This window comes from Cellulosimicrobium funkei (assembly GCF_900155925.1).
GTDB classification, from domain to species: Bacteria; Actinomycetota; Actinomycetes; order Actinomycetales; family Cellulomonadaceae; genus Cellulosimicrobium; species Cellulosimicrobium funkei.
In genome coordinates this window covers 171402-227158 of sequence record NZ_FTMI01000005.1, presented here as the reverse complement: position 1 = coordinate 227158, position 55757 = coordinate 171402, and the positions used below count along the sequence as shown (strand labels likewise).

Here is a 55757-nt window from a genome sequence, read left to right as displayed (position 1 = left end):
TGAACGCGCGTCCCTCGGAGCCCTTGCGGTTCGCGAGGAGCGTCGTCGCGAGCCCGGCCGCGGCGAGCACGACGGCGGCCCACGTCCAGGGCACCGAGTACGCGACCTGGGCCCAGACGGCCCAGCCGCCGGCGAGCACGAGCGCGGCCACGCCGAAGACCGAGGCGTGCTGACGGGCGCGGGCGCGGATCTCGCCGTCGGTCTTGAGCGCGACGAAGACCGAGCCGTGCAGCAGGAACAGGCTCAGCGTGACGAGACCGCCGAGGAGCGCGAACGGCGACAGGAGCGAGAAGAAGCCGCCGACGAACTGGTGGTCGGCGTCGAGCTGCACGCCGCGCACGAGGTTGGCGAACGCGACGCCCCACAGCACGGCGGGGACCCACGACCCGACCTGGATCGCGACGTCGCAGCGGCGCGCCCAGCCCTCGTCGCGGATCTTGCCGCGGTACTCGAACGCGACGCCGCGCACGATGAGCGCGACGAGGATGAGCAGGAGCGGCAGGTAGAAGCCGGAGAAGAGCGTCGCGTACCACTCGGGGAAGGCGGCGAACGTCGCGCCGCCCGCGGTGAGCAGCCACACCTCGTTCCCGTCCCAGACGGGGCCGATGGTGTTGATGAGGACGCGGCGCTCCTTCTCGCGGTGCTCCTTGTCACCGCGCGGGAGGATCGACAGCAGCATGCCGACCCCGAAGTCGAAGCCCTCGAGCACGAGGTAGCCGGTCCACAGGACCGCGATGAGCACGAACCAGACGACGGCGAGATCCACGGTGTCTCCTGAGTTTTCTGGGCGGGTTCAGGCGCGTCGTGTCAGTACGCGAAGGACAGCGGACGGTCGGCGGACTCGGAGTCCTCGTCCGGCGGCTCCTGGGCCTCCGGGGACTCGTCGCGGACCGTGAGCGGGACGCCCTCGATCGCGTAGCGCCGCATGAGCGTGAACCAGACCGCGGCCAGCGCCCCGTAGACGAGCGTGAAGACGATCATCGAGGTCAGCACCACGCCGGGGCTCACCACGGTGGACACGCCGCGCTCGGTGAGCAGGCGGATCTGGTCGATGCCCGTCGGGTTCGGCGCGACGACCCAGGGCTGGCGGCCCATCTCGGTGAAGATCCAGCCGAACGAGTTCGCGAGGAACGGCATGGGGATGGCGATGAGGCCGACGCGCGCGAACCACTTGTTGTCCGTGACCCGGCCCTTGCGGGTGAGCCACAGCGCCATGAGCGCGAGGAGCACGGAGCCGGCGGCCATGCCGATCATGAGCCGGAAGGACCAGTAGGTCATCGCGAGGTTCGGCGTGTACGTGACGGGGTCGCCGGAGGCGGTGACGTCGCCGTAGCGCTCGGTCATCTGCTCCTGGACGTCCTCGACGCCGGGCAGGTAGCTCTCCGGCCCGGAGAAGTGGCCCGTGCCGAGGTAGGACGCGAGCCCGGGGATCTCGATGAGGTGCCGGACGTTCTCGCACGAGTTCGACAGGTCGCCGATCGTGAGGATGGAGAACGCGGCGCCCTCCGAGCCCTGGCAGAGCGCCTCGGCCGACGACATCTTGCCGGGCTGCTGCTCGTACATGATCTTGCCCTGGATGTCGCCGGAGACCGCGACCCCGAGACCGCCGACGAGCATGGCGATGACGCCGAGCGTGACGGCCGGGCGGTAGACGTCGCGCGCGAGCTCGACGTTCTCCGCCTTGCGGGTGCGCACGAGGCGGACCATCCACCAAGCGGCGATGCCCGTGACGAACGTGCCCGCGGTGAGGAAGGTCGCCGTGATCTGGTGCGGGAACGCGGCCCAGAGGGTGTTGTTCGTGAGGACGGCGCCGATGTCGTTCATCTCGGCGCGCCCGGTCTCGGGGTTGAAGATCGCGCCGACGGGGTGCTGCATCCACGAGTTCGCGGCGAGGATGAAGAACGCGGAGAGGTTGGTCGCGATCGCAACCGCCCAGATGCACGCGAGGTGCACCTTCTTGTTGAGGCGGTCCCACCCGAAGATCCACAGGCCGAGGAACGTCGACTCGATGAAGAACGCGGCGAGCGCCTCCATGGCGAGCGGCGCACCGAACACGTCGCCGACGAAGCGCGAGTACTCGCTCCAGTTCATGCCGAACTGGAACTCCTGCACGATGCCGGTCACGACGCCGAGCGCGAAGTTGATGAGCAGCAGCTTGCCGAAGAACTTCGTCAGGCGCAGCCAGCGCTCGTTGCCGGTGCGGACCCACGCCGTCTGCATGATCGCGACGAGGGGCGACAGGCCGATCGTCAGCGGGACGAAGATGAAGTGGTAGACGGTCGTGATGGCGAACTGCCACCGCGCCAGGGCTAGGGCATCCACGTGCGCTCCTCGGGGGGCCCGACCGGGTCGGGGAAGGGACAACGGCGTAGGGGAGTGTTGCCGGAGCAGACGGCCGGGCGACCGGTCGCCTCCTCCGACGGTAGTTCCAATCTGCCGCATCGGCAGGGCCGGAAATGACGAGGAGTACTGAAAACACGCCGCTTGTGACTATGTTCACAAGGTCCCGGGACGTTGGTCCCGCTCGGGCGGGACGGGCGGCCCGGGGCGCGGCGCGTGTCGCCCGGGTTCGTCCGCACCCCTGTGCGATACTGGGCGGAGCCGGGCGGGCTCCGCATCGCTCACCCGGCGAGCACGAGATCGCGGCACCAGCGGACCGCGGCAGTCGGCGCGCCGACCGGGGCGAAGGGCCCGGTGGCAGGCGCCCGCGCCGCGCACGCGGACCGCGGCCGTGACCGACGACTTCCGTCGCCGGACGACGCGCTCCGGTGCGCTCGTCCCGAGCGACGACCGACCGCCCGACGGGCCGCACGGTGCGGGGCGGTCCCTGTGGCAGCAGGAGCACGACGCGTGACGCTCGACAGCACCTCCGACAGCACCCCCTCAGAGTCGACGGCGGACGCCGCCGCGGACCGGGCCGAGAGCCCGACGACCCCGGCGCGCAAGCCCGCCCGCCGCCGCGCGACGCGCAGCGCGGCACCGCCGCAGACTCCCCCCGCGGTGACGGCTGCTTCCGACGTCGCCGCGCCCGCGGCCACCGCGGACGCGACCCCGGCGCCCGAGGCGCCCGCGACCGCACCCGAGGCCACGACCCCGCCCGCGCGCCGCTCGCGTCGCGCGACCCGCACCACGCCGTCCGTCGCCGCTCCGGCGGCCGACGCGGCTCCCGCTGCGTCCGCCCCGGCCGACGTCCCGGCAGACGCGAGCCCCGCGGCCGCCGACGCCGCGGCGGAGCCGCCGGCGGCAGAGCCCGCCCCGCGCGCCCGCGCGCCGCGCCGCGCCCAGGGCGGCGGCAAGAAGGCGAAGGCCCCGGCAGGCGACGCGCCGCTCGACGTCCTCTCCGAGTTCGGCCTCAGCGCACCGCCCGCCGCCGAGCAGGCCCCCGCCCCCGCCGCGGCGGTGGCGCCCGACGCCGACGCCCTGCTGGGAGCCGCCGACGCCCCGCGTCGCGCGAAGCGCACCCGGGCGACGCGTACGACCGCGCAGGCTCCGGCCGTCGAGGCCGCGCCGGTCGCCGAGCCGGACGCCCCGTCCGCTGACACCGCGCCGTCCGGCGCGCCGACGACGGCCGAGCCCGTCGAGACGCCCGCCGCGAAGAAGCCCGCGCGCCGCTCGCGCCGCGCGACCTCCGCGGCAGCGGCCCCGGCCGCCGAGACCGCGGCCCCGACCGCCGAGACCGCGGCCCCGGCCGCCGAGGCTGCTGCCCCGGCGGTGGCCGACGCGCCGTCCGCCGCCGAGCCGACGCCCGCCGAGTCGGAGGCGCCGGCGTCCGCGGAGCCCGCGAAGAAGCCGGCGCGCCGTTCGCGCCGCGCCACCTCGAAGCCCGCCGCCGAGGCGGCACCGGAGGCGACCGCCGCGGCCGAGAGCCCGGCCGCGCCCGAGGCCCCGGCCGCTCCCGCGGCGTCGGCCCCGGCCGGCGGCCCGGCGTCGCCCGCCGCGACGGGAGCGGGGACCAGCACCCCGCGCCTCGCGACGACCGCCCTGCTGTTCCAGGCGCCCGACCCCGCCGCCGCGCCGCGCCGTCCGCGTCGCGCGCAGAGCCCGGCCGGGCCGCCGCGCCACGTCGAGCCCGCCGCCCCGGCACCCGCGGCGACGGAGCCGGTCGCCACGACGGAGCCGGTCGCCACGACGGAGCCGACGGCGACGCCCGAGCCCACCACCGGGACCCGCGGCCGTCGCGGCCGGAGGGCGTCGGGGCCCGCGTCCCGCACGGCCGAGCCGCGCACGGCCGAGTCGCGCACGTCCGAGTCGCAGACGGCTGAGCCGTCGACCCCCGTCGAGGAGCCCGCCGCCGCCGAGCTCGTCCTCACGGGCGAGGACGCGGCCGCGGTCGAGGAGATCGAGGCCATCGAGTCCGAGCTCGTCGCCGAGGGCGTCGAGGTGCCCGAGGACGCGTTCGGGCCGGAGGACTTCGTCGAGCTCGACGAGGCGGAGGAGCCCGACGAGCAGCCTGCGGCCGACGACGCCGACTCCGACTCCGACGCCGGCCCGCGCCGCCGCCGCCGTCGTGGTGGCCGCGGGCGTCGTGGTCGCCCGGACGGGGGACGTGACCAGGACCGCGAGCAGGACCGCGACGAGGACGAGGACGACGCCACGCCGTCGGCGCAGGACGACGAGCCGGCCGACGCGGCCGCGCCGGCCGACGCCGAGCAGACCGACCACGAGGCCGGGGACGAGCAGGGCGAGGACGAGGCGGGCGGCAGCCGCCGCCGTCGTCGCCGCCGCCGCGGGAGCCGGGGCGAGGGCGAGACGACCACGACGCGCTCCCGCCCGCGCGAGCGCAGCCTGGCCGACGAGGTCACCGCGCTCAAGGGCTCCACGCGGCTCGAGGCGAAGCGCCAGCGCCGCCGCGAGGGCCGCGACGCGGGTCGTCGTCGCCAGATCATCACCGAGGCGGAGTTCCTCGCGCGCCGCGAGTCGGTCGAGCGGTCGATGGTCGTGCGCGAGCGCGGCGGCCGCACGCAGATCGCCGTGCTCGAGGACGGCGTGCTCGTCGAGCACTACGTCTCGCAGCAGTCGCAGGCGTCGATGGCGGGCAACGTGTACCTGGGCCGTGTCCAGAACGTGCTGCCCAGCATGGAGGCCGCGTTCATCGACGTCGGCAAGGGCCGCAACGCCGTCCTGTACGCGGGCGAGGTGAACTGGGACGCGGCCGGGCTCGAGGGCCAGCCGCGCCGCATCGAGCAGGCGCTCAAGTCGGGCGACTCCGTGCTCGTGCAGGTCACCAAGGACCCGATCGGGCACAAGGGCGCACGCCTCACGTCGCAGATCACGCTCGCGGGCCGCTACCTCGTGTTCGTCCCCGGCGGTGGCATGACCGGCATCAGCCGCAAGCTCCCCGACACCGAGCGCAACCGCCTGAAGAAGATCCTCAAGGAGGTCGTGCCCGACGGCGCGGGCGTCATCGTGCGCACCGCAGCCGAGGGCGCGAGCGAGGAGGAGCTGCGCGCCGACGTCGAGCGCCTGCGCGGCCAGTGGGAGGCCATCGAGAAGAAGTCGAAGAGCGCGTCGGCACCCGCCCTGCTCCAGGGCGAGCCGGACCTCGCGATCCGCGTCGTCCGCGACATCTTCAACGACGACTTCAGCTCGCTCGTCGTCGAGGGCGACGGGGCGTGGTCGGAGATCTCGACGTACGTCGAGGAGCTCGCGCCCGACCTGCGCGAGCGCGTCTCGAAGTGGACGGGCACGCAGGACGTCTTCACGGTGCACCGCGTCGACGAGCAGCTCGCCAAGGGCATGGACCGCAAGGTCTGGCTGCCCTCGGGCGGGTCGCTCGTCATCGACCGCACCGAGGCGATGACCGTCGTCGACGTCAACACCGGCAAGTTCACCGGCTCGGGCGGCACGCTCGAGGAGACGGTGACGCGCAACAACCTCGAGGCGGCCGAGGAGATCGTCCGCCAGCTCCGGCTGCGCGACATCGGCGGCATCATCGTCATCGACTTCATCGACATGGTGCTCGAGTCGAACCGCGACCTCGTGCTGCGCCGCCTCGTCGAGTGCCTGGGCCGGGACCGGACCAAGCACCAGGTCGCGGAGGTCACGTCGCTGGGCCTCGTCCAGATGACGCGCAAGCGCGTGGGCCAGGGCCTCGTCGAGGCGTTCAGCGAGACGTGCGAGCACTGCCACGGGCGCGGGTTCATCGTGCACACCGACCCGATCGAGAAGTCGGGCGGCAACCGCGGCGGCCACGACCACGGCAACCACGGCAACGGCAACGGGAACGCCGGGGGCAACGGGGGCGGCGCCGCCGCCGACGAGCCCGCCGAGGGCGGCCGCTCGCGGTCGCGCCGCAAGCGCGGTTCCGGCTCGGGCGCCTCGGCGCCGAAGGACACCGGGATCACCCTCCCGCAGCCCGCCGTCCCGGTCCTGCCGGAGGTCACGTCGGAGGCGCGGGCCGCGGTCAAGGCCACGCTCGCGACGATCGCGGCCGCCGCGGCGCACGCCCACGAGCACGACGGCGCGGACGACGCGCCGGCTGCCGACGACACGTCTGCGGAGCCGGGCACGGAGTGATCGATCGCGCACCCGGCGGCGTGCCCCTGTACGCCGCCGGGTCGCGCGCCCGTCTGCGCGGGTGGCGCGCGGACGACCTCGCGGCGTACCGCGAGTGGCTGCGTCCGGAGCACGAGTGGCACCGCTGGGACGGCCCGTACTACCCCGTGCCCGACGACGCCGCGTCCGACGCGGCGGTCGCACGCCTCGCGCTCGCGGCGGCCGCGCAGGCCGCCCGCCCCGACGGTCTCGACGACGACGGCCTCCCGCCGCGCCGCGTCGTGGTCGCCGACGAGGAGGACCGGCTGGTCGGGACGTGCTCCTGGTACTGGGAGTCGGCCGAGACGCAGTGGGCGCGGGTCGGGATCGGCCTCTACGACCCCGAGGTGCGCGGGCGGGGCCTGGGCCGCGACGCGCTCGGAGCCTGGATCGGCTACCTGTTCTCCGTGACCGGGTGGGTCCGTCTGGACCTCGCGACGTGGTCCGGGAACGACGCGATGCTCCGCGCCGGCCGGGCGCTCGGCCTCGTGGAGGAGGCGCGGTTCCGCGACGCCCGCGCCGTCGACGGCGTGCGGTACGACGCCGTCGTCCTCGGCGTGCTGCGCCGGGAGTGGCTCGCCCGGTCCTGAGCCGTTCGCGGGCGTCTTCGTGCACGTCACCCGTACCTGGCATCATGCGCGCATGGGTTACGACCTCTCGGGCCGCCTCGTCGTCGGCGTCGCCTCGTCCGCACTGTTCGACCTCACCGAGTCCGACCGCGTGTTCCGCACGCAGGGGGAGGCCGCGTACCGCGACTTCCAGGAGCGCCACCGCGACGACGCGCTGGCCCCCGGCGTCGCCTTCGGGTTCGTGCGCCGCCTGCTCGCGCTCAACGACCTCGCGCCCTCCGCCGACGACCCGCTCGTCGAGGTCATCGTCATGTCCCGCAACTCCCCGGAGACCGGCCTGCGCGTCATGCGCTCGGTGCGGCACCACGACCTCGACATCACGCGCGCCGTCTTCCGCCAGGGGCGCAGCCCGCACGAGTTCATCCGTCCCCTGCACGTGGACCTCTTCCTCTCGGCCGACGAGCGCTCGGTGCGCGACGCCGTCGACCTGGGCCTGCCTGCGGGGTACGTGCTCGACCCGACGTTCGCCGACGAGGAGGGCGACGAGCTGCGCATCGCGTTCGACTTCGACGGCGTCCTCGCCGACGACTCCTCGGAGCGCCGCTACCAGGACGGTGGGCTCGCGTCGTTCCGCGAGCACGAGGTGCTCAACGCCGACGTGCCGCTCGGCCGGGGGCCGCTGCGCGAGCTCCTCGTCGGTATCCACCGCGTGCAGGTGGTCGAGCGTGAGCGGCACGCGACGGACCCGTCCTACCGGCCGCGCGTGCACGTCTCGCTCGTCACGGCCCGCTCGGCCCCGGCGCACGAGCGCGCGGTCGCGACGCTCTCCTCGTGGGGCGTGACGGTCGACGACGCGTTCTTCCTCGGGGGCGTGGACAAGGGCGGCGTGCTCGAGGTGCTGCGGCCGCACATCTTCTTCGACGACCAGCGCGCCGTGGTCGAGGCGGCGCGCCGGGTCGCGCCGTCGGTCCACGTTCCGTACGGCGAGCTGAACCGCGGCGTCCTGCCGGCCGACCCGGCCCTCGACGCACGGTCGACGCGCGCGGCCGACGTCGCGGCGCCCGCGCCCGGTCGCCGCGAGGCGGCCACCCCGCCCGCGCCCGGTGCGTCGGCGGAGCGCGACGCGGACGACGAGCGGCCGGCCCACGATCCGGCGGGGGAGCGGCCGACGCCCGACCCGGCGGGCGAGCGCACCGCGGAGGGCGGCCGTGCGTCGGGCACCGGGACGCGCGAGCTCCCGCTCGTCCGGTCCGTCCCGGGGATCGGCGGGCCCGGGCTCGCCGGGATCGCGGCGGGGGTGCCGGCCGAGCCGACCCCCGCGCCCGAGAGGGAACACGCAGCGTCCGTACCGGACGCCGCCGACGCCTCCCCGGCGGCGTCCGGCGACGAGCAGGCCGACGCACCGACCGGCACGGCGAGCCCTACCTCGTCCGGCACGACGCTCCTCAGCCGCCGGGACGCCCGGCCCGGCGCCCCGGACCGCGTCTCCGTCCTCGGCCCCGCCGGCGAGCCGAAGCCGCTGCCCGTCCGGCCGTCGTCGAACGGCGGCGCGCGCCACCACTGAGCCGGTGGTTCACTGCTCGCATGAGCGACGCGGCACGCCCGGGCGCCCCCGGGACCGTTCCCGGGGCCGGTGACGCAGGGCTCCCGACGCCCCGACCCGGCGGACGCGTCGAAGTCGTGTGCGGCCCGATGTTCGCCGGCAAGACGGAGGAGCTCCTGCGCCGGGTCCGGCGCGCGGAGGTCGCGGGGCGCCGCGTCGAGGTGGTCGGGCACGTCCTCGACACCCGGCGCGGCACCGGCACGGTGAGCTCGCACTCGGGTCTCGCGATCCCCTCGCGCACCGCCCGCGACGCGCACGACCTCGAGCGGATCGTCCGCGGCCCCGGGCCGCTCGACCTCGTCGCCGTCGACGAGGCGCACTTCTTCGGGCCGGAGCTCGTCGACGTCGTCCAGCGGCTCGCCGACGACGGGCTCGTCGTGGTCGTCGCCGGGCTCGACGTCACGTTCGACGCGCGGCCCTTCGAGCCTCTGCCCACGCTCGCGGCGCTCGCCGAGCGCGTCGACAAGCTCACGGCGGTGTGCGCGGTGTGCGGCGAGGACGCCGCGTTCCACGTGCGCGCCGTCCGGGAGCCGGAGCCCGACGGTCGCGGGGCGGGCGACCCGCTCGCGCCGGTCGCCGCGCACGTGGGCGGCGCCGAGAGCTACGAGGCGCGCTGCCGGGTGCACCTGCCAGGAGCCCCGTGGCGCCGTCAGGACGGCGGCGCGGCCGGTCCCGCCGGGTCCTCGACGAGCGGGACGAACGAGTAGGACCCGTGCTCGCTCACCCGCACCCCGTCCGGGGCGTCGGGGTCGCGCACGACGACGAGCATCGTGTGCCGCACGGGGACGACCAGGCGCCCGCCGGGCACGAGCTGGTCGACGAGGGCGCGGGGGAGGGTCTCGGCGGCGGCGGAGACGAGCACCCGGTCGTACTGCTCGCCCGGCGTGCCGAGGACGCCGGGCGTCGCGAGGACGAGGCGCGCCCACGGCACGCGCACCGCGGCGAGGTTCTCCGCGCCCCACGTGGCGAGGTCGGCGTGGCGCTCGACGCCCAGCACGTGCCCGGTCGGCCCGACGAGCCGTGCGAGCAGCGCCGTCGTCCAGCCCGACCCGGCGCCGACGTCGAGCACCCGGGCGCCCGGGGCGACGTCGAGCAGGCGCAGCATCGCCGCGACCGTCGACGGCTGCGAGCTGGTCTGGCCGTGGCCGATGGCGAGCGGCCGGTCCTGCGCGGCCCAGCGCCGCTGCGCGCGGGGGAGGAAACCGCGCCGGTCGACCGTGCGCATCGCCGCGGCGACGGCGTCGTCCTGGCGCGCGTGGTCGGGCGGGTCCGCGGGACGCATGCGACCACCTCCACGGCCAGCGTAGGCACGGTGGTTGGCCCGCGCGCCCGGGTTGGCCGGGGACCCCGAGCGGGAGGCGCCCTGGTGGCGCGGCCACGGGGACGGCGGGATGCTCGACGGGTGCGCGGGCGCATCGGGGCGCCCGCCCTGGACCGGGGAGCCGGCATGAGCGGAACGGTGGCACGGATCACGCACATCAGCGCGCGGTCGGACACGAGCTTCGAGGACGCCGTGCGGATCGGCGTCGAGCGCGCCGCGAGCACGCTGCGCAACGTCTCGGGCGCGTGGGTCAAGGAGCAGAAGGTCGACGTGGCCGACGGCCGCATCACGGCCTGGCAGGTCGTGCTGGAGGTCACGTTCGTCCTCGAGTAGGGTCGGCCGACGATCTCGTCGCGCGGAGGCGCCGCCGTCCGCGCTCCTCGGCGCGAGGCCTGGTCCGCGCACCGGAGCGGTCGCCCGCGCCGGGGTCCGCGCGCGCCATTTGACCAGGACGCCCTGCGGTCCGTAATCTTGGACGTCGGCGCGCCCAGGCGCGCCGGTCCCGTGTGCCCACGGACGACTCGCACTCGCACGCCGCGGCGTGGTCGGAGTCTCCAAGACGAACTCGCCGTGACGAGCACGCCAAGACTAGGAGAGATGAGCAGCAACGTGGTGTACGCGATCGTCAAGGCCGGTGGCCGTCAGGAGAAGGTTTCCGTCGGCGACATCCTCGTGGTGGACCGGGTGTCCGCCAAGGCCGGTGAGTCCCTCGAGCTGCCCGCTCTCCTGCTGGTGGACGGGGAGAAGGTGACCACCGACGCGGCGAAGCTCGCGAAGGTCAAGGTCACCGCCGAGGTCGTGCGGGACGAGAAGGGTCCGAAGATCACGATCCTGCGGTACAAGAACAAGACCGGTTACCGCCGTCGCCAGGGTCACCGTCAGCAGCTGACCCGCCTCAAGGTCACCGGCATCAAGTGATCTCGCCCGGCGCGAGCTAGCGGCCCCGCGCCGCGCCGCGCCGCCGGCACCCTCCCTCAGCAGACCAGCACGAAAGCAGGTTCGTCATGGCACACAAGAAGGGCGCGAGCTCCTCGCGCAACGGTCGCGACTCCAACGCCCAGCGCCTCGGCGTGAAGCGCTTCGGCGGGCAGGTCGTCAAGTCGGGCGAGATCATCGTCCGCCAGCGCGGCACCCACTTCCACCCCGGTGAGAACGTCGGCCGCGGCAAGGACGACACGCTGTTCGCCCTGGCCGCCGGCGCGGTCCAGTTCGGCACCCGTCGCGGCCGCAAGGTCGTCGACATCGTCTCCGCCGAGGGCTGAGCGACAGCCACAGAGGCTTCGAGCAGGAGGGGCGCACCGACGCGGTGCGCCCCTCCTGCCGTTTCCGGCGCCCGTCCCCACGGGCCGCACCACCCGCCGCGACCGCGGCACCGCACGACCCACCTCTGAGAGGATCCCTCCATGGCCAGCTTCGTCGACCGTGTCGTCCTGCACGTCTCCGGCGGCGACGGGGGGAACGGGTGCGCCTCGGTCCGGCGCGAGAAGTTCAAGCCGCTCGCCGGCCCCGACGGCGGCAACGGCGGTGACGGCGGCACCGTCCGCCTCGTCGTCGACTCCCAGACCACGACGCTCCTCGAGTACCACCACTCGCCGCACCGCCACGCGACGTCGGGCACCCAGGGCATGGGCGACGACCGCGACGGCGCCAACGGCGAGGACCTCGTCCTGCGCGTCCCGGACGGCACGGTCGTCAAGTCGCCCGACGGCACGGTGCTCGCCGACCTCGTCGGCGAGGGCGCCGAGTACGTCGTGGCCGAGGGCGGCCGGGGCGGTCTCGGCAACGCGGCGCTCTCGTCCCCGCGCCGCAAGGCGCCGGGCTTCGCCCTGCTCGGCGAGCCGGGCGAGGAGCGGGACGTCGTCCTCGAGCTGAAGACCATCGCGGACGTCGCGCTCGTCGGGTACCCGAGCGCGGGCAAGTCGTCGCTCGTCGCCGCCATCTCCGCGGCGCGGCCCAAGATCGCCGACTACCCGTTCACGACGCTCGTGCCCAACCTGGGCGTCGTGCAGGCCGGGTCGGCGCGCTTCACCGTCGCGGACGTCCCTGGCCTCATCCCGGGCGCGAGCGAGGGCAAGGGCCTCGGCCTGGAGTTCCTGCGCCACATCGAGCGCACCGCGGTGATCGTGCACGTGCTCGACTGCGCGACGCTCGAGCCCGGCCGGGACCCGATCAGCGACCTCGCCGTCATCGAGGCCGAGCTCGCGGCCTACGCGCAGGACCTCGAGATCGAGGGCGGGCGGGTGCCGCTCACCGAGCGTCCGCGCCTCGTCGTCCTCAACAAGATCGACGTCCCTGAGGCTCGCGACCTGGCCGAGCTCGTCAAGCCCGACCTCGAGGCTCGCGGCCTGCGGGTGTTCGAGATCTCGACCGCGAGCCACGAGGGCCTGCGCCCGCTGACGTACGCGCTCGCCGAGCTCGTGGAGAAGGCGCGCGCCGAGGCGCCCGCCCCCGAGCCGACGCGCGTCGTGCTGCGGCCGCGCGCGGTCGACGAGGCCGGGTTCACGGTCAAGCGCAAGGGCGGGGCGACCGACTACTGGTTCGAGGTGCGCGGCGCCAAGCCGGAGCGCTGGGTCCGCCAGACGGACTTCTCCAACGACGAGGCCGTGGGCTACCTCGCGGACCGCCTCGCGCGTCTGGGCGTCGAGGACAAGCTGTTCGAGGCGGGCGCCGTCGCGGGCGACGAGGTGCGCATCGGCACCGACGTCAACGCGGTCGTCTTCGACTGGGAGCCGACGCTCATGTCGGGCTCCGAGCTGCTCGGCGGCCCGCGCGGCTCCGACAACCGCCTCGACGAGAGCCTGCGCCCGACCCGCTCGGAGAAGCGGCGCGAGCACCACGAGCGCATGGACGCCAAGGCGGAGGCGCGGCGCGAGCTGTGGACCGAGCGCCAGGCCGGCACCTGGACGGACCCCGAGTCCGACTGACCTGGAGTCCGACCGACCCGGAGTCGTCCGCGCCGACGAGGGCCCGGTTCCCCGTGGGGGACCGGGCCCTCGGCCGTGCCCGGGTCGTCCTCGGCGCGGCCCGGGAGCGGGTCGGTCCCGGGCGCAGGCGTCCTGGTCCGTGAAATCGTGCGCGGCGGCGGCCCTCCGGCGGCGATGATGGGCGCGTGAACGCGCTGTCCTCCCGCTCCGAGATCGCCTCCGCCCGCCGCGTGGTCGTGAAGATCGGCTCGTCGTCGCTCACGGGCGCCGACGGCCACCTCGACCTCGCGGCCCTGCGGGCGCTCGTCGACGTCCTCGCGGCCCGACGCGCGGACGGCGGCCAGGTCGTGCTGGTCACGTCCGGCGCCATCGCCGCCGGGATCGGCCCCCTCGGCCTCGCGAGCCGACCGCGCGACCTCGCGACGGCGCAGGCCGCGGCGTCGGTCGGGCAGGGCATGCTCGTCGCCCGGTACGCCGAGGCGTTCGCGGCGCACGGGCTGCGCGTCGGGCAGGTGCTCCTCACCGCGGAGGACACGGTGCGTCGCGGGCACTACCGCAACGCCCAGCGCTCGCTCGAGCGCCTGCTCGACCTCGGCGTCGTGCCCGTCGTCAACGAGAACGACGCCGTCGCGACCGACGAGATCCGCTTCGGCGACAACGACCGGCTCGCCGCGCTCGTCTCCCACCTCGTGCGGGCCGACGCCATGGTCCTGCTCACGGACGTGGACGGCCTGTACGACGGCCCGCCGTCGCGCCCGGGCACGCGGAGGATCGCCGAGGTGCGCTCGCCGGCCGACATCGAGGGCGTCGAGGTGACGGGACGGGGGAGCACGGTCGGCACGGGCGGCATGCTCACCAAGCTCGAGTCGGTCTCCATCGCGACCGGCACGGGCATCCCCGTGGTGCTCACCAAGGCGCAGCACGCCGCCGCGGCGCTCGCCGGCGAGCCGGTCGGGACCTGGTTCGCCGCGACGGGCAGGCGGACGACGCGCCGTCGGCTCTGGCTCGCGCACGCCGCCCGCACGCGCGGCCGCCTCGTGCTCGACGACGGCGCGGTGCGGGCCGTGCAGGGCGGGCGCGCCTCGCTGCTGCCCGCCGGGGTCACCGCGGTCGAGGGCGAGTTCGACGCCGGCGACCCGGTCGAGCTCGTGGCGTCCGACGGGCGCGTGGTCGCCCGGGGTCTGGTCGCGTTCGAGTCACGCGACATCCCGGACCTCCTCGGCCGGTCGACCACGGAGCTGCGGGCCGAGCTCGGCGAGGGCTACGACCGCGAGGTCGTGCACCGCGACGACCTCGTCCTCGTGCGGCGGCGCGCGCGCTGACCGCGGGCCGGACGGCGCTCCCGGCGCGACGGCCGCCGACGTAGGCTCGGACCATGACCACCACCGAGGACGCGCCCGTCGTCGCGGGCGCCGCCGAGCCCGGGACCGCCGGTCCCGCCGCAGCCGCGACCGACGCTCCGACCGACGTCGCGGCGGCCGTCGAGAGCGTCGCGCGCCGCGCCAAGGTCGCGTCGCGCACCCTCGCGACCGCGACCCGCGCCACGAAGGACGCCGCGCTCCTCGCGCTCGCCGACGCGCTCGTCGCGGCGACCGACGAGATCGTGGCCGCGAACGCCGTCGACCTGGAGCGTGAGCGCGCGAACGGCATGAGCGAGGGGCTGCTCGACCGGCTCGCGCTCGACGCGCCGCGCGTCGCCGCGATCGCCGACGCGCTGCGCGCGCTCGCGGGCCTGCCGGACCCGGTGGGGGAGGTCGTGCGCGGCTCGACCCTGCCGAACGGCCTGCGCCTGCGCCAGATGCGCGTGCCCATGGGCGTCGTCGGCATGATCTACGAGGCGCGCCCCAACGTGACGGTCGACGCCGCAGGCCTCGCGCTCAAGAGCGGCAACGCGGTGATCCTGCGCGGCGGGTCCGCGGCGGCGAGCTCCAACGAGGTGATCGTCGGCGTGCTGGCCCGTGCGCTCGAGGCGCAGGGGCTGCCCGGCGACCTCGTGCAGTCGATCGACCGGTACGGGCGCCCGGGCGCCGTCGCGCTCATGCACGCGCGGGGTCTCGTCGACGTGCTCGTCCCGCGCGGCGGGGCCGACCTCATCCGCACCGTCGTGCGCGAGTCGACCGTCCCCGTCATCGAGACCGGGGTCGGCAACGTCCACGTGTACGTCGACGCGAGCGCGGACCGGGCCATGGCGCTCGAGATCCTCCTCAACGCCAAGACGCAGCGCGTGGGCGTCTGCAACGCCGCGGAGACGCTCGTCGTCCACGCGGACGCCGCACCCGAGTTCCTCCCCGCCGCGCTCGCCGCGCTCACCGAGGCGGGCGTCGTCGTGCACGGCGACGACCGCACGGCCCGCCTCGCGCCCGCGGGCACCGAGGTGCTCCCCGCGACCGACGAGGACTGGGCGACCGAGTACCTCGCGCCCGAGATCGCCGTGCGCGTCGTCGACGACCTCGACGCCGCCATCGAGCACGTGCGGACCTGGACGTCGGGCCACACCGAGGCCATCGTCACGCGCGACCTCGCGGCGTCCGAGCGCTTCGTCGCCGAGCTCGACTCCGCCGCCATCATGGTCAACGCCTCGACCCGCTTCACCGACGGCGGCCAGTTCGGCCTCGGGGCGGAGATCGGCATCTCGACCCAGAAGCTCCACGCGCGCGGCCCCATGGGCCTCGCGGAGCTCACGACGACGAAGTGGGTCGTGCACGGGGACGGCCACGTCCGCCCCTGACGCACGGCCCCCGGCGGGTACCTGATACCCGCCGGACGAGGTCCCCGGACGGTCGTGAGAGACTGGTCGGCGACCGGCGCCCGTCCGGTCCGCCGTCGGGCCGGTCCCGGCGGGCGTACCGTTCCATCGCACCACCCCGGCCCGCGGCACGTGCCCGCCCGGCCCGGGGACGACCTTCGAGGAGGACGTCGTGATCTCTGCCGTCGTGCTGGCCGCCGAGGAAGGCGCCGAGGCCGCGTCGCACCTGCCCATCCCGCCGCTCGCGTACGGGCTGCTCGGGTTCGGCGGGCTCGTGGCCCTGCTGCTCGTGACCTACGCGTTCCGCAGCGTCGGCACGCGGCACTGACCCGCCCCGGACGACGGAAGCGCCCGCGACCGATGACGCGTCGATGAGCCCGCGCCGGCCCCGCCTGGGGGTGATGGGTGGCACGTTCGACCCCATCCACCACGGCCACCTGGTCGCCGCGAGCGAGGCCGCGGCGCGGTTCGACCTCGACGAGGTCGTCTTCGTCCCCACGGGCAAGCCGTCGTTCAAGCAGCACCAGACCGTCAGCCCGGCCGAGCACCGCTACCTCATGACCGTCATCGCGACCGCGTCGAACCCGCGGTTCACGGTGAGCCGTGTGGACGTGGACCGGCCCGGGCTGACCTACACGGTCGACACGCTGCGCGACCTGCGGGCCGCGCGACCGGACGCCGAGCTGTTCTTCATCACGGGTGCGGACGCCGTCGAGCAGATCCTCACCTGGAAGGATGCCGACGAGCTCTGGAAGATGGCACACTTCGTGGCTGTCTCCCGCCCGGGTCACCAGCTGAGCGTCGAGGGCCTGCCTCCGGGCGTGGTCACGACGCTCGAGGTCCCCGCCCTCGCGATCTCGTCGACGGACTGCCGTCGGCGCGCGGAGGCCGGGCAGCCGGTGTGGTACCTGGTTCCGGACGGCGTGGTCCAGTACATCGCCAAGCACGGTTTGTATCGAGGTCAGCACGATGAGTGACAACGGCAGCAACATGCAGCCCGTCCGCCCGCTCACCCGGCGCGAGATGCGCGAGCGCGAGCAGGCGGCCGCCGCCGAGCGGTCCGCGCAGAGCGCTGCGCCCCCGCCTGCCCCGGCACCGGGTGCGGGCGGCTGGCAGCAGCCGGCGCGCCCGGCCGCGCCGTCCGGCCCGCCGCCGTCGCGCCGCACCCTGCGCGAGACGACCGGCCCGGCAGAGCACCCGGCACAGCCGTCGGTCGTGCGACCCCCGGCCGCCTCGGGCGGCATGCGCGGCCTGGACGAGACCGGGCGCCTCACGCCGGTCCAGGAGACGGCCGAGCGCGTCGCGATCCGCCCCCCGGCCCCGACGCCCGTCGTGCCCACGCGCACGTCCTCGCGTCCGCCCGCCGCGGCCCCGCGCCCCCCGGTGCCCGGCGCGTCCGGCCCCGTGCGCCCCGCGACGCCGTCGGCTCCGGTCGGCGGTCTCGCCGCCGGCTCGGGCCCCGCGCGTCCCGAGGCGACGCAGCCTCCGCGCCTCTCGGCGTTCGCGGCCCCGCCCACCAGCACTGCCCCGCCCGGCACGCCCGCGCCGGCACCGGCGACCTCCCCCTGGGCGGGGACGCGCGCGCCCGCTCCCGAGCGCGCGCCCGCCCCGGCGCCGCCCACCGAGGCGGGCGGCGCGGCCCTGCCGTGGTCCGCGATCACGGCAGGCTCCGCGCCCGAGCCTGCGAGCGCGGACCGCGAGCAGTCGTCGCCCTTCGGCGGCGTGCGGGAGTCCGCACCCGCTCCCGCCGGCGGCTCGGACGAGCTCTTCCCCCGCGTGCGCGGTCGTGCCGCCGAGCCCGAGGAGCCGGACGACGACGACCTCGCAGACGAGCGGCGCGGCCCGTCGTACACGTGGCTGCACTACCTGATCCTCGTCGCCGTCGCCTTCGTCCTCGGCCTGCTCGTCTGGACGCTCGTGTCCCGCGACGACCCGGGCCTGGCCGTGGAGGACGCGAGCGCCTCGGCCGCCGCCGTGCGGACGTGGGACGACCCCGGCACCCTCGACACCGGCCGCTGAGCGGCCGCACCACGAACGGAGACACGTGACCGCCACCGACCGAGCCCTCGAGCTCGCCGTCATCGCCGCCCGGGCGGCGTCCGACCGCAAGGCCGAGGAGATCATCGCGCTCGACGTGAGCGAGCAGCTCGTCCTGACCGACGTGTTCCTCATCGCCTCGGGGTCGAGCGAGCGCCAGGTCTCGGCGATCGTCGACGCCGTCGAGGAGGCCATGCACAAGGCCGGGTCCAAGCCGATCCGCCGCGAGGGCAAGCAGGAGGCCCGCTGGGTCCTGCTCGACTTCGGGGACGTCGTCGTGCACGTGCAGCACGCCGAGGACCGCGTGTACTACGCGCTGGAGCGGCTGTGGAAGGACTGCCCGGTGGTCGAGCTGCCGGAGGACGCGCGCGGCGGCGACGGCACGGCCGACGACACCGACGACACCACGCGCGGCGACGGCGCGATCCGCCTCTCGGGGGAGCCCCTGGCGTGACCGCCGGCACGCTCGTCCTCCTGCGCCACGGTCGCACCGCGTACAACGCGTCGATGCGCCTGCAGGGGCAGGTCGACATCCCGCTCGACGCCGTCGGGCGGTGGCAGGCGGAGCAGGGCGCGAAGGCCCTCGCGAGCGCGCACCGCGCGACGCGCGTCGTCGCGTCCGACCTCGTGCGCGCCGCCGACACCGCGCGCGCGTACGCGGCGGCGATCGGCGCGGACGTCGCGTACGACCCCCGGCTGCGCGAGCGTGGCTTCGGGGAGTGGGAGGGCCTCACGGGCCCGGAGATCGCCGAGCGCTGGCCCGAGGAGTACGCGGCGTGGCGCCAGGGCGAGGAGCCCGTGCGCGCGGGCGCGGAGTCCAAGGCCGACGTCGCGGCGCGCCTCGTCGCGTCCGTGACCGAGCACGTGGAGTCCCTGGAGCGGGACGACACGCTCGTCGTCGTCTCGCACGGCGCCGCGATCACGCTCGCGGTCACCGCGCTGCTCGGCCTGGACCCGGAGGGCTGGCGCGGGATCTCCGGGCTGCACAACGTCCACTGGTCCCACCTGCACCGCTCGGCGCCCGCCGCGACGCCCGCGTGGCGCCTGGTGGCGCACAACGTCGGGGCCGGGTTCCCGCTCGACGAGTGGAACGCGGGACCGGATTGGAATCTGGAGCCAGTTTCTGCGTAGACTAGCGACGCTCCGCAGGACGGGAAACCGGCCGGAGGAGTGCATGACCTGGATCTTCACGGATCCACGGGGCTGTGGCGCAGCTGGTAGCGCACCTGCATGGCATGCAGGGGGTCAGGGGTTCGAGTCCCCTCAGCTCCACCGAAACACCAGGTCGTCGGCCATCTCGGAGTCTTTCTCGAAGGGCGTCAGAGGTGGCCTTTCGGCGTTCTGGCGACAGTCAGAGCCGCGAGCGTGTCTCTGCGCCTCCGTCACCCCGACCTCCCACGCCACGGTGTGCTGCCAGAGCGTTGCGGCACGCGTGAGACCTGGGAAGAATGCGGCGATGCCTGAGAGCCAGCGTTTGCTCGTCCGACCCGCCCAGCCGGGGGACGCCGATCAGGTCTGGCCGCTGGCGCGCGACTTCGCGACGTCGTTCGCCCCGGAACGCGCGGCGTTCGACCGGACGTGGCAGAGCCTCGCCGAGACGCCCGGCACGCTGGTCGCCGTCGCCGAGGCGGGTAGCAGGGTCGTGGGCTACCTCTTGGCCAGCTGTCACCTCACCTTCCTGGCCAACGGTCCGGTCGCCTGGGTCGAGGAGGTGATGGTCCACGAGACTCACCGCCGGTCCGGTGTCGGCCGAGAGCTGATGGGCTGCGCCGAGGACTGGGCCCAGGCGCAGGGTGCCGCCTACCTCGCGCTCGCCAGTCGTCGTGCGGGGTCCTTCTACCGTGCGCTCGGCTACGAGGACTCGGCCGTCTTCTTCAGGAAGAACCTGGAGGAGGACTGCGGCGCCGGGTGAGGGCCGCTCGTCGGCCGATGGAGGGTAGCGGCGAGGCATGGCCCGGACGCCGTCGGCCGACCGGTGGGGATCGTCCTGGCGCGGACTTCGTGATCCACGTTGCTCGTGCGCCGGGGCGCGGGTCTTGGCGCGGCCTCCCGCGCCTGCCACGCTGGTGCGGTGCGACGGCGCTCCGCCCGTCGCGCGGGTACCCGGGGGAGGGCACGCGATGAGGCCACTGCGCTACGCGATCAACGTCACGCTCGACGGCTGCTGCCACCACGAGGCGGGCCTGCCGCCCGACGAGGAGTCGATGCGGTTCTGGACCGAGGAGACGGAGCGCGCGGACGCGCTGCTGTTCGGGCGGGTCACCTACCAGATGATGGAGGCGGCGTGGCGCCGTCCGGCGTCGGGCGCGTGGCCGGACTGGATGGGGGAGCGCGACGTCCCGTTCGCCGAGGCGATCGACGGGGCGAGGAAGCACGTGGTGTCGAGCACGCTGCGCGAGGTCGACTGGAACGCCGAGCTCGTCGAGGGCGACCTGGGGGACGCGGTGCGGCGGCTCAAGGAGCAGCCGGGCGGGCCGCTGTTCGTCGGCGGCGTGACGCTGCCGCTCGCGCTCGCGGACCTCGGGCTGATCGACGAGTACGCGTTCCTCGTGCAGCCGGTCCTGGCGGGGCACGGGCCGACGCTGCTGTCGGGGTTGCGCGAGCGCATCACGCTCAAGCTGGTGGACCGGCAGGAGCTGCGCTCGGGCGCCGTCGCGGTTCGGTACCGGCCCGTGACGGCCGTGCCGTGAGCCGGGACGACGACGCCCGGCGCGGCAGGTGCCGGCCGGGCGTGCGTGCGAGGGGGAGCGGGACTACGACGTGCTGACGTGCACGTGGTCGTAGTGGTTCGCGGTCGCGCCGCCGCGGTCCTCCATGCCGGACCACGCGCTCGCCGGGTCGCCGGCCATCCAGATCTTCTGCTGGTAGATGAGGTACGTGATGCCGAGCGAGCCCGCGTTGGCCTGCAGGTAGCGCGCGATGTCCCAGCCGGTCTCGCCGCTGATCATGATGTCGACGGCGCGGCCCGTGCCGTGGTCGCCGTCGTCGCCGGGGCGGATGCCGCCGAACGTGGTGACCTGGGGGAAGTTCGCGCACACGGAGCGGTAGACGGCGCGCGCGTTGGCGCGCAGCGACGACTCGATCCCGGTGCTGACCGAGCACGCGGCGTCCGAGACGCCGCCGACGCTCGACCCCCCGGCCGCGGCGGCGGCGACCTGGGGCGCCTCGGGCTGCGACTGCGCGAGGAAGCTCGACTTGATCCACGCGGCCGCGCCGTCCCAGACGATCTGGCTCCAGTCGCCCTCGGTGACGCCCGTGACGTCGACGGCGGCGCCGAACTCGGTGGTCGCGACGCGCTCGGCGTCCGGAGACGGCGCGGAGCGCACGTTGACGGCCTCGGTGGTCCAGAGCTGGCCGGTGACGGGCGGCAGGGGCGGGGGCGTCGGGGCGGCCTGGGCGGCCGGCACGACGGCGATCTCCGCCGCGGTCTCGACGACCGGGGGCTCCTGCGGCGCCGTGGGCGGCGCGACGCGCTCGGACGAGCGGCTGGCGGCTCCCGTGCCGCGCTCCACGCTCGCGCCGGCGGTGGGCTCGACGCTCAGCGGAGCGAGGTCGGGGTTGCCCTCCGCAGGCTGGGGGCCCGCGCCCACGGCACCCGCGCCGAGCAGCGTGACGAGCGCCAGCGCGGGGAGCTTGAGCGACCGGACCGGCAGCGTCGGCAGGGCCGGGAGCCGGAAGGAGCGCGCGGTGGCGGGGGCTGCGCTGTGGCGGCCTCGGGACATGGTGCGCTCCGGTTCTTCGTGGGTAGGACGCGCCAATGTAACCAAACCGTGATCTGAGAAGTCCAGTCGGACATTCCGCGCAGCGCTCCCGTTCGACTCATGAGCGGCAGCGCTGAGTCGTATGCGCCGCAGTCGTTGGACGGGTGGAAGGCGGGTTCCTACGCTGGAAGCATGACCGTTCCCTCTGTACCGACCGTGACGCTCAACTCCGGTCACACCATCCCGCAGCTCGGCTTCGGCGTCTTCCTCGTGCCGCCGGACGAGGCCGAGAAGGCCGTGAGCGAGGCCCTCGAGGTCGGCTACCGCCACATCGACACCGCGGCGATCTATCGCAACGAGGAGGGCGTCGGCGCCGCCATCGCGAAGAGCGGCATCCCCCGCGACGAGCTCTTCGTCACCACGAAGCTCTGGAACGACCGCCAGTCGGGCGAGCAGCCGCACGACGCGATCCGCGAGAGCCTCGACAAGCTCGGCCTCGACCACGTCGACCTGTACCTCACGCACTGGCCCGCGCCCGAGCAGGACCAGTACACGAACGCGTGGGCGAAGCTCGTCGAGATCCGCGACGCGGGCCTCGCGCGCTCGATCGGCGTCTCCAACCACCTGCCCGAGCACCTCGACCGGATCGTCGCCGCCACGGGCGTCGTGCCCGCCGTCGACCAGATCGAGCTGCACCCGGCCTACCAGCAGCGCGACGTGCTCGCCTGGGCCGACGCGAACGGCACGAAGATCGAGGCCTGGGGTCCGCTCGGCCAGGGCAAGTACCCGCTCTTCGAGAAGCAGGCCGTCGTCGACGCCGCGGCCGCCCACGGCGTGACGCCCGCCCAGGCGGTGCTGCGCTGGCACCTGCAGCGCGGCTTCATCGTCTTCCCGAAGTCGTCGCGCAAGGAGCGCATGGTGGAGAACTTCGACCTCTTCGGGTTCGAGCTCACCGCCGACGAGGTCGCCGCGATCGACGCCCTCGACACGGGTGACGGCTCGGGCCGCGTGAGCGCCCACCCGTCCGAGGTCAACTGACCCGGTCGCCCGCGGCCTCGCGCGAGGCAGCACGCACGACGAGGGGCGCCGTCCGACCGGACGGCGCCCCTCGTCGTGCGCTGGTGGAGAAGCGGGTCAGCCGCACTCGTCACAGATGCCCGTCGCGGGCAGGACCGTGAAGCACGTGGGGCACACGGCCGGCGGCTTCTCGGGCTCCGCGGAGCGGGCTGTCGTGCGGCGCGGCGTGCGTGTCGCGGGCGCGGCCTTCGCCGTGGCCCGACGCGCGGGTGCGGGGGCCGCCGCGGGGGCGGCACCGGGCACGTCGAAACCGCGCTTGCGCAGCAGGTCCGCGACGCCGACGGGGCTGCTGCGGAACTCCTCGGCCGTCGCGACGCGGCCGGTCGCGTACCGGTGCGCGACGCCGAGGATCGCCTGCGCGTCGTAGACGCGGTCTTCGTGGACGAGCGGGGTGCCGGGGGACGCGGTGAACCCGTAGACCCCGAGGAACGCGTCCCGGCCCCGGTCGTCCCAGTCCGCGAGGGCCTGGAGGATGTGCTGCCGGGTCACTGCCGAGAAGGTTGCCACGGCACGAGCCTAGACCGCCCCGCGGGACCCCTCGGACGACGAGCGCGTGACCTTCCGCACGCGCTCGCGCCGGGCCCTCGGCACCCGGGGATCAGGGCACGGTGTACCCCGCGGCGCGGAACATCTCGTACCACTCGGCGCGCGTGAGCGGGACCTCCGAACCGAGCGCGGCGCCGGCGACCCGGTCGGGGCTCGTCGTGCCGAGCACGACCTGCATCCGCGCCGGGTGGCGCGTGATCCACGCGGTCGCGATCGCGATGGGCGGCACGTCGTACCGGGCGGCGAGGCGGTCGATCACGGCGTTGAGCTCGGGGTACTTCTCGGATCCCAGGAACACGCCCGTGAAGAACCCCGCCTGGAACGGGGACCACGCCTGGACGGCGATGTCGTGCAGGCGGCAGTAGTCGAGGGTCCCGCTGTCACGGCTGACGGACTGGTCGAGGGCCTGCATGTTCGCCGCGACGCCCTGCGCGACGAGCGGGGCGTGCGTGACGGAGAGCTGGAGCTGGTTCGCGACGATCGGCTGCTCGACGTAACGGCGCAGCAGCTCGATCTGGCCCGGTGTGTGGTTCGAGACCCCGAACGCCCGCACCTTGCCCGCGGCGTGCAGGTCGGAGAACGCGCGCGCGACCTCCTCGGGCTCGACGAGGGCGTCGGGGCGGTGCAGCAGCAGGATGTCGAGGTAGTCGGTGCGCAGGGCCTCGAGCGAGCCCTCGACGGACGCGACGAGGTGCTCGTACGAGAAGTCGAAGTACGGGCCCTCGGGCACGATGCCGGCCTTGGACTGGATGACCCACTCCGCACGCTCGGCGGGGGAGAGGTCGAGCGCCTCGGCGAAGCGACGCTCGCAGCCGTGGAGCTCGGAGCCGTACACGTCGGCGTGGTCGAGGAACGTGATGCCGGCGTCCCGTGCGGTGCGCACGAGGGTGCGGACCTCGTCGTCGGTCTTGTCCTGGATGCGCATGAGGCCGAGCACGACGTTCGGGACGACGATGTCGGTGCCGGTCAGGGTGAAGGTCTTCATCGGTGGAGCTCCTTCGTGGGATGGGCGGGTCGGGTGCACGACCTCGGTGTCCGGGATCCGAGAGTGCGCCGCTGCAGAGGGGTCGTTCCCACGGGTCGGGGGTAGGAAGGGCGTCGTCCGCCCGCGGGCGGGGTGCCGGACGACCCGAGCGAGGCCGGTCGGCCGCGACGGCTCGAGCCTAGGAAGCGATAACCTAGAAGTCCAACAACTAGTGTTTGTCAAATAGAGAACTGTGAGTGGTCAATGGATCTTCGTCAGATGGAGTACCTCGTCGCGCTCGCGGACGAACGCCAGTTCACCCGCGCCGCCCAGCTCGTCGGAGTCTCGCAGTCGGGGCTCTCCGCCGCGGTCCGCAGCCTGGAGGAGGAGCTCGGCGCGAGCCTGTTCACGCGCACGACGCGGCGCGTCGAGCCCACCGAAGCCGGTCTCGCGCTGCTCCCGTACGCACGCTCCATGCTCGCGCAGGCTGCCGCCGCCCGCGACGCGGTCGTCCGGGCCACGCGCGCGCTGTCCGGCTCGCTGCGCGTCGGCTCGGAGCAGTGCCTCGGCGTCCTCGACGTGACCGCCCTGCTCGAGCGCTTCCACCGCCGCTACCCGCAGGTGGAGATCCACTTCGCGCAGGCGGGCTCGCACGACCTCCTCGCGCGCGTCCGCGAGGGCGACCTCGACGTCGCGTTCGTCGCGACCACCGAGCACCTGGGGCCGCTGTCCCAGACGGTCCTGGGCAGCGAGCCGCTCGTGCTCGTGTGCGCGCCCGAGCACCCGCTCGCCGGGAGGGGCCGGGTCGAGTGGTCCGACCTCTCGGGCCAGGAGTTCGTCGACTTCGACCCCTCGTGGGGCGCGCGGCCGGTCAACGACGCGACGTGCGCCGCGCACGGCGTCCACCGGCGCGTGCGGTGCTCGGTCAACGACGTGCACACGCTCCTCGAGCTCGTCGACCGGGGGCTCGGCATCGCGCTCGTGCCGCGCCACGTCGCGGGCAAGCCGGAGGCCGAGCGCCTCGTCACGCTCGCGCTGCCGGAGGGCGGTGCGCCGAGCTGGGTCGTCTCCGTCGTCACGGGGCGCTGGGACCGCGGCGCCTCGGCCGCGCCGCAGCTCCTGGAGCTCCTCGCGGACGCCCCCGCGTGCCGCGGCGTCGACGTCTCCCGGCCCGACGCGGCTGCGCTGCGCGCGGGCGTCGAAGCGCCGAGCCCTGCCGTCGAGGTGCCGAGCCCTGCCGTCGAGGCCGTGGCGGAGGCCCGGTGACCGCCCGCGCGGGCACCGACGCACCGCTCTTCCCGCTGCGCAGCGTCGTCCTCGGCGCGTTCCTGCCCACGCTCGTCCTCGAGATCGGCGTGGGGGCCATGCTGCCGGTCGTCGCCGTCACGGCCACGGGCCGGGGCGCGAGCCTCACGGTCGCGGGGCTCGTGGCCGCGCTCGTGCCGATCGGCAAGATCCTCTTCGACCTGCCCGCCGGGGCGCTCGCCCAGCGCCTCGGCGACCGTGCGGCCATGCTGCTCGCCGGGGGCGTCGCGGCGGTCGCCTTCGCGACGATCGCGCTCACCCCCAGTCTGTGGGGCCTCGCGGCGGGGGTCCTCGCGCTCGGTGCGTCGACCGCCGTCTTCAACCTCGCCCGCCAGGCGTACCTCACCGAGATCACGCCCCCGCTGCGCCGGGCCCGCGTCCTGTCGACGCTCGCGGGCGTGCACCGGATCGGGCTGTTCCTCGGCCCGTTCGCGGGCGCGGCGGTCATCGCCGCGACGGACGTGCGCGGCGCCTACTGGCTCGGGACGGGCGCCGCCCTCACCGCGGTGGTGGTGCTCGCCGTCGTGCGGCCGGACCCCGCGGAGGCCGGGCGTGCTCGACTGCGCGGCGCGCGGGCCGTGCCGCGGGTCGGCATCGCCCGCGTGGCGCGCGACCACCGCCACCTGTTCGCGACGCTCGGCGTGGCGATCCTCCTGGTCAGCGCGGTCCGTGGGGCCCGGCAGACCGTCATCCCCCTGTGGGGCGAGCACCTGGGGCTCGACGCCGAGGTGACGTCGCTGATCTTCGGCGTCTCCGGTGCGCTCGACATGCTGCTCTTCTACCCGGCGGGCAAGGTCATGGACCGGTTCGGGCGCCTGTGGGTCGCCGTGCCGTCCATGCTCACGATGGCCGTCGGTCTCGCGGTGCTGCCGCTCGCGCACACCGCCCCCGCGCTCGCGGTCGTCGCGGCCGTGCTCGGGGTCGGGAACGGCATGGGCTCGGGCATCGTCATGACGCTCGGCGCCGACGTCGCGCCCGCGGACGTGCGCCCGACCTTCCTCAGCGTGTGGCGCCTGTTCCAGGACACCGGTGACGCCCTCGGCCCGCTCGTGCTGTCGGCCGGTGCGGCGCTGGGGTCGCTCGCCGCGGGCGTCTGGGCGACGGCGGCGCTCGGCGCCGGCTCCGCGGCCGCGCTCGCACGGTGGGTACCGCGCCACTCGCCGCTCGCGAACCTCGTCCGACGTCGCTAGTCCGGGCCGCCCTCGGGCGCGGTGGGGCCCCGGGCCGGGCCGCGCGACGGCCCGGCTCAGACGAGCGTGAGGACGCCCAGCACCCCGACGGCGAGGGCGAGCGCGAGCGAGACGGCGATGAGCACGACGTGCACGGTGAGGAAGCGCGTCGCGCGGCCGTCGGCGTCGCGCGAGCGGGGGTCCTTGGCGATGCGCTGGAGGAAGCGCGGCCAGATGAGCAGGTTCCAGGCGGCCGTGACGAGCAGGACCACGGACCAGACGACGGGGATCTCCACGTCCCGAGCATGCCAGGAGGCGTCGGGTGCCTCGGCCGGGGCGGCCGCGGGCAGCGTGTGGGATCCAGCACATCGACGCAGGCGTGAGGTGAGGCTAACCTCTCTCGTGGTCGACGCGCTCGCGGGGCCGCCGTTCCGCCCGGGGAGCCGGGCGCCGCAGAGGAGCCGCCGGTGTCCGTCAAGACCGTCAAGCCCCAGGACGCGCACGTCGTCACGCTGAGCGTCGTCGGGCGCGAGCGGGTCAGTCCGAACGTCGTGCGGGTCACGCTCGGGGGAGACGAGCTGGACCTCTTCACCCCGCTGGGGTTCGACCAGTGGTTCCGGCTCTTCCTCCCGCGCGAGGACCAGGACGCGCTGCGGCTGCCGACCCGCGCGTCGGGCCTCTGGTACGTCCAGTACCTCGCCACGCCGAAGGCGCGCCGCCCGTGGGTGCGGAACTACACCGTGCGCGCCGTGCGCCCGGGCCTGCGCGAGCTGGACGTGGACTTCGTCGTGCACGGCGACGCGGGGCCCGCGTCCTCGTTCGCGCTGTCCGCCGAGCCGGGGGACCGCGTGGGCCTGCTCGACCAGGGGATCGGCTACCACCCGCGCGTCCCGCACGACTGGACGCTCCTCGTCGCCGACGAGACCGGGCTGCCCGCGGTCGCGGGGATCTGCGAGTCCCTGCCCGACGACGCGCGCGGCCTCGCGGTGGTCGAGGTCCCCGAGGCGGCGGACGCCCAGGAGTTCCGCGTGCCCGCGGGCGTCGAGCTGCGCTGGCTGGCGCGCGACGGCGCACGGCCCGCGGGCGGCGGCGACCACGACCTGCTGCCGGGTCGTCTCGCGCTCGACGCCGTACGGTCGGCCGACCTGCCCGCCGGTCCCGGCTACGCGTACGCGGTCGGGGAGTCGGCGCTCGCCACGGGCGTGCGCCGCCACCTGGTCAACGACCGGGGCATGCCGAAGGCGCACGTCGACTTCGTCGGGTACTGGCGCCACGGGCACGCGGCGTCCGCCTGACGCGCCCCGCGCGCGTCGTCGGGCGCGGGGCGTCGTGCAGCGGGTCGTCGTGCAGCAGGGGAGGGTCGGTCAGACCCGGCGGAGCTGGCGGAACATCGGGCAGTCGAACGGGTCGCGCGCCGAGAGCCCCACGCGGTTGAGGTACCGGACGACGATCGCGTAGGACTGCACGAGGCTCGTCTCCGTGTACGGCAGGCCGAGGTGCGCGCAGTGCTCGCGCACGATCTCGCGGGCCCGCGCGAGGTGCGGGCGCGGCATGCTCGGGAACAGGTGGTGCTCGATCTGGAAGTTGAGCCCGCCCATGAGGATGTTCATCCACCACCCGCCGCGGATGTTCCGCGAGGTGAGGACCTGCTTGGACAGGAAGTCGATCTTGCTGTCGGCGGGGATGATCGCCATGCCCTTGTGGTTGGGGGCGAACGACGCCCCCATGTAGACGCCGAAGACGGCGAGCTGGACGCCCAGGAAGGCGGCTGCGAGGCCGAGCGGCAGGAACCAGACGACCGCCCCGACGTAGAGCGACAGGCGCAGCGTGATGGTGACGATCTCGATGACGCGCGTGCGGACGTCGCCGCGCGCGCGGCCGCCGGCGAGGAGCGAGCGGAACGCCTGCACGTGCAGGTTCACGCCCTCGAGCGTGAGGAGCGGGAAGAACAGCCAGCCCTGGTAGCGGTTGATGACCGCCCGGAAGCCCTTCGCGACCTCCGCGTCCTCCTCGAGGAACACGACGACGTCGGGCGCGATGTCCGGGTCCTTGCCGCGGCGGTTCGGGTTCGCGTGGTGGCGCGTGTGCTTGTTCATCCACCACGAGTGGCTGATGCCGACGACGCCGTTGGCCAGCACCTTCCCGAGGCGGTCGTTCGCCGGGCCGGACGCGAAGACCTGGCGGTGCGACGCCTCGTGCGCGACGAACGCGAACTGGGTGAGGATCAGGCCGAGCGCCCCGGCGACGAGGAGCTGGAACCACGAGTCGCCCAGGAGGACGAACCCGGCGACAGCGCCGCCGAGCGCGAGCGTGAGAACCCCGAGGGTCCACAGGTAGTAGGCGTGCGTGCGGTGGAGCAGGCCCGCGTCGCGCACCGTGCGCGACAGTGCGCTGTAGGTGCTGGTGACGGCACCGGGCTCGTCGGTCCGAGGGCGGGTGGCCCGGAAGCCCGGGCGCACTGCGGCAGAGGTCATGTGTCCTCGCAGGGGTGTCGGTGTCGACTTCCCAGCCGCGGAGGTGAGCAGGTGCTCGTCGTGCAGATGACCCCACCCTACGGGACCGTAGGTTGCGCGCGCGAGGGGGCCGGGTGAAGGAGTCGCGAAGGAGCGACACCTCCTCCGGAGGGGTCAGGCGGCGAACCGGAAGGTCTGGCGGTACTCCGTCGGCGTGATCCCGACCGCCCGCCGGAAGTGGTGGCGCAGGAGCGCGGCCGACCCGAAACCGCTGCGGCGCGCGACCTCCTCCAGGTCCAGCGAGGACTCCTCGAGCAACGACTGCGCGTGCGCGACGCGTTGCGACGTCAGCCACGCGAGCGGGGTCGTGCCGGTCTGCGCGACGAACGCGCGCGCGAAGGTGCGCTCGGAGGTGTGGGCCCGGCGGGCGAGGTCGCGCACGGTGAGCGGCTCGTCGAGGTGGTCGGTCATCCACTCCAGCAGCTCCCCGAACGAGTCCTCCTCGCACTCGGGCACCGGGCGCTCGATGAACTGGCGCTGCCCGCCGTCGCGCTGGGGCGGCACGACCATGCGCCGGGCGATGGTGTTCGCCACCCGGGCCCCGAGCTCGCGGCGCACGAGGTGCAGGCACGCGTCGATGCCCGCCGCCGTTCCGGCGCTCGTGATGAGGTTGCCGTCGTCGACGAAGAGCACGTCGGGGTCGATGTCGAGGCTCGGGTAACGACGGCGCAGCTCGTCGGCGTGCATCCAGTGCGTCGTCACCCGCCGTCCCTCGATGACGCCCGCGGCCGCGAGCACGAACACGCCCGAGCACACGCTGAGCAGCAGGGCGCCGCGGTCGGACGCGCGGCGGACGGCGTCGAGCACCGCGGGCGGGTAGTCGGTCCCGATGCGGATCGCCGGCACGACGACCAGGTCCGCGTCGTCCGTCGCGGAGAGGTCGTGGTCGGGCACGACGTGCGCGCCCACCGACGTGCGGACGGCACGGCCCGCGACCGGGCCGCACACGCGGAAGTCGAACGACGGGACGCCGTCGTCGCTGCGGTCGAGGCCGAAGACCTCGCACACGACGCCGAACTCGAACGGGGCCAGGCCGTCGCACACGACGGCCGCGACGGATCGCACCATGCTCGGCACGCTACGCCGCTGGCAGGATCTTGTCGAGAGGTGTCAGTGCTGCCACTCGTGGCGCGGGTCGTGCGCCGCGAGGGTGGAGCCATGGACATCTTCTGGGGTGTGGTGGCTCTTCTCCTCGTCGTCGGCCCGACGGTCGCGGCCCTCGCGGTCCGCCGCGAGGACCCGGCCCGTCCGTGGTTCCCCGCCGGGTCCGACGGCGCGTGGCCCGACGGCGCCGCGTGGGACGCGCGCGGGGACCGGTCGGTGCACGGCGAGCGCTGGGACCGCGACGCGCAGCGGCTGGACGCCGACCTGCGCGCCGCGGCGTCGCGACCGGCTGAGCCGGCCGCCGTCGTCGACCCGCACGAGGTCGCGGCCGAGCTCGTGCTGCGGCGCGTCGTGCCGAACCCGGCCGTGCGCGACGGCGCGCGCGCCGCTCCTGCCGTGCCGGGCGGGCGCCCCGGGGCGAACGCGCCCGCCGCGCCGCGGCGGCCGGGGACCCGGGGCACGCCGCTCGCGCGCTGAGCCCTCGCGTGCGGAGCCGCCCGGCCGCGCCGCTCGACCGCGTGCGGCGTCTCCGGACGCACGAACGGCCCGGACCTCGTGGAGGTCCGGGCCGTTCGCGGGGGAGCGGTGTCGCTCGGGTCAGGCGCGCGAGCCGACCGCGTCGACGTCCGCGTCGCCCGTGAGCTGGTCGAGGCCCTCGAGCTCGTGCGCCTCCCACGGGGCGTGGCCGAGGCTCGGGATCATCGTCGCGAGCTCCGGGCGCCACTTGGTGAAGCGGGCGGGGAAGCAGCGCTCGAGCAGGTCGATCATCGCGGGGACGGCCGTCGAGGCACCCGGCGAGGCGCCGAGCAGGCCGGCGATCGAGCCGTCGGACGCCGCGATGACCTCGGTGCCGAACTCGAGGACGCCCTTGCCGTCCTTGTCCTTCTTGATCACCTGGACGCGCTGGCCCGCGGTGATGGTCTCCCAGTGCTTGGGGTGCGCGGTGGGCATGAAGCCCTGGAGCGCGGTGAACTTGGTCTCCGGGCTCGCGAGGAGCTGGCCCACCAGGTACTGGGTGAGGTCGAGGTTCTTCAGGCCCGCGCCGACCATCGAGCCGAGGTTGTGCAGGCGCAGCGACGTGAACAGCCCGAGGTACTTGCCCTTCTTGAGGTACTTGGGGCTGAACCCGGCGTAGGGGCCGAACATCAGGTACGTCTTGCCGTCGACGACGCGCGTGTCCAGGTGCGGGACCGACATGGGCGGCGAGCCGACGTCGGCCTTGCCGTAGACCTTCGCCTGGTGCTGGGCGACGAGCTCCGGGTCGTCCGTGCGGAGGAACTCGCCGCTGATCGGGAAGCCGCCGTAGCCCTTCGCCTCGGGGATGCCGGCCGCCTGCAGCAGCGGCAGCGCGCCGCCGCCGGCGCCGACGAACACGAACCGGGCCTCGACGGTCGAGCGGCGCTTCGGGGCGTTCCACGAGCGGTCCTTGACCGTCAGGCGCCAGCGGCCGTCCTTCGTCTTCCTGAGGTTCTTCACCTCGTGCTCGAGGTAGAGCTGCGTGCCCTCCGAGACGAGGTAGTCGACGAGCTGCTCGGTGAGGGCGCCGAAGTCGACGTCCGTCCCGCTCGTCGCGCGCGTCGCCGCGACCGGCTCGTCGCCGTCGCGCTCGGCGACCAGGAGCGGGGCCCATTCGGCGATGACCGCCGGGTCGTCCGTGAACTCGAGCTCGCTGAACAGCGGGTGGCGGCGCAGCGTCTCGAAGCGGCGACGCAGGTAGTCGACGTTCTCCGCGCCGCGCACGAAGGTCATGTGGGGGGTGCGGGAGATGAAGCTCGCGGGCTGCGGCAGCGCGCCCGTCGTGAGCAGGTGGTGCCAGAACTCGCGCGACACCTCGAACTGCTCGTTGATCTTCACCGCCTTGGTGATGTCGATCGAGCCGTCCGGCTTCTCCGGCGTGTAGTTCAGCTCGCACAGGGCGGCGTGACCCGTCCCGGCGTTGTTCCACGGGTTCGACGACTCCTGCGCCACGGCGTCCAGGCGCTCGTAGATGCGCACCTTCCAGGTGGGCTCCAAGACCTTCAGGAGTGCCCCGAGCGTGGCGCTCATGATGCCACCGCCGATGAGGGCTACGTCGATCTGGTCTGCGCTGCTTGCGGGGTTGCTCGCTCGACTCGACACATGTCGATCCTACGCTTGTGAAAGAGTGCACTAACTGTGCGGTGCGTCACGGGCGTGCGTCACACTTTCGCGGGACCTCGGTCCCGAGCCGGGCAGGTCGGACGTCGCGTACCGCGCGATCCGGCCGGGTCCGAGCCGTCTTCCCGCGAGGTAGAGCCGTGGTCTCGCGAGGTAGAGCCGTGGTCCGCGTGCGCCAGCCGACCACGCCTCTACCTGGCGGACCAGGGCTCTACCTCGGCCGACCGGGGCTCTACCTCGCGGGGGTGGGGTTCTCCTGCGGCGGGGAGTACGGGGACGGCCAGGGGCCGATCTCGGGGAGGCTCACGGGCTCGCCCGCGAGGCGGGCGGTGGGCTCGGCGCCGGGGGTGCGGCCCGCGAGCCAGGCGGCGACGTCGGTGAGGCGGCCGTGGACGACGACGGCGCCCCGGCCGGGCGCGGACGCGGGCGCAGGCGAGGCCGCGGCCCCGGAGGTGGGCTCGGCTTCGGACGCGGGCTCAGGTCCGGCATCCACGCGGAGGCCGCCCGGTCCGACGCGAAGGGCGCCCGGTCCGATGCGGAGAGCGCCCGGTCCGACGTGGAAGCCGCCGGCGCCCACGACGAGGTCTCCGGGTTCCCCGTCGAGCGCGACCACGACGTCGTCCGCGAGCCGGACCCCGAGGAAGTCGAGGAGGTGCAGCCCGAGCGCGGGAGGCCAGGAGTCGAGACCGACGCCCGCGTCGAGGTCGACCGCGTGGATCCGCACCTCGCGCCACCAGGCCACGAGCGCGTCCGCAACCGTGCCGTCGCGGTACGTCACCGGCGCGGACCACCCGGGGGACCCGGCGGCGGGCCACGCGGCGTCGAGGCGGTCGGCCAGCGCATCGAGTGCCGCGACGTGCTGCGCGACGGAGCGCAGCGCGCCCGTCCGGATGCCGTCCTCGCGCCCGGCCGCGCCGCCGTCGTACACCTCGACGAGCTCGCCGCGCGCGGCGCGCTCGGCCTGCCGTGCCATGGCCTCGCCGATGGCGGTGACGTGCGCGAGCACGTGGCTGCGCGACCACCCGGGCAGGGCCGACGGCGCGTCGAGCCCGGCGGCGTCGAGCCCGCGCGCCGCGTCGGTCACCGCGTCGAGGGCGGCGCGCGCGTCGCGCCGGACCTCCTCGACGTCGGGCGGGGTGAGGGCGGGGGCGTCGGTCAGGGCCACAGCAGCTCCTTCGTCCAGGTGGTCGGCGCGCCGGACGCCGCGGTGTACCGCAGGCGGGTCTGGCCCGCGCCCGACGACGCCCAGAACTCCACGCTCGTCGGCTCGAGCGCGTACGCGGTCCAGGCGTCGAGGACGAGCCCGGGCTCCGCCCGCACGCGGTCGAGGGCGGCGTCCCATGCCTCGCGGTAGGCGGCGCGGGACGCGAGCGGGGCGCTCTGCGACCCGGCGAGGGCGGTCGCGCGGGAGAAGTCGGACCGGTCCAGGAAGTCGGCGGCGGACGTCTCGGCGTCCAGCGGCACGACGGGCCCGCGCACGCGGACTTGCCGACCGTGCTCGCGCCAGAAGAACGTCAGGGCGGCGTTCGGGTTCTGCGCGAGCGCGACGCCCTTGGGGGAGTCGGCGCGTGTCGCGAAGACCCACCCGTCGCCGTCGACGTCCTTGAGGATGAGGGTCCGGGCGTCCACGCGGCCGCTGGCGTCGGCGGTCGAGAGGGTGGCGGCGTGCGGTGCGGGCAGCCCGGCGTCGATCGCGTCGTCGAGCCAGCGGACGAAGAGCGTGCCCGGGTCGTCGGGTGCGGCGTCGACGTCGAGACCGGGGAGGTCGGGGCCGAAGACGGGCAGGGCGCGCAGGCGCTCGCGCAGGGTCGGGCGGTCGGCGTCGGTCATGCGTCCTCCGAGGTGGTCGGGAGCGGGTCGAGCAGGGCGACGAAGCCCCGCGCGGCGGCGGACATCGCGTCCGGGTCGTCGAGGGCGCGCGCGAGGACGTACCCGCCCTGCACGACGGCGACGGCGGCGTGCGCGCGGTCGCGCGCCGCGTCGTCGGGCAGCCCGCCCTCGACGAGGACGGCGGCGGCCAGGTCGACGAGCCCGCGGAAGTAGGCGCGCACCTCAGCGGCGAGCGCGGCGTCGTCCATGACGGCCTGGTCGCTCACGAGGCGCCCGACCTTGCAGCCGGCCAGCGCGGGCCGCGGGCGTTCGAGATAGCGGACGAGGCGCTCGACGGCGGAGCCCTGCGCGCCCAGGTCGCGGCGCGCGGCGTCGAGGCCCGCGGTCGTCGTGGCGTGCACGGCCGCGGCGGCGAGGTCGTGCTTCGTGGGGAAGTGGTGGTAGAGGCTGCCCTGCCCGACGCCGCTCGCGGCGAGGACCTGGCGCGGGCTCGTCGCGCCGACGCCCTGCGCCCAGAACAGCTCCTGCGCGGCGGCGACGAGGCGGTCCCGGTTCGAGCCGGGCGCCTCCGCGCGTGGCTCGGGTCGCGTGTCGGACGGCATGGTCCGAGCCTAACGGGCGACCATACCTACCGCTAGGTATGTCGCGGACGAGTCTCGGGACCGACGGGGTGCGACCTGCGCCTGGGGGAGAGCGACGGTCTCGCCCCACCGGTCTTGTGGACCGTCACCAACGCGTCGTCGGGCTCCCCGGTCGGCGGAACGCGACGCTGGAGAGACCGTGCACGGGCGCGCGCGGCGCGCGTCGCCACGATCGACCCATGGACCACGACCTCGCCGCGCTGCTCGACGACCTCGTCTCCGCCACGACGCGCGAGGAGGCGCCCTCCGCGGACAGCCTCCTCGCCGTCCTCGCGACCGACGACGACGACCTTCTGGACGTCGTCGCCGCGGCGGCCCGGGTCCGACGCCGGTGGTTCGGCCGGCGCGTGAAGCTCGCCTACCTCGTCAACCTCACGTCCGGGCTGTGCCCCGAGGACTGCACCTACTGCTCCCAGCGCCTCGGGTCCGCGGCGGAGATCCTGCGGTACACGTGGCTCCGTGCGCCCGAGGCGCTCGGAGCGGCGCGCGCGGGGATCGACGCCGGGGCGTCGCGCGTGTGCCTCGTGGCGAGCGGGCGCGGCCCCACGGAGCGCGACGTGACCCGCGTCTGCGGGGTCGTGGCCCGGATCGTCGAGGAGCACCCCGGCGTCGAGGTCTGCGCGTGCCTCGGGCTGCTGTCCGACGGCCAGGCCGAGCGCCTGCGCGACGCAGGTGCCTACGCCTACAACCACAACCTCAACGCGTCGGAGGACGCCTACCCCGAGATCTGCACGACCCACGGCCACACGGACCGCGTCGCGACCGTCCAGCGCGTCCAGGGCGCCGGGCTGTCGGCCTGCTCGGGGCTCATCGCGGGGGCGGGGGAGACCCCCGAGCAGCTCGTCGACGTGCTCCTGGAGCTGCGGGCGCTCGAACCGGACTCCGTCCCGGTCAACTTCCTCGTGCCCTTCGAGGGGACCCCGCTCGCGGGCCGGCACGAGCTCACGCCGCAACGGTGCCTGCGGATCCTCGCCGCCGCGCGGTTCGCGCTGCCCCGGGCCGAGCTGCGCCTGGGCGCCGGGCGGGAGCTCCATCTGCGAGCACTCCAGCCGCTCGCCCTGCACGTGGCCAGCTCGCTCTTCCTCGGCGACTACCTCACGGCGGAGGGGCAGGACGCCGCCGCGGACCTCGCGATGATCGCCGATGCCGGCCTCGAGGTCGAGGAGGTGCCCGGACCCGCCGGGCGGACGGCGTCGTCGCGCGTCGTTCCGCGCCGCCGCGGGGCGGGGACGGACGTCGCTCCCAACGCCTGATCGCCGCGACCGTCGTAGCGTGAGGGCGTGAGGGTGCAGCAGCGGGTGCTGGTGGTCGCGGTCCTCGCGTCGTTCGTGTCGTTCCTGGACGGCTCGGTGGTCAACGTCGCGCTGCCCGCGATCTCCGCCGAGCTCACCACCGGGCCCGTCACGGGTCTCGCGCTGCAGCAGTGGGTCGTCGACGCCTACATGATCACGCTCGGCGCGCTCATCCTCCTGGCGGGGTCGCTGTCGGACGTCCACGGGCGCCGCCGCATCATGGCGATCGGGCTCGTCGGGTTCGCCGTGACGTCGGTCGCGTGCGCGCTCGCGCCCGACGGCCTCGTCCTCGTCGTCGCGCGCGGCCTCCAGGGCGTCGCGGGCGCCCTGCTCGTGCCCAGCTCGCTCGCCATGATCATCTCCACGTTCGACGGCGAGCGGCAGGCCCGCGCGATCGGCTCCTGGACCGCGTGGACCAGCACCGCGTCGCTCGTCGGGCCGCTGCTCGGCGGCGTCCTCATCGACGCGATCTCGTGGCGCTGGGTCTTCTGGATCAACGTGCTCCCCGTCGCCGTCACGCTGTGGCTGCTGCGCGGCGTCCCCCGGTCCGCGGCGGAGGAGCCGGACGCCGCGGCGGGCCCGGGCGGACGACGGCGCATCGACACGCTCGGGGCGACGCTCGCCGCCGTCGGGCTCGCGGGGACGGTGTTCGCGCTCATCGAGCAGGGCCGCTTCGGGTGGGCGAGCCCCGTGGTGTGGGGACCGTTCGCCGTGGGGGTCGTGTGCCTCGCCGCGTTCGTGGGGTGGGAGCGCCGCGCCCCGGACCCGATGCTGCCGCCGCGCCTGTTCCGGGTGCGCAACTTCGCGTGGGGCAACCTCGCGACCGCGGCGATCTACGGCGCGCTGTACTTCGGCGGGTTCGTCGTCACGCTCTTCCTCCAGCAGGTCGGCGGGTACAGCGCGACCGCCGCCGGGCTCGCCCAGCTCCCCGTCACGCTCGTGCTCCTCGCCCTGTCGACGCGGTTCGGGGCGCTCGCGGGCCGCTACGGCCCGCGCCTTTTCATGACGCTCGGCCCGATCGTCGGTGGGGCCGGCTACCTGCTCCTGCTCACGACGACCGACGACGCCGTGTACGTCACCCAGGTCCTGCCGGGCCTCGTGCTCTTCGGCCTGGGCCTCGCGATGACGGTCGCGCCGCTGACGTCGGCGATCCTCGGCTCGATCCCGGCGGCCGACGCCGGCATCGGCTCCGCGGTGAACAACGCGGTGTCGCGCGTCGCGGGGCTCGTCGTCATCGCGTTCGCGGGGGTGATCGTCGGCGGCGTGCTCGACCTCGACGGCTTCCACCGCTCGCTCCTCGTCACGGCGGGCCTGCTCGTCCTCGGCGGCGTGCTCAGCTGGGTCGGCATCCGCAACGACCGTGTGCGCGCCACCGGCGCCGGAGGGGCCCAGAGCGGCTGAGGCGGAGCGCCGGCTCGAGGTCCCGCGCCCGCCGTGCCGACGGCTAGCGCACCGTCTGCAGGTCGTGGGTCGAGGTGTTGAGGCGGCGTGCGCCGTCGGGCACGTCCGGCGGGAACGCGACGACGATGTCCTCGATCCGGACGCCGAAGCGGCCGGGCAGGTACACGCCCGGCTCGACGGAGAAGCACATGCCGGCCTCGATCGGGCGGTCCTCGCCCTCCACCATGTACGGCGGCTCGTGCGTCGTCGTGCCGATGCCGTGGCCGGTGCGGTGCACGAACTGCTCGCCGTAGCCCGCGTCGACGATGACGGCGCGCGCGGCGCGGTCGACGTCCTGGCACGTCGCGCCCGGGCGCACCGCGTCGACCCCGGCCTGCTGCGCGCGCCGGACGACGTCGTAGACCTCGCGCTGCTGGTCCGCGAGGGCGTCGTCCGTTCCGCCCGCGACGAGCACCGTCCGCGAGGTGTCCGACCCGTACCCGTCGCGCAGCCCGCCGAAGTCGAGCACGACGAGGTCGCCGGGCTCGATGACGCGGTCGCCCGCGTCGTGGTGCGGGTCGGCGCCGTTCGGGCCGGAGCACACGAGCGTGAAGTCGACCTGCTCGTGCCCGTGCTCGCGCAGGAACCGGTCGAGGTCGGCCGCGACGTCCCGCTCGCGCCGGCCCGCGAACGCGACGCCCAGGACGTCCGCGAACGCGGCGTCGGCGGCCGCACCCGCCGCGGCGAGGCGCTCCACCTCCGCGGCGTCCTTGACGGCCCGCAGCGTCGGGACGGCGTCGGAGAACGCGGTGAGGCGGACGCCGGGAAGCGCGCGCTGGAGCCCGAGCACGTGCAGCGCCCACGTGGCGTCCGAGACGGCGTAGGTGCCGTCCGCGGCGAGGAGTCGCGTCGCGGCGTCGTGCTCGTCGTCGCCGTCGCGCCACGTCACGACGTCCAGGCCGTCCGCCCCGGGGGCGGAGGCCAGGTCGCCCCGCTCCAGCAGCGGCACGACGACGGACGCGCCGCCGGTCGTCCCGGTCCCCTCGGCGGGGATCGTGAGCAGCGTCAGCCGCTCCGTCTCCGGTGGCGCGTACCCGGTGAAGTACGCGAGGTCGGGGCCGGGCGAGACGAGCAGCCCCGTGAGACCGGCCTCGCGCGCGTGCGCGGCGGCGCGCTCGCGACGCACGGCGTAGACCTCGGGACCGAACGCGGCCCCCGGACGTGCGGCATCGGTGCTGGACATGAGCCCAGCGTGGCACCGCTCGACGCCGAGCTCGACCCGAGCGGCCCGACGTCGGTCCTCCGCGGGTCCGCTCGGGCGGCCGGGTCCGTCCCGGTCGTCGCGGGTTGGGCGGTCCGGCTCGGGTCCGGGAGTGGCAGGCTGCTCGCATGACCGACGTGCGCAACCTCCTCGCGGCCCTCGACACGTTCGACGGGCACTGGCAGCCGCACCGCGTGGCGAGCCTCAACGACGCCGACGTCAAGGTGGTGAAGGTGCTGGGCGAGTTCGTCTGGCACACGCACCCCGAGACCGACGAGCTGTTCCTCGTGCTCGACGGCGAGCTGACGATCGACCTGCGCGACGGCGGCGTCGAGCGCGCGGTCGTGCTGGGCCCGCACGACCTGTTCGTGGTGCCGCGGGGCGTCGAGCACCGGCCGCGTGCCGCCGTCGAGACCTCCGCGGTGCTCGTCGAGCGGCAGGGGACGGTCAACACGGGCGACGCGGGCGGCGACCTCACGTCGCCGCTGCGGGAGCTGCCGGGCGAACCGCCCACCGCCTGACGGCCCGCCCGACCGGCCCGGACGTGCCGGACCGGCCCGCGGCGGGTCGATCGGGCGCCGCCGGGGCCGGTCTCGGAGGGTCAGACCCGCACGACGACCTTGCCGCGCACGTGCCCGGACTGGCTCGCGCGGTGCGCGTCGGCGGCGTCGGCGAGGTCGAAGACCTCCGCGACCTCCGGGCGCAGCAGGCCCTCGTCGCCGAGCCGAGCGAGCTCGGCGAGGTCGGCCGCGTCAGGGCGCACCCACACGTAGTGCCCGCCCAGCTCGTCGCGTGCCCGCGCGTCCGTGATCGAGGCGACCGTGCCGCCGTCGCGCAGCACCTGCGGGACCGAGTCGAGCGCGTCGCCGCCCACGTAGTCGAGGACGACGTCCACGCCCTCGGGCGCGAGCGCGCGGACCCGCTCCGCGAGCCCGTCGCCGTACGTCACCGGCTCCGCGCCGAGCGAGCGCAGGAAGTCGTGGTTGCGCTCCGACGCCGTCCCGAGGACGCGCGCCCCGAGCGCCTTCGCGATCTGGACGGCGAACGACCCGACGCCGCCGGCGGCGGCGTGCACGAGCACAGTCTGGCCCGCGGCGAGCCCGGTGCGTCGGATGGTCTGGTACGCCGTCAGCCCCGCGAGGGGCACCGCCGCCGCCTCCTCGAACGACCACGCCGCCGGCTTGCGCGCGAGCGTCCGGACGGGCGCCGCGACGAGCTCGGCGAACGTGCCGCCCGAGACCTCGCCGCCCACGACGTCCTTGCGCACGTACCCGTACACCTCGTCGCCGACCTGGAGCTCGGGGGTGTCCAGGCCCACGCGCTCGACCACGCCCGCGACGTCCCAGCCCGGGACGACAGGGAACGCGACATCCATGATCTGGTCGAGGTACCCCTCGCGGACCTTCCAGTCCACCGGGTTCACGCTCGCGGCGCGCACGCGCACGAGGACGGAGTCGGGGCCGACCTTGGGGGTCGGGAGGTCGGTCGTCTCGAGGACGTCGGGGCCGCCGTAGCGGGAGTAGGTGATGGCTCGCATACGGGCGGCAACCCCGCGGGCGCCCGACGGATTCCCGCGATGCGGTCAGCCCTCGAACGCGGTGGGGTCCATGTGAAGGACCTCCCACTGGTGCCCGTCGAGGTCGGCGAAGCTCCGCGAGTACATGAAGCCGCCCTCCTCCTGGGGGTCCTTGACCGCCGTCGCACCGGCGGCGAACGCGGCGTCGGCGAGCCGGTCGACCTCGGCGCGGGAGCCGACGCTCAGGGCGTTGATGACCTCGGTCGTGGCGGTCGCGTCGGCGATCGCCTTGTTGGTGAACCGCTGCGCGAACTCCGCGGTGAGGAGCATCACGTAGATCGTGTCGCTGAGCACGATCGAGGACGCGTTCTCGTCCGTGAACTGCTCGTTCACCGTGTACCCCAGCGCGGTGTAGAACGCCTTGGCGGCGTCGAGGTCCTGGACGGGCAGGTTGACGAAGATCTGGGTGCTCATGTGGTCCTCCGGTGTCGCGGGCGCCTGGCCCGAGGGGTGTCGCGGGATAGACGCACCCGAGCCCGGAAACTCATCGACGGGGAGGCCAGAGGGTCTGTCGCCCGGCGCCCGGGAACGGTAGCGTCCGACGGAGGGCTCCGCGCACAGTTCTCGAAGGACAGGTCGGCGGGGTGCCGGCCGGGGGGACGCGACGTGGCGTCCCCGCTCTTCTCCACCGCCACCGAGCCCGAGAGGAACCCGCCATGACCGACACCGACCGCACCGAGCACCCTGCCGAGAACCTCGCCGAGGCGTCTGCCGCCGCGCCTCCTGCCCGGCGCCCCGACACCGTCGTGCTCGTGCACGGCCTCTGGATGACCCCCCGGAGCTGGGAGGGGTGGGTCACGCACTACGAGCAGCAGGGACTCACCGTCCTGGCGCCCGGCTACCCCGGTTTCGAGATCGAGGTCGAGGGGCTCCGGGAGAACCCGCAGCTCATCGCCGACCTCACCGTCCCGGAGACCCTGGACCACCTGGCCTCCGTCATCGAGGCGCTCGACGCGCAGCCGATCATCATGGGCCACTCGTTCGGGGGCACGCTCACCCAGCTCCTGCTCGCGCGGGGTCTCGGTGCCGCGGGCGTCGTGATCGACTCGGCGCCCACCGAGGGCGTGCGCGTCAGCCCGGTGTCCCAGGCGCGCTCCCTCTTCCCGGCGCTGCGCAACCCCGCGAACCGGCACCGCGCCGTCGGCTTCACGCCCGAGGAGTTCCACTACGCGTTCACGAACACGCTCAGCGAGGAGGCGTCGCGCGAGGTGTGGGAGCGGTACGCGATCCCCGCCCCCGGCCACTGGGTGTGGGAGTACGGCCTCGTCGCCAACTTCAAGCCCGGGCACCAGGACACGTGGGTCGACTACTCGGCGGACCGGGCGCCCCTGCTCTTCGTCGCGGGGGAGCAGGACCACATCATGCCGCCGGCCGTGAACCGTTCGAACGCCAAGCACTGGGAGGCCTCGCCCGCGCTCACGGAGTACTACGAGTTCGCGGGCCGCGACCACTGGACGTGCGGGGCACCAGGGTGGGAGGCGGTCGCGGACCACGCGCTCGACTGGGCCCTGGCGCACGCGAGGGCGCCGCGCGCCTGACGGCTCGGGGCCCGCGACGTCAGACGAGCACGTCGCCGTCGCGGGCCACGACCCGGCCGCCCGCGACGACGAGCGCGCGGCGCGGGGTGCGCACGACGGCGTCGGGCACGTTCTCCGCGTCGACGAGCACCACGTCCGCGGGCGCGCCGACGACGAGGTCGTGGACGTCGCGGCCGACGAAGCGCGCGGCGTCGGACGTCGCGACGCGCGCCGCGGTGACGAGCTCCTCGTCGTACCGGAAGCGCGAGAGGCGGGCGAGCTGGGTCGTCAGCGCGAGGAGGTCGCCCGTCCCGTACGGGGACCACAGGTCGCGGATGCCGTCCGTGCCGAGCCCGACGGCGACGCCCGCCGCGCGCAGCGCGTGCACGGGCAGGGGAGCGGCGCCGATCGGCGCGACCGTGGTCATGGTGATGCCGGCCTCGCCCATCGCGGCGACGAGCTCCGCCTGGCGCGACGCCGGGACGTCGCCGACCGCGAAGCCGTGCGCCACGTTGACCTTGCCCTGGAGGCCGGCGCGCAGGGTGCGGTCGATCATGAGCTCGACCTGGAACGCGCCGAGGTCCCCGCCGTCGTGGAGGTGCACGTCGATCCCGACGCCGCGGCGCTCGGCGATCGCGAACAGCCCGTCGAGCTGGCCGACGGGGTCGCGGTCGATCGACGCCGGGTCGAGGCCGCCGACGTGCTCGGCGCCCGCGGCGGCGGCCGCGTCGAGCAGGTCGAGCACCCCGGGCCGGCGCAGCACGCCGTCCTGCGGGAACGCGACGATCTCGGCGTGCACGGCGCCGTCCAGCGCGGCGAGCGCCTCGCGCACGACCTCGATGCCGCGCAGCCCCAGGCCGAGGTCGACGTCGACGTGGGTGCGGATCGCCGTCGTGCCGTGCCGCACGAACTCGCGCAGCACCGTGAGCGTCACGTCGACGCCCGGGATGCCGAGCTCGTCGCGGTGCGCGCGCTCGTGCGCGATGCGGCCCTGCGTCGTCGCCTCGCCGCCGTAGCTCACCCAGGGCCGGCCCCACCAGCTCTTGTCGACGTGCGCGTGGGCGTTGACGAGGCCCGGGAGCGCGAGCAGGCCGCGGCCGTCGACCACGCCGGCCTCCGGCGCCGTGCCCACCGCCGGGTCGTGCGGCGTCACCGCGGCGATGCGGCCGTCCGCGACGTGCAGGTCGACCGGCTCGCCGCCCCAGGGGCGGACGTCGCGCAGGACGGTGACGGTCTCGGGGGTGCGGGCGGTGGTCATGCGGCGGGTCCTTCCGGCAGCGGGACGACGACCTGGGGCCGTCCGGGGATCTGGATCTCGTACGTGTCGAGCGTGCCGAGGTCGACGACGGTCGCGCCGTCCCACGCCTCGGCCTGCGTGTACCCGCCGGCGAGCACGGCGCTCGGGCGCCCCGTCGCGGGGTCGGTCCACGTCGTCACGGTCTCGTGGCGGCGCGTGAGCGAGGTGACCTGCTCCGCGCCGGTCGCCGGGTCGAGCACCGTCACGTTCGGCCCGCCCGTGGCGTTGCCGAACGGGCCGTTGCCCACGACGACGACGCGGCCGTCGGGCGCGCGGGCGACGCCGTGCTGGTGGCTGTCCGCCGCCGAGGCGACGGTCGTCGTCGTGCCGGTGGCCGGGTCGAGGCGGACCAGCACGCGGCCCTGGTAGGGGAGCAGGAGCGAGCCGTCGTCGTCGAGCACCGCGTAGTGCGGCTTCTCGAACGACGCGAGCCCGCCGTCCGTGCCGAACGGCGCGACCTCGATCCGCCGGGCCTCGAACGTCGTGGTGTCGACGACGTGCACGGAGAACGTGTCGTGGTCGACGGTGTAGACCTCGCCGCCGTCGGCGGCGACGAGCACGTCGAACGGTCGCAGCCCCACGGGGGTGCTCGCGACGACCTCGCGCGACGCGACGTCGATCGTCTCGAGCGTCGACGAGTCGCCGCGGTGGACGGCGACGTGGACGCGGGCGCCGTCGGGCGAGACGGCGATGCCCATGCCGCCGCGGCGGTACTCGCCGAACGCGACGCGCGCGGGCGCGTCCCGGTAGGGGAGGAGGTCGACCCGCTCGCGCGTCGCGAGGTTCACGACGGCGACGCCCTGGGCCGTCGAGACGTAGGCGCGCATCGTCGGGGCGTGCACCGCGACGCCCCACGGCGCGGCCCCCACCTCGATGCGGTCGACGACGGCGCTGCCCTCCCGGATCGTCGGGTCGACGACCGCGAGGCCGTCGGACTCCGCCTCGGTCGCGAGCAGGAACCGCGGGGTCTCGACGGCGGGGACGGCGTCGGGCGCGGGGGTCGTCGGGCCGTCCGCGGGCGTCGTCGCAGGAGTCTGCGGCGAGGCGGCCGGGCTCGGCGGTGCAGCGGGCGCGGCGTCGTCGCCCGCCCCGCCGGGCGTGCACGCGGCGAGGACGGCGACGCCGAGCGCCGCGGCCCACGCCACCACGTGGCGCGGCCGACGGTTCCCGGGCCGGTCGGTGCGGCGCGGGACGGGAGGGGCAGCCATGGCCAAATGGTATACCAATCGCGGCGAGCGCTCCGCGAGCGCGATGCGGCGACCGACCGAGGGCCCCGGCCGAGTCAGCCCTCGAACGTCGCGGGCGCCTCCAGCACGACGTCGTCCGGCGACTTGTCCCGGCGCCATCCCTTCCACACGGGGTGGCGCAGCTTGCCGAACGGGACGTCGTCCCCGTCGCCCTCCCCGGCGCCCGTCCACTCGGCGTAGACGACCTCCGCGACCCGCCGCGGCGACACCCAGTGCGCGTCGCGCGCGTCCTCGCGCGGCACGCCCACCGCGGGCGGCGTCGTGCGACCGATCCGGTCGAGCTCGGCGACCAGGTCACGCCGCTCGGCGTCCGTGAAGCCCGACCCGACCCGGCCCACGTAGACGAGGCGGCCGTCGTCGGGCACGGCGAGCAGCAGGGACCCGACGAGGTGCGTCCGCTCGCCGTGGCCCGGCCGCCACCCGACCACGACGACCTCCTGCGACTGCGCGTGCTTGAGCTTCAGCCACAGCGCCGAGCGGCGGCCCGACGAGTACGTCCCGTCGCGCCGCTTCGCGACCACGCCCTCGAGCCCCAGCCGCCTCGACGTCTCCATCGCGGCCTCCAGGTCCCCGTCGAACACGGGCGGCACGTGCACCGGGGCGACGGCGTCGCGCAGCACGTCCTCCAGCACCTCGCGCCGCTCGTCGTACGGGCGCTTCGCGAGCGACCGCCCGCCGGTCTCCAGGACGTCGAACACCATGAGGTCGACCGTGACCCGCCGTCTCGCCGCGGCGACGTCCCCCGGCTTGGCGATGTTCGCGCGCTGCTGGAGACGCCGGAAGCTCGGCCGCCCCCGCGCGTCGAGCGCGACGATCTCCCCGTCCAGGACCACCGGCAGCGCCTCGGCCGGGACCTGCTCCGCGAGCGCCTGCAGCTCCGGGTACGTCACCGACATGTCCTTGCCCGAGCGGCTCACGAGCCGCACGCGACCCTCGGACACGTGCGCGAGCGTCCGGAACCCGTCCCACTTCATCTCGAACGCCCACGCGTCGCCGTCGTGCAGGTCGCCCGCCGACGCGGGCGACGCGAGCATCGGCCGCCAGTCCGTCCGAGCCGGCCGCGGCTCCGGCGTGTCGTCGTGGTCGGGCGAGGACGCGCCCCGAGCCGACCGCGAAGCCGGGGGTGGGGAGGAGGTGCCGGGTCGTGGCGGGTCTGGCGGGAGCGGCGAGGGACGAGCCGCGGATGGTAGACCCGGCGCCTCCTCCCCACCCCCGGCGCCCCGACCCCGCGCGCTCTCGCCCGGACGGCTCGGCCTCGGCGCCATGAGGTGGATCAGCCAGTTGTCCTCGTCGCGGCCGTCGCGGCCGCCCGTGTGGATGAGCGCGAGGCGGCGCGTGCCGTGCTGCTCGCCGTGGAGCGTGACGATGACCTCCTCGCCGTCGCGCCACTTCTCGAGCTCGTACGTGCCAGCGTCCCAGATGGTCACCTCGCCGGCGCCGTACTCGCCCTTCGGGATCGTGCCCTCGAACGAGCCGTAGGCGAGCGGGTGGTCCTCGGTCTGGACGGCGAGGTGGTTCTTCTTCGGGTCGGTCGGCTCGCCGCGCGGGAGCGCCCAGCTCACGAGGACGCCGTCGTGCTCCAGCCGGAAGTCCCAGTGCAGGCGGCGGGCGTGGTGCTCCTGGATGACGAAGCTGTTGCCCGCGCTCGGCGGCGGCGCCTCGTCCGGGACGGGCTCGGGCGTGCGCCCGGCGTCGCGCATGGAGCGGTACCGGTGCAGGCGGTCGGGCCGCTCGTCGTCCGTCCCGCCGTCCGCGGTCCCGCTGCCCGACGCCGCACCCCCCTTGCGCTCGAACGTCGCCATGCGCGCGGGCGTGGGCTCGAGCGCGGAGAGGTGTCCCTGCGTGAGCGCGGCGAGCGGGTCGCCCAGGGTGCGCACGCGCTCGACGACCTCGTCGAGGTCCAGGTGGCGCAGGTCCGGGTCGTCGAGCTCCTCCCAGGTGCGGGGCGCGGCGACGGTGGGGTGCTCTCGCCCGCGCAGCGAGTAGGGCGCGATCGTCGTCTTGTTGCCGTTGTTCTGGCTCCAGTCCACGAGCACCTTGCCGCCGCGCAGCGACTTCTTCATGTCGCTCACGACGAGGTCGGGGTGCTCGGCCTCCAGGTAGCGGGCGAGCTCGTGCGCGACGGCGGAGACGGCCGCCGCGTCCTGCTTGCCGTCGAGCGCGGCGTACAGGTGGATGCCCTTGGACCCGCTCGTCACGGGCAGGGGTTCGAGGCCCATGCCCTGGAGGATCTGCCGCGCCTGGCGTGCGACCTCCGCGCACTCGGCCAGCCCGGCCCCCGGGCCGGGGTCGAGGTCGAGGACGAGGCGGTCGGGGTCGAGGTGCGCCCCGGTGCGGCCGAACTGCCACTGCGGCACGTGGAGCTCGAGCGAAGCCGTCTGGCCGAGCCACGTGAGGGTCGCGAGGTCGTTCACCAGCACGTAGTCGTTGGCGCTGCTCTTGTGCTGGATGCGCCGCGTGCGCACCCAGGACGGGACGCCCTGGCCCGCGTTCTTCTGGAAGAACACCTGGCCGTCGACGCCGTCGGGCCACCGCTTGCGCGTCGCGGGCCGGTTGGCGCAGTGGGGGAGCATGACGTCGGCGACGGCCGCGAGGTACGCGAGGACGTCGGCCTTCGTCGTGCCGGTGGCGGGGTAGAGGACCTTGTCCAGGTTGGTGAGCCGCAGGCGGTGACCACCGACGTTCACCGTCTCGCCCGCCCGGCTGGATGTGGTGGCCATGGGCCCATCGTGGCGCGGGCCCGACGGCGTCGCCCGCCGTGGCGGGAACTTCTCGGCGCCCTCGACCGTGGACACTGGGTGGGGCTGTCCGACCGGCCGGGGAGCCCGCCCGGGGTCGATGCCGGACCGAGAGGATCACCGTGACGCACCTGACGACCGACGACGTACCGCTCCCCGCGGAGATCGGTCCCCGCGTCCGCGAGTTCCGTCGCCTGATGATGAACTACAAGTTCGGCATCGACGAGGTGATGACGAAGATCACCGTGCTCCGCGACGAGTTCCGGCACGTGCACGACGACAACCCGATCGAGCACCTGGGCTCGCGCCTGAAGTCGCTCGAGTCGATCGTCGCGAAGGCGCGGCGCAAGGGGATCCCGCTCACCCCGGAGGGCGTGCGGGAGAACATGTTCGACGTCGCGGGCGTCCGGGTCACGTGCGCGTTCGTCTCCGACATCTACCGCGTGCGCGACCTGCTCGTGGGCCAGCGCGACCTCACGGTCCTGGAGGAGCGCGACTACATCGCGCACCCGAAGGGCAACGGCTACAAGAGCCTGCACCTCATCGTCCAGGTGCCGGTGTTCCTCTCCGACCGCGTCGAGGACGTCGTCGTCGAGATCCAGCTCCGCACGATCGCCATGGACTTCTGGGCGAGCCTGGAGCACAAGATCTACTACAAGTACCAGCGGGACGTGCCTCAGCACCTGACGGACGCGCTCAAGCTCGCGGCGGACGTCGCCGCGACCCTCGACACGACGATGGAGCGCATCCACGACGAGGTCCGCAGCCTCGACGGCGTGCCGGAGCCGGTCGAGAACACCGACGAGCTCGCCACGCCGCGCGAGGTGATGGAGAGCTTCATGCGGACGGCGCAGGTCGCCGACGAGGCGTTCCACGAACGCCGCCACGACGGCTGAGGCGACGCTCCCGCGCGGGCCGCGCGACGACGTCGGGCCGCTCAGACCAGCGTCTCGACGCCGATCCGCACCCGGTCGCCGACGTCGACGCCCTCGGCGCGGCGGACCGCGGCCTTGATCGGCACGACGAACGTCTTGCGCTGCGCGTCGGGGAACACCGACGTGGACCAGCGCTGCGCACCGAGCGTCACCTCGACCTTGACCGAGCCGAACCCCGCGGGCGGCAGCGGCAGCTCCGCGATCTCGTCGCTCACGTCCTCCGGGAGCGCGGCGAACACCCAGCTGTCGGTGCGCGCCTCCCACCGCCACAGCTCGGCCTCGAACTCGAACCTCGTCCCCGCCACCCGTCCATGGTGCCGCGGGCCACCCACACGCGGGTGCCGACGTCGCGCCGTATCCCTCGCGGGCGGGCGCCGGTGACGCCACCATGGACGGATGAGGGCCATCTGGAAGGGCGCCATCACGTTCGGCCTCGTCAACGTGCCGGTCAAGGTGTACTCCGCGACGGAGGACCACGACGTGCCGCTGCACCAGGTCCACGACAAGGACGGCGGCCGCATCCGCTACCGGCGCGTGTGCGAGATCGACGGCGAGGTCGTGCCGTACGAGCACATCGACAAGGCGTACGACGACGGCGAGCGCACCGTCGTGCTGACGAGTGAGGACTTCGCCGCGCTCCCCGCCGAGCGCAGCCGCGAGATCGAGGTCGTGGAGTTCGTGCCGAGCGAGCAGATCGACCCGCTCCTGCTCGACCGCAGCTACTACCTGGAGCCCGACTCGAAGTCCAACAAGGCGTACGTGCTCATGCGGCGCACGCTCGAGGAGACCGACCGGACGGCGATCGTGAAGTTCGCGCTCCGCCAGCGCACGCGGCTCGCGGCGCTGCGCGTGCGGGACGACGTGCTCGTGCTCCAGACGCTGCTGTGGGCCGACGAGGTGCGCGAGGCCGCGTTCCCCTCGCTCGACGACGAGGCGAGGGTGACCGACAAGGAGCTCGCCATGTCGGCGCAGCTCGTCGCGAGCTTCGAGGCGGACTTCACGCCGGAGGATTACGAGGACGACTACCAGGCGCAGCTCCGCCAGCTCATCGAGGCCAAGCTCGAGCAGGGCGACGCGCTCGACACCGCCGAGACCTTCGGCGAGCAGCCGGAGGAGAGCGAGGGCGCGGAGGTCATCGACCTCATGGAGGCGCTGCGCAAGTCGGTCGCGTCGTCCAAGAGCTCGCGCGCGAGCGGGGGGAAGGCCTCGGGTTCAGGCTCAGGTTCACGGTCCGGGTCGGGCTCCGGGTCGACCGGGAAGTCCGGCTCCGGCCGCGCGAGCTCGTCGTCGGGCAAGGGGTCGAGCGGTTCCCGGTCGACGAGCGCGAGCAAGAGCTCGGGCACGAAGGAGAAGGCGGCGTCGAAGCCGGCCGCGAAGAAGAGCACGAGCCGCGCCGCCTCCACGAAGGAGAAGTCGACCACCTCGAAGACGACCCGGAAGAAGGCGTCCGCCTAGCACCGGGCGGCGGGCGCGCACCGCGCGATCCCGGGCGGGTGCGATGAGTTCCGCGCTCGGCGCCCGTCGGAACGGGTGGGCGGTCGACCGGCCGCCCGCGAGGCCCTGCGAAGGAGACGACGATGCGTGCGATCGTGCCGAGCCTGTGGTTCGACGGCAACCTCGAGGAGGCCATCACGTTCTACTCGAGCGTCTTCCCCGACGCGAAGGTGGGCGACGTGTTCCGCCAGCCCGACGGCACCGCCGTGTCGGCGGACTTCGAGCTCGCCGGCCAGCGGTTCGACGCCATCAACGGCGGTCCGCAGTTCCCCTTCACCGAGGCGGTGTCGTTCGTCGTCGAGTGCGAGTCCCAGGACGAGGTCGACGAGTACTGGGCGGCGCTCACCGACGGTGGCCAGGAGTCGCAGTGCGGCTGGCTCAAGGACCGGTTCGGGCTGTCGTGGCAGGTCGTGCCGCTCGAGTTCCTCGCGATGCTGCAGGACCCCGACCCGGCGCGCGTGCAGCGCGTCGTGGACGTGATGATGACGCAGTCCAAGCTCGACCTGGTGCCGTTGCGCGCCGCCTACGAGGGCTGAGCCGGCGCGGAGAGGCCGAACCCGCCAGGTCCAGGCGGTGACGTGCCTGTACCCGAGCGCCTGCTCGCGCGGGACCGACGAGCATCTCGGCGAGGGCGAGGAAGTGACGGACGATCCCGTGCTGTCCGTGCTCGAGGACGAGCGACGTCGCCTCGGTGTGGTGCACGCCGGAAGGGTTGGACGCAGCGATCACGACGTTCGCGTCGGCGACGATCGCTCGTCCCAGCCCGCCCGGACGTCGTCGAGGTAGTCGGCCGCCGCGTAGTGCTCCGAGACCGTCGTGAGCGCCGCCACCGCCCGGCGATGCTCGGCCTCGGCGACGTCGTCCTCGTGCTCGAGGGTTTGGGCGTCGGGGCTCCGAGGTGCTCGTCGGCACGGTCAGGATCTCTGGCGTTGCGCCGCCCCGCCCGGGCGTCGCAGCGCGACGAGCTCGCCGATGAGGCCGAGGAGGTCGTCCACGTCGTCGCCGGGGCGGGGACCGCGGAAGGCGAGGTCCTCGTCCGCGTTACCGTCGCCGTCGTCCCCCTCGTCGCCGCCCGTGACGCGGCCGAGCACGTCGCTGCTCAGCGCGGCGTGCGCGTAGAGGCCGTCGCTGAGCAGGACGATCGCGTGGGCGACGACGGGGTCGCCGACCTCGTCGAGCACGGCGCGGGTCCACGCGTCGTGTGCGCCGTCGAGCGCAGCACGGGCGCGCGGGTACGACCCCTGCGCGAGCCGGGACACGGCGAGGTAGACGAGCTCGAACTCCGTGTCGACGAGCGTCGAGGTGCGGATGAGGTAGTCGACGGCCCCCGCGGGGGCGGCGCGCATGGCCTCCACGTCGGCGGCGGTGAGCTCCCGGAGGTGCTCGGTGAGGCCGTCGGCGAGCGCGTCCTTGGAGCCGAAGTGGTAGAGCAGCCCGCCCTTGGACACCCCGGCGCGCTCGGCGACCGCCTCGAGCGTGGCGGCGCGCTCGCCCTGCTCGACGAGCAGGGACGCGAACGCCCGCAGGACCTTGGCGCGAGCAGCGGGGGGCGGCGGCATGGCACCGAGGGTAGTCGGCCCGTGCGGACCCGCAGGCCGGTGAACCGCGAGCCCGCGGCCGGTACGGGGGCGCCGGTCGGGGGAGGCGGCGCGGTGCGCAGCGTCACAGTCGAGGGCGGGATGACGGTGGCCTGTCCCGTCGTTACTATACCGTCTGGACGGTCTGGAAGTTCGGCGCCACCGCGTCGCCCCGGCCGCCCGGAAGACGTGGAAGGACCCCTCGCCGTGACGACCCCCGTGACGACGACCCCGACCGGGACCACCGCCCAGCACGAGCCCGCGACGCGTGGACCCGCGCGCGGCGCCGCCGGCCGCTGGTTCGCGCTCGCCGTGCTCATGCTCCCGGTGCTGCTCGTGTCGGTCGACAACACCGTGCTCAGCTTCGCGCTGCCCCAGATCTCCGAGTCGCTGCGCCCCACCGGGACGCAGCTGCTGTGGATCATCGACATCTACCCGCTCGTGCTCGCCGGTCTGCTCGTGCCGATGGGCTCGTTCGCCGACCGCGTCGGCCGCCGTCGGCTGCTCCTCACCGGTGCGGTGGGCTTCGCCGCCGTCTCCGTGGTCGCGGCCTACGCGCCCAGCGCCGGAGCGCTCGTCGCGTCGCGCGCCGCGCTCGGCTTCTTCGGCGCCATGCTCATGCCGTCGACGCTCTCGATCCTGCGCAACGTCTTCACCGACCGCGAGGAGCGCCGGCTCGCCATCGCCGTCTGGGCCGCCGGGTTCGCGGCCGGGTCCGCGCTCGGGCCGATCGTCGGCGGCTTCCTCCTCGAGCACTTCTGGTGGGGCTCGGTCTTCCTCCTCGCCGTCCCGGTGCTCGTGCTGCTGCTCGCGCTCGCGCCGTTCTTCGTGCCCGAGTCGCGCGACCCCGCGCCGGGCCGGATCGACGTCCTGTCGATCGTGCTCGTCATGGCGACCATGACCCCGGTCGTCTACGGCATCAAGACCTTCGCGAAGTCCGGCCCGAGCGTGGTCGCGCTCGCGAGCGTCGCCGTCGGGCTCGCCGCGGGCGTGCTGTTCGTGCGCCGTCAGCTCCACCGGTCCAACCCCATGATCGACGTGCGCCTCTTCACGCGCGGCGCCTTCAGCGGCGCGGTGCTCGTCAACCTGCTGTCCGTGTTCTCGCTCGTCGGCTTCCTGTTCTTCGTGTCGCAGGACGTCCAGCTCGTGCTCGGGCTCGGCCCGATGCAGGCCGGCGTCGCGCTCCTGCCGGGGCTGGTCGTCATGATCGTCGCCGGGCTCGGCGTCGTCCGGGTGGTGCGGCGCGTGCGCCCGGCGCACGTCGTCGCCGTCGCGCTGCTGTTCTCCGCGACGGGCTACGCGATCGTCGCCGCGGGCGCCGGGCAGAGCACGCTCGCGCTGCTCATGGTCGCGTTCGTCGTGCTCTCGCTCGGCGTGGGCGCGGCCGAGACCGTGTCGAACGACCTCATCGTGTCGTCCGTCCCCGCCGCGAAGGCGGGTGCCGCGTCCGCGATCTCCGAGACCGCGTACGAGGTGGGCGCCGTGCTCGGCACGGCGGTCCTGGGGAGCATCCTCACGGCGTCGTACCACGCGAACGTCGTCGTCCCGCAGGGAGTCCCCGCGGCCGACGCCGTCGCCGCGGCCGAGACGCTCGGCGGCGCGACCCAGGTCGCCTCGACCCTGCCCGCCGGGCAGGCGCGGGCGCTGCTCGACTCCGCGCACGCCGCGTTCGGCAGCGGCGTCGGCACGACGTCGCTCATCGGCGTGGTGCTCATGCTCGTCGCCGCGGGCGTGGCGCTCGTCACGCTGCGGGGCGCGAAGTCCTGACGGCGCGCCGCCTCGCGCGCCCCGCCGCACCCTCGCGGCGGGGCGCGCGGCGCTCGCGGTTGGCGACGAGAGCCGCGATCCGGGAGGCTGGGCGGTGATGAGCCGTCCGCACCGCACCCCGCCCCGCTGGGTCCGCTGGACCCTCGGCATCCTGCTCGCCCTCGTGCCGTGCGTCGTGTGGGGGGTCACGACGGCGACGGCCGAGCGCAGCCTCGGCCCGCACGAGGCGCTGTACGAGGTCACGACGAACGGCCTCGTCACCGTCGACCTCGGCCCGCTCGGGACGATCCAGATCGACTCGCCGCTGCCGCTCGGCCTGGGCGCCGACGTCACGGTCGAGGAGATCCCTGCCGACCTCACGGCCGTCGGGCAGGCGGACACGCTGGAGGGCCTGTCCCAGGACCTCGAGGACTATCTCCGCTTCTTCGGCGGCCCGCAGGAGACGATCGGCTCCGTCGCGCGCGCCCTCGTCGTCGACGCGCTGCGCCGCACGGGGTTCGCGATCCTCGTCGTGGCGGCCGTCGGTGCGGGTCTCTACCTCCTGCTCGGCCCGCCGCGCCGGCGCGAGCTCAGCGAGCGGGTCGCGCCGCGCACGTACGAGATCACGGCGGGCGTCGTGCTCGTCTCGCTCGTCGGGGCGTCGCTCGTCGCGAGCGACCCGGGCACGACGGCCGGGCCGTCCCAGCGCGCGTCCGCCGTGTTCGACGGGACCCCCCTCGAGGGCGCGCGCATCACCGGCCGGCTCGCGGGCGTCGTCGACACCTACGGCGCGATGCTCATCGACCTCTACCGCGAGAACGAGGACTTCTACGCGCGCGCGGACGCCCACCTCGTCGCGGCCTGGGACCGGCGCGACCGGATCCAGCGCCTCACCGCGCCGCGTCCCGCCGCGGCGGGCACGTCCGACGACCGAGCCTCCGACGCGCCGTCCGACGGCGCGTCCTCCGACGCGACGGGCGACGCCCCGGACGCGACGGAGGGGACGACGTCGGGCACGGACGACGGGACCGACGCGGGAGCCGACGAGCCCGTCGCGCCCGACGACGGCTCCGACAGCGAGACCGACACCGAGTCGGGCGACGAGCCGACGCCGCAGCCCGCCCCCGCGGCGGAGGAGGACCTCGTCACGCTCCTCGTGGTGAGCGACCTGCACTGCAACACCGGCATGGCCCCGCTCATCCGGACCGCGGTGGAGCGGTCGGGGGCGTCGGTCGTCCTCAACGCCGGCGACACCACGATGAACGGCACGGCCGTCGAGTCGTTCTGCGTCGACTCGTTCGCCTCCGCGGTGCCGAAGGGCGTGACGATGGTCGTCGCCGACGGCAACCACGACAGCGTCGAGACCTCGGCGCAGGAGCGCGCGAACGGCCAGACCGTCCTGGACGGCAAGGTCGTCGAGGTCGAGGGGATCCGCATCCTCGGCGACCGCGACCCGCTCGAGACGCGGCTCGGGCTCGGCAGCCAGCCACCCCGCGAGGAGACGCCGGAGGAGTACGCGGCCCGGCTGACCGAGGTCGCGTGCGCCGAGCAGGCGGACGGGGACCCGATCGACCTCCTCCTCATCCACACGCCCCGCATCGGGAACGAGGCGCTCGACTCCGGCTGCGTCCCGAACCAGGTCTCCGGGCACATGCACACCCGGTCCGGTCCGGAGCGGACAGGCGGGGGCGTCCGGTACGTGAGCGGGAGCACCGCGGGCGCGGTCAAGGACCAGCTCCGCATCGGACCGCTCAAGGGCACCGCCGAGATGACGGTGCTGCGCTTCGACCCCGAGCGGCGGCGCATCGTCGACTGGCAGCTCGTGCAGATCGGGACGGACGAGTCCGCGAAGGTCTGGCCGCGGATCGCGTGGCCCACGCCGTCCGGCGAGCCGGTCGTCGAGGAGCCCGACGAGGACGGCACCGAGGTCGGCACCGAGAGCGACGTGCCCGACGGCGACGCGCCCGCCGACGCCCCGGCCGGGGGTGAACCCGCGGGCGAGGGCTGAGCCGCTGCGCGTCGGTGCTCGCCGCGCGCTGCGCGGCACGGCAGGATGGGGCGTATGAGCAGGTCGACGCGCTGGATCGTCGTGTCGGTGGTCCTCGCGCTCGTCGTGGTGCTCCTCGCCCCGTTCGTGTACTCGGAGGTGCAGGAGGGCCGCACCCCGCCCCCGCTGGGTCTGCAGTCGCCGGGGGAGGAGACGGCGTCCGCGGCCCCGGCCGCGCCCGGGCCCTTCGACGTGGACGGCGAGTGGGTCGTCGCGCCGGGCTCCGAGGCGGGCTTCCGCGCGGACGTCCTCGACGTCCCGGCGGACGAGGCGGTGCTCCTCGGCACCACGCCGGACGTCACCGGCACGCTGCGCGTCGCGGACGGGGAGCTGCAGACCGCGACGGTGACCGTCGCGACGACCGCGCTCCGCACCGGGTCGTCCGTCGCGGACCGCCAGCTCCAGCAGGCGCTCGAGACGGACCTGTACCCGACCACGCTCTTCTCGCTCACCTCGCCGCTCGACGTGAGCGAGCTCGCGGCCACCGACGAGACGGTCCGGCTCCAGGCCGCGGGGGCGCTGACGATCCGCGACGAGACCCAGGCCGTGACGGTCGCGCTCGACGTGCAGCGGTCGGGCCAGGGGGTGCTCGCGACCGGGGCGATCGGCGTGCGCTTCTCCGACTTCGGCATCGCGGTGCCGCCCGACGCGCCCGTGCAGGTGCGCGACGAGGGGACGGTCGAGGTGCGGCTCGAGCTCGTCCGGTCCGCGACCCCCTGAGCTCCCGCCGGACGCCGTGACCTAGGGTGGTCGGGTGGACCACCCGACCGACCTGACGCCCGTCGCCCAGGACTACCTCAAGGTCGTCTGGGCCGCTCAGGAGTGGGCGGACGAGCGCGTGACGACGAAGCTCCTCGCCGAGCGCATCGGCGTCGGGGCCTCGACCGTCTCCGAGACGGTCCGGCGGCTCAGCGCCCAGGGTCTGCTCGA

Annotated in this window: 55 protein-coding genes and 1 tRNA gene (2 of these 56 cut by a window edge); 35 read left to right on the top strand and 21 right to left on the bottom strand. The window is 74.7% G+C overall.

Annotated elements, in window-relative coordinates; all coding sequences use genetic code 11:
* On the bottom strand, window positions 1-766 hold the 5' portion of the coding sequence (gene cydB / locus BXA05_RS14245) for a cytochrome d ubiquinol oxidase subunit II (RefSeq protein ID WP_076405637.1). Its footprint begins 347 nt before the window's first position; 766 of the gene's 1113 nt are visible here — the first part of the coding sequence; the start codon lies at window positions 764-766; its stop codon lies beyond the left edge, outside the window.
* Between the two features lie 41 nt (window positions 767-807).
* A complete protein-coding gene (locus tag BXA05_RS14240; RefSeq protein ID WP_061266797.1) occupies window positions 808-2322 on the bottom strand; it encodes a cytochrome ubiquinol oxidase subunit I in 1515 nt (504 codons plus the stop codon).
* Window positions 2323-2731: 409 nt separating this feature from the next.
* Here BXA05_RS14240 and BXA05_RS20720 point away from each other — a divergent pair, with 409 nt between their 5' ends.
* From BXA05_RS20720 to BXA05_RS14220, 5 genes are read left to right on the top strand one after another with little or no spacing between them, the layout of a single operon-like run.
* A complete protein-coding gene (locus BXA05_RS20720) occupies window positions 2732-2854 on the top strand; it encodes a hypothetical protein (RefSeq protein ID WP_255181389.1) in 123 nt (40 codons plus the stop codon).
* A complete protein-coding gene (locus BXA05_RS14235; RefSeq protein WP_076405635.1) occupies window positions 2851-6516 on the top strand; it encodes an Rne/Rng family ribonuclease in 3666 nt (1221 codons plus the stop codon). The genes BXA05_RS20720 and BXA05_RS14235 overlap by 4 nt, the downstream gene beginning before the upstream one ends.
* Window positions 6513-7124, top strand: a complete 612-nt coding sequence (locus BXA05_RS14230) for a GNAT family N-acetyltransferase (RefSeq protein WP_244550474.1) — start codon at window positions 6513-6515, stop codon at window positions 7122-7124. The genes BXA05_RS14235 and BXA05_RS14230 overlap by 4 nt, the downstream gene beginning before the upstream one ends.
* A gap of 52 nt (window positions 7125-7176) precedes the next feature.
* Window positions 7177-8667, top strand: coding sequence for a 5'-nucleotidase (locus tag BXA05_RS20570; RefSeq protein ID WP_076405633.1), 1491 nt, complete (start codon window positions 7177-7179; stop codon window positions 8665-8667).
* Between the two features lie 20 nt (window positions 8668-8687).
* Window positions 8688-9413, top strand: a complete 726-nt coding sequence (locus tag BXA05_RS14220; RefSeq protein WP_083711902.1) for a thymidine kinase — start codon at window positions 8688-8690, stop codon at window positions 9411-9413.
* Here BXA05_RS14220 and BXA05_RS14215 read toward each other — a convergent pair.
* Complete coding sequence (locus BXA05_RS14215) at window positions 9356-9988, bottom strand: protein-L-isoaspartate O-methyltransferase family protein (protein ID WP_076405629.1); 633 nt, start codon at window positions 9986-9988, stop codon at window positions 9356-9358. The two genes, BXA05_RS14220 and BXA05_RS14215, sit on opposite strands and share 58 nt — an antisense overlap.
* Window positions 9989-10153: 165 nt before the next feature.
* Here BXA05_RS14215 and BXA05_RS14210 point away from each other — a divergent pair, with 165 nt between their 5' ends.
* From BXA05_RS14210 to BXA05_RS14150, 14 genes are all read left to right on the top strand, one after another.
* Window positions 10154-10360: a dodecin family protein gene (locus BXA05_RS14210; RefSeq protein ID WP_021482381.1), complete on the top strand. Its 207-nt coding sequence runs from the start codon at window positions 10154-10156 to the stop codon at window positions 10358-10360.
* A gap of 276 nt (window positions 10361-10636) precedes the next feature.
* Window positions 10637-10945, top strand: a complete 309-nt coding sequence (gene rplU, locus BXA05_RS14205; protein WP_198163222.1) for a 50S ribosomal protein L21 — start codon at window positions 10637-10639, stop codon at window positions 10943-10945.
* Between the two features lie 86 nt (window positions 10946-11031).
* Window positions 11032-11289 carry a 50S ribosomal protein L27 gene (rpmA, locus tag BXA05_RS14200; RefSeq protein WP_021482383.1) on the top strand — a complete coding sequence of 86 codons (258 nt, stop codon included), beginning with the start codon at window positions 11032-11034 and terminating at the stop codon, window positions 11287-11289.
* Between the two features lie 141 nt (window positions 11290-11430).
* Window positions 11431-12951, top strand: coding sequence for a GTPase ObgE (obgE, locus tag BXA05_RS14195; RefSeq protein ID WP_076405627.1), 1521 nt, complete (start codon window positions 11431-11433; stop codon window positions 12949-12951).
* A gap of 194 nt (window positions 12952-13145) precedes the next feature.
* Window positions 13146-14273 carry a glutamate 5-kinase gene (gene proB, locus BXA05_RS14190; RefSeq protein ID WP_083711918.1) on the top strand — a complete coding sequence of 376 codons (1128 nt, stop codon included), beginning with the start codon at window positions 13146-13148 and terminating at the stop codon, window positions 14271-14273.
* 53 nt (window positions 14274-14326) lie between these two features.
* On the top strand, window positions 14327-15679 hold the full coding sequence (locus BXA05_RS14185) for a glutamate-5-semialdehyde dehydrogenase (protein WP_076405623.1): 1353 nt from the start codon (window positions 14327-14329) through the stop codon (window positions 15677-15679).
* 190 nt (window positions 15680-15869) lie between these two features.
* A complete protein-coding gene (locus BXA05_RS20095) occupies window positions 15870-16025 on the top strand; it encodes a hypothetical protein (RefSeq protein ID WP_021483496.1) in 156 nt (51 codons plus the stop codon).
* Between the two features lie 43 nt (window positions 16026-16068).
* Window positions 16069-16674, top strand: coding sequence for a nicotinate-nucleotide adenylyltransferase (gene nadD, locus BXA05_RS14180; RefSeq protein ID WP_031316993.1), 606 nt, complete (start codon window positions 16069-16071; stop codon window positions 16672-16674).
* Complete coding sequence (locus tag BXA05_RS19785) at window positions 16667-17716, top strand: hypothetical protein (protein WP_143311165.1); 1050 nt, start codon at window positions 16667-16669, stop codon at window positions 17714-17716. The genes nadD and BXA05_RS19785 overlap by 8 nt, the downstream gene beginning before the upstream one ends.
* Before the next feature lie 25 nt (window positions 17717-17741).
* Window positions 17742-18188, top strand: a complete 447-nt coding sequence (gene rsfS, locus BXA05_RS14170) for a ribosome silencing factor (RefSeq protein WP_021482244.1) — start codon at window positions 17742-17744, stop codon at window positions 18186-18188.
* Window positions 18185-18865 (top strand): histidine phosphatase family protein, encoded by a 681-nt coding sequence (locus tag BXA05_RS14165; RefSeq protein ID WP_061266781.1) that lies wholly within the window; start codon window positions 18185-18187, stop codon window positions 18863-18865. The genes rsfS and BXA05_RS14165 overlap by 4 nt, the downstream gene beginning before the upstream one ends.
* A gap of 68 nt (window positions 18866-18933) precedes the next feature.
* Window positions 18934-19006 (top strand) — tRNA-Ala (locus tag BXA05_RS14160).
* A 184-nt stretch (window positions 19007-19190) separates the two neighbouring features.
* A complete protein-coding gene (locus BXA05_RS14155) occupies window positions 19191-19646 on the top strand; it encodes a GNAT family N-acetyltransferase (RefSeq protein ID WP_076405619.1) in 456 nt (151 codons plus the stop codon).
* Between the two features lie 208 nt (window positions 19647-19854).
* Window positions 19855-20424, top strand: a complete 570-nt coding sequence (locus BXA05_RS14150; protein WP_076405617.1) for a dihydrofolate reductase family protein — start codon at window positions 19855-19857, stop codon at window positions 20422-20424.
* Between the two features lie 63 nt (window positions 20425-20487).
* Here the strand turns inward: BXA05_RS14150 and BXA05_RS14145 are convergent, their stop codons facing one another.
* Complete coding sequence (locus tag BXA05_RS14145; protein ID WP_076405615.1) at window positions 20488-21456, bottom strand: SH3 domain-containing protein; 969 nt, start codon at window positions 21454-21456, stop codon at window positions 20488-20490.
* Between the two features lie 171 nt (window positions 21457-21627).
* Between BXA05_RS14145 and BXA05_RS14140 the strand changes: the two genes are divergently transcribed.
* The gene (locus tag BXA05_RS14140; protein WP_076405613.1) at window positions 21628-22473 is read left to right on the top strand and encodes an aldo/keto reductase; all 846 of its coding nucleotides are present in this window, start codon (window positions 21628-21630) and stop codon (window positions 22471-22473) included.
* A gap of 96 nt (window positions 22474-22569) precedes the next feature.
* Here the strand turns inward: BXA05_RS14140 and BXA05_RS14135 are convergent, their stop codons facing one another.
* Entirely contained in the window at window positions 22570-23019 is a 450-nt protein-coding gene (locus BXA05_RS14135; protein WP_034651120.1) for a ScoMcrA-related endonuclease, read from the bottom strand.
* 91 nt (window positions 23020-23110) lie between these two features.
* A complete protein-coding gene (locus BXA05_RS14130; RefSeq protein WP_076405611.1) occupies window positions 23111-24043 on the bottom strand; it encodes an aldo/keto reductase in 933 nt (310 codons plus the stop codon).
* A 243-nt stretch (window positions 24044-24286) separates the two neighbouring features.
* Between BXA05_RS14130 and BXA05_RS14125 the strand changes: the two genes are divergently transcribed.
* Together BXA05_RS14125 and BXA05_RS14120 are read left to right on the top strand one after the other, a co-directional pair.
* Window positions 24287-25288 (top strand): LysR family transcriptional regulator, encoded by a 1002-nt coding sequence (locus BXA05_RS14125; RefSeq protein ID WP_083711899.1) that lies wholly within the window; start codon window positions 24287-24289, stop codon window positions 25286-25288.
* On the top strand, window positions 25285-26517 hold the full coding sequence (locus tag BXA05_RS14120; protein WP_083711898.1) for an MFS transporter: 1233 nt from the start codon (window positions 25285-25287) through the stop codon (window positions 26515-26517). The genes BXA05_RS14125 and BXA05_RS14120 overlap by 4 nt, the downstream gene beginning before the upstream one ends.
* A 56-nt stretch (window positions 26518-26573) precedes the next feature.
* On the opposite strand, the gene BXA05_RS14115 is transcribed toward BXA05_RS14120, so the two are convergent.
* Complete coding sequence (locus tag BXA05_RS14115) at window positions 26574-26792, bottom strand: SCO4848 family membrane protein (protein WP_061266776.1); 219 nt, start codon at window positions 26790-26792, stop codon at window positions 26574-26576.
* A 171-nt stretch (window positions 26793-26963) separates the two neighbouring features.
* On the opposite strand from BXA05_RS14115, the gene BXA05_RS14110 reads away from it, so the two are divergent.
* A complete protein-coding gene (locus tag BXA05_RS14110) occupies window positions 26964-27791 on the top strand; it encodes a siderophore-interacting protein (RefSeq protein WP_076405609.1) in 828 nt (275 codons plus the stop codon).
* A 69-nt stretch (window positions 27792-27860) separates the two neighbouring features.
* Here the strand turns inward: BXA05_RS14110 and BXA05_RS14105 are convergent, their stop codons facing one another.
* Complete coding sequence (locus tag BXA05_RS14105) at window positions 27861-28970, bottom strand: fatty acid desaturase family protein (RefSeq protein ID WP_034651111.1); 1110 nt, start codon at window positions 28968-28970, stop codon at window positions 27861-27863.
* A 153-nt stretch (window positions 28971-29123) separates the two neighbouring features.
* The gene (locus tag BXA05_RS14100; protein WP_076405607.1) at window positions 29124-30077 is read right to left on the bottom strand and encodes a helix-turn-helix domain-containing protein; all 954 of its coding nucleotides are present in this window, start codon (window positions 30075-30077) and stop codon (window positions 29124-29126) included.
* A gap of 90 nt (window positions 30078-30167) precedes the next feature.
* Between BXA05_RS14100 and BXA05_RS14095 the strand changes: the two genes are divergently transcribed.
* Complete coding sequence (locus BXA05_RS14095) at window positions 30168-30590, top strand: hypothetical protein (protein WP_076405605.1); 423 nt, start codon at window positions 30168-30170, stop codon at window positions 30588-30590.
* A gap of 120 nt (window positions 30591-30710) precedes the next feature.
* Here BXA05_RS14095 and mqo read toward each other — a convergent pair whose 3' ends face one another.
* From mqo to BXA05_RS14075, 4 genes are all read right to left on the bottom strand, one after another.
* On the bottom strand, window positions 30711-32231 hold the full coding sequence (gene mqo / locus BXA05_RS14090) for a malate dehydrogenase (quinone) (protein WP_061266772.1): 1521 nt from the start codon (window positions 32229-32231) through the stop codon (window positions 30711-30713).
* Window positions 32232-32481: 250 nt separating this feature from the next.
* Entirely contained in the window at window positions 32482-33414 is a 933-nt protein-coding gene (locus tag BXA05_RS14085; protein ID WP_076405603.1) for a maleylpyruvate isomerase family mycothiol-dependent enzyme, read from the bottom strand.
* Window positions 33405-34079: a pyridoxine/pyridoxamine 5'-phosphate oxidase gene (locus BXA05_RS14080; protein WP_061266770.1), complete on the bottom strand. Its 675-nt coding sequence runs from the start codon at window positions 34077-34079 to the stop codon at window positions 33405-33407. Before BXA05_RS14080 ends, BXA05_RS14085 begins: the two co-directional genes overlap by 10 nt.
* A complete protein-coding gene (locus BXA05_RS14075; protein ID WP_076405601.1) occupies window positions 34076-34681 on the bottom strand; it encodes a TetR/AcrR family transcriptional regulator in 606 nt (201 codons plus the stop codon). Before BXA05_RS14075 ends, BXA05_RS14080 begins: the two co-directional genes overlap by 4 nt.
* A 218-nt stretch (window positions 34682-34899) precedes the next feature.
* On the opposite strand from BXA05_RS14075, the gene bioB reads away from it, so the two are divergent.
* Together bioB and BXA05_RS14065 are read left to right on the top strand one after the other, a co-directional pair.
* The gene (bioB, locus tag BXA05_RS14070) at window positions 34900-35973 is read left to right on the top strand and encodes a biotin synthase BioB (protein ID WP_076405599.1); all 1074 of its coding nucleotides are present in this window, start codon (window positions 34900-34902) and stop codon (window positions 35971-35973) included.
* Between the two features lie 27 nt (window positions 35974-36000).
* Window positions 36001-37413 carry an MFS transporter gene (locus BXA05_RS14065; protein WP_076405597.1) on the top strand — a complete coding sequence of 471 codons (1413 nt, stop codon included), beginning with the start codon at window positions 36001-36003 and terminating at the stop codon, window positions 37411-37413.
* 43 nt (window positions 37414-37456) lie between these two features.
* Here the strand turns inward: BXA05_RS14065 and BXA05_RS14060 are convergent, their stop codons facing one another.
* A complete protein-coding gene (locus BXA05_RS14060; RefSeq protein ID WP_076405595.1) occupies window positions 37457-38635 on the bottom strand; it encodes an aminopeptidase P family protein in 1179 nt (392 codons plus the stop codon).
* 146 nt (window positions 38636-38781) lie between these two features.
* Between BXA05_RS14060 and BXA05_RS14055 the strand changes: the two genes are divergently transcribed.
* Window positions 38782-39174: a cupin domain-containing protein gene (locus BXA05_RS14055; protein WP_034654712.1), complete on the top strand. Its 393-nt coding sequence runs from the start codon at window positions 38782-38784 to the stop codon at window positions 39172-39174.
* 80 nt (window positions 39175-39254) lie between these two features.
* Here the strand turns inward: BXA05_RS14055 and BXA05_RS14050 are convergent, their stop codons facing one another.
* Entirely contained in the window at window positions 39255-40190 is a 936-nt protein-coding gene (locus BXA05_RS14050; RefSeq protein WP_076405593.1) for an NADP-dependent oxidoreductase, read from the bottom strand.
* A 45-nt stretch (window positions 40191-40235) separates the two neighbouring features.
* Complete coding sequence (locus BXA05_RS14045) at window positions 40236-40643, bottom strand: VOC family protein (protein ID WP_034654698.1); 408 nt, start codon at window positions 40641-40643, stop codon at window positions 40236-40238.
* 242 nt (window positions 40644-40885) lie between these two features.
* Here BXA05_RS14045 and BXA05_RS14040 point away from each other — a divergent pair, with 242 nt between their 5' ends.
* Window positions 40886-41767, top strand: coding sequence for an alpha/beta hydrolase (locus tag BXA05_RS14040; RefSeq protein ID WP_076405592.1), 882 nt, complete (start codon window positions 40886-40888; stop codon window positions 41765-41767).
* Between the two features lie 19 nt (window positions 41768-41786).
* Here BXA05_RS14040 and BXA05_RS14035 read toward each other — a convergent pair whose 3' ends face one another.
* The 3 genes from BXA05_RS14035 to BXA05_RS14025 all read right to left on the bottom strand — a co-directional run bounded on the left by BXA05_RS14035 (window position 41787) and on the right by BXA05_RS14025 (window position 47010).
* A complete protein-coding gene (locus tag BXA05_RS14035; protein WP_076405590.1) occupies window positions 41787-43004 on the bottom strand; it encodes an amidohydrolase in 1218 nt (405 codons plus the stop codon).
* Window positions 43001-44251 (bottom strand): YncE family protein, encoded by a 1251-nt coding sequence (locus BXA05_RS14030; protein WP_211435868.1) that lies wholly within the window; start codon window positions 44249-44251, stop codon window positions 43001-43003. The genes BXA05_RS14035 and BXA05_RS14030 overlap by 4 nt, the downstream gene beginning before the upstream one ends.
* Before the next feature lie 74 nt (window positions 44252-44325).
* Complete coding sequence (locus tag BXA05_RS14025; RefSeq protein ID WP_076405587.1) at window positions 44326-47010, bottom strand: ATP-dependent DNA ligase; 2685 nt, start codon at window positions 47008-47010, stop codon at window positions 44326-44328.
* A gap of 215 nt (window positions 47011-47225) precedes the next feature.
* Here BXA05_RS14025 and BXA05_RS14020 point away from each other — a divergent pair, with 215 nt between their 5' ends.
* Window positions 47226-47924, top strand: a complete 699-nt coding sequence (locus BXA05_RS14020) for a GTP pyrophosphokinase (RefSeq protein ID WP_074809919.1) — start codon at window positions 47226-47228, stop codon at window positions 47922-47924.
* Between the two features lie 41 nt (window positions 47925-47965).
* On the opposite strand, the gene BXA05_RS14015 is transcribed toward BXA05_RS14020, so the two are convergent.
* Window positions 47966-48268, bottom strand: a complete 303-nt coding sequence (locus BXA05_RS14015; RefSeq protein ID WP_031315545.1) for a DUF1905 domain-containing protein — start codon at window positions 48266-48268, stop codon at window positions 47966-47968.
* A 91-nt stretch (window positions 48269-48359) separates the two neighbouring features.
* On the opposite strand from BXA05_RS14015, the gene ku reads away from it, so the two are divergent.
* Both ku and BXA05_RS14005 read left to right on the top strand, forming a co-directional pair.
* The gene (gene ku / locus BXA05_RS14010) at window positions 48360-49418 is read left to right on the top strand and encodes a non-homologous end joining protein Ku (RefSeq protein ID WP_076405585.1); all 1059 of its coding nucleotides are present in this window, start codon (window positions 48360-48362) and stop codon (window positions 49416-49418) included.
* A gap of 122 nt (window positions 49419-49540) precedes the next feature.
* Window positions 49541-49993 (top strand): VOC family protein, encoded by a 453-nt coding sequence (locus tag BXA05_RS14005; RefSeq protein WP_043654330.1) that lies wholly within the window; start codon window positions 49541-49543, stop codon window positions 49991-49993.
* A gap of 378 nt (window positions 49994-50371) precedes the next feature.
* Here the strand turns inward: BXA05_RS14005 and BXA05_RS14000 are convergent, their stop codons facing one another.
* Complete coding sequence (locus tag BXA05_RS14000; RefSeq protein ID WP_244550473.1) at window positions 50372-51016, bottom strand: TetR/AcrR family transcriptional regulator; 645 nt, start codon at window positions 51014-51016, stop codon at window positions 50372-50374.
* 225 nt (window positions 51017-51241) lie between these two features.
* On the opposite strand from BXA05_RS14000, the gene BXA05_RS13995 reads away from it, so the two are divergent.
* The 4 genes from BXA05_RS13995 to BXA05_RS13980 form a co-directional block, all read left to right on the top strand.
* A complete protein-coding gene (locus tag BXA05_RS13995) occupies window positions 51242-52801 on the top strand; it encodes an MFS transporter (RefSeq protein ID WP_244550472.1) in 1560 nt (519 codons plus the stop codon).
* Window positions 52802-52898: 97 nt separating this feature from the next.
* The gene (locus BXA05_RS13990; protein WP_076405583.1) at window positions 52899-54788 is read left to right on the top strand and encodes a metallophosphoesterase family protein; all 1890 of its coding nucleotides are present in this window, start codon (window positions 52899-52901) and stop codon (window positions 54786-54788) included.
* A 54-nt stretch (window positions 54789-54842) separates the two neighbouring features.
* Window positions 54843-55547 carry a YceI family protein gene (locus BXA05_RS13985; protein ID WP_076405581.1) on the top strand — a complete coding sequence of 235 codons (705 nt, stop codon included), beginning with the start codon at window positions 54843-54845 and terminating at the stop codon, window positions 55545-55547.
* Window positions 55548-55581: 34 nt separating this feature from the next.
* Window positions 55582-55757 carry the 5' end (the start) of a metal-dependent transcriptional regulator gene (locus BXA05_RS13980; RefSeq protein ID WP_076405579.1) on the top strand. 553 nt of this gene lie beyond the right edge of the window, so only the first 176 of its 729 coding nucleotides appear in the window; it begins with the start codon at window positions 55582-55584; the stop codon falls past the right edge of the window.

Excerpts from the sequence above, each read along its gene's own strand:
- BXA05_RS20570 (WP_076405633.1), top strand. The coding sequence starts at position 7,177 with ATGGGTTACGACCTCTCGGGCCGCCTCGTCGTCGGCGTCGCCTCGTCC.
- BXA05_RS14220 (WP_083711902.1), top strand. The coding sequence starts at position 8,688 with ATGAGCGACGCGGCACGCCCGGGCGCCCCCGGGACCGTTCCCGGGGCC.
- BXA05_RS14215 (WP_076405629.1), bottom strand. The coding sequence starts at position 9,988 with ATGCGTCCCGCGGACCCGCCCGACCACGCGCGCCAGGACGACGCCGTC.
- BXA05_RS14210 (WP_021482381.1), top strand. The coding sequence starts at position 10,154 with ATGAGCGGAACGGTGGCACGGATCACGCACATCAGCGCGCGGTCGGAC.
- rpmA (WP_021482383.1), top strand. The coding sequence starts at position 11,032 with ATGGCACACAAGAAGGGCGCGAGCTCCTCGCGCAACGGTCGCGACTCC.
- obgE (WP_076405627.1), top strand. The coding sequence starts at position 11,431 with ATGGCCAGCTTCGTCGACCGTGTCGTCCTGCACGTCTCCGGCGGCGAC.
- BXA05_RS14185 (WP_076405623.1), top strand. The coding sequence starts at position 14,327 with ATGACCACCACCGAGGACGCGCCCGTCGTCGCGGGCGCCGCCGAGCCC.
- nadD (WP_031316993.1), top strand. The coding sequence starts at position 16,069 with ATGAGCCCGCGCCGGCCCCGCCTGGGGGTGATGGGTGGCACGTTCGAC.
- BXA05_RS19785 (WP_143311165.1), top strand. The coding sequence starts at position 16,667 with ATGAGTGACAACGGCAGCAACATGCAGCCCGTCCGCCCGCTCACCCGG.
- BXA05_RS14155 (WP_076405619.1), top strand. The coding sequence starts at position 19,191 with ATGCCTGAGAGCCAGCGTTTGCTCGTCCGACCCGCCCAGCCGGGGGAC.
- BXA05_RS14150 (WP_076405617.1), top strand. The coding sequence starts at position 19,855 with ATGAGGCCACTGCGCTACGCGATCAACGTCACGCTCGACGGCTGCTGC.
- BXA05_RS14145 (WP_076405615.1), bottom strand. The coding sequence starts at position 21,456 with ATGTCCCGAGGCCGCCACAGCGCAGCCCCCGCCACCGCGCGCTCCTTC.
- BXA05_RS14140 (WP_076405613.1), top strand. The coding sequence starts at position 21,628 with ATGACCGTTCCCTCTGTACCGACCGTGACGCTCAACTCCGGTCACACC.
- BXA05_RS14130 (WP_076405611.1), bottom strand. The coding sequence starts at position 24,043 with ATGAAGACCTTCACCCTGACCGGCACCGACATCGTCGTCCCGAACGTC.
- BXA05_RS14125 (WP_083711899.1), top strand. The coding sequence starts at position 24,287 with ATGGATCTTCGTCAGATGGAGTACCTCGTCGCGCTCGCGGACGAACGC.
- BXA05_RS14105 (WP_034651111.1), bottom strand. The coding sequence starts at position 28,970 with ATGACCTCTGCCGCAGTGCGCCCGGGCTTCCGGGCCACCCGCCCTCGG.
- BXA05_RS14100 (WP_076405607.1), bottom strand. The coding sequence starts at position 30,077 with ATGGTGCGATCCGTCGCGGCCGTCGTGTGCGACGGCCTGGCCCCGTTC.
- BXA05_RS14095 (WP_076405605.1), top strand. The coding sequence starts at position 30,168 with ATGGACATCTTCTGGGGTGTGGTGGCTCTTCTCCTCGTCGTCGGCCCG.
- BXA05_RS14080 (WP_061266770.1), bottom strand. The coding sequence starts at position 34,079 with ATGACCGACGCCGACCGCCCGACCCTGCGCGAGCGCCTGCGCGCCCTG.
- BXA05_RS14075 (WP_076405601.1), bottom strand. The coding sequence starts at position 34,681 with ATGCCGTCCGACACGCGACCCGAGCCACGCGCGGAGGCGCCCGGCTCG.
- bioB (WP_076405599.1), top strand. The coding sequence starts at position 34,900 with ATGGACCACGACCTCGCCGCGCTGCTCGACGACCTCGTCTCCGCCACG.
- BXA05_RS14060 (WP_076405595.1), bottom strand. The coding sequence starts at position 38,635 with ATGTCCAGCACCGATGCCGCACGTCCGGGGGCCGCGTTCGGTCCCGAG.
- BXA05_RS14055 (WP_034654712.1), top strand. The coding sequence starts at position 38,782 with ATGACCGACGTGCGCAACCTCCTCGCGGCCCTCGACACGTTCGACGGG.
- BXA05_RS14050 (WP_076405593.1), bottom strand. The coding sequence starts at position 40,190 with ATGCGAGCCATCACCTACTCCCGCTACGGCGGCCCCGACGTCCTCGAG.
- BXA05_RS14045 (WP_034654698.1), bottom strand. The coding sequence starts at position 40,643 with ATGAGCACCCAGATCTTCGTCAACCTGCCCGTCCAGGACCTCGACGCC.
- BXA05_RS14040 (WP_076405592.1), top strand. The coding sequence starts at position 40,886 with ATGACCGACACCGACCGCACCGAGCACCCTGCCGAGAACCTCGCCGAG.
- BXA05_RS14035 (WP_076405590.1), bottom strand. The coding sequence starts at position 43,004 with ATGACCACCGCCCGCACCCCCGAGACCGTCACCGTCCTGCGCGACGTC.
- BXA05_RS14030 (WP_211435868.1), bottom strand. The coding sequence starts at position 44,251 with ATGGCTGCCCCTCCCGTCCCGCGCCGCACCGACCGGCCCGGGAACCGT.
- BXA05_RS14025 (WP_076405587.1), bottom strand. The coding sequence starts at position 47,010 with ATGGCCACCACATCCAGCCGGGCGGGCGAGACGGTGAACGTCGGTGGT.
- BXA05_RS14020 (WP_074809919.1), top strand. The coding sequence starts at position 47,226 with ATGATGAACTACAAGTTCGGCATCGACGAGGTGATGACGAAGATCACC.
- ku (WP_076405585.1), top strand. The coding sequence starts at position 48,360 with ATGAGGGCCATCTGGAAGGGCGCCATCACGTTCGGCCTCGTCAACGTG.
- BXA05_RS14005 (WP_043654330.1), top strand. The coding sequence starts at position 49,541 with ATGCGTGCGATCGTGCCGAGCCTGTGGTTCGACGGCAACCTCGAGGAG.
- BXA05_RS14000 (WP_244550473.1), bottom strand. The coding sequence starts at position 51,016 with ATGCCGCCGCCCCCCGCTGCTCGCGCCAAGGTCCTGCGGGCGTTCGCG.
- BXA05_RS13990 (WP_076405583.1), top strand. The coding sequence starts at position 52,899 with ATGAGCCGTCCGCACCGCACCCCGCCCCGCTGGGTCCGCTGGACCCTC.
- BXA05_RS13985 (WP_076405581.1), top strand. The coding sequence starts at position 54,843 with ATGAGCAGGTCGACGCGCTGGATCGTCGTGTCGGTGGTCCTCGCGCTC.